The sequence below is a fragment of the Pseudomonas sp. 5P_5.1_Bac1 genome, from assembly GCF_025466015.1.
Taxonomy (GTDB): Bacteria; Pseudomonadota; Gammaproteobacteria; order Pseudomonadales; family Pseudomonadaceae; genus Aquipseudomonas.
This window is the reverse complement of record NZ_JANLNX010000059.1, coordinates 167675-221770: the sequence shown is the minus strand read 5'-3', so window position 1 is coordinate 221770 and position 54096 is coordinate 167675. Positions and strand designations below refer to the sequence as shown.

Sequence of the window (54096 nt, the reverse complement as noted above, 5' to 3'; positions counted from 1 at the left end):
GTCCCTTGTCATCGAGTGGTGCGCAGCGACGGCAACCTGTCGGGTTATCGCTGGGGCGTGGCGCGCAAACAGCAGTTGCTGGAGCGGGAAAGAACCTGATTGGTTATCGAAGCCACACTAATAAACCGTCTACAAGTGCAAACTCAAGACAATAAAAAGCCCCCGTTCAAACGGGGGCTTTGAATCAACCAAGTGCAACTTTCAACCCTGGCTGCAACCGTCACCCATGACCCGGTATTCGACGGTGTGGCGCTGGCCCTGATGATCTTCGTAGACCATGGTCGCCGGTACCACTTCACAGACATTCGGAACATTCGACAGGCTGATGACCTTGGCGATATCCAGCTTGGTGCCGTAGCTATATTGCTCAACGGCGGGCTGTACGGCCGTGTCGGCAAGGGCGAACGAAGAGACGGCAAGCAGTGCAGCTGCAATTAATGCTTTCATGAGAGTTGGGCCTTTAAAGCAATCGAGCGAACAGATTGACTTCATGTGCCGAGGTGGCGCGGAGAAGTTGTTATATCAATAAGTGGACATAACACGAAGTACCGATCCCGGTAGAAGTTGTTTACTGGGGATGCGCTCAGTTTACTGATCTGCTAACTTCGTTGAATCGCGAAGCCTGACATTCACTGTTACCGTTTTCGCAACAATAATCGCCGATCCTTACCTGCCGGCAACGCTTTGCGCTCAGCGCAAACGCCCGTGCCAGAGCCCTCGCCCCGTGCAAAACCCGAGCCCGATCCCGTGCAGCCTGCTTAGTACCTCCGAGCGGCCGCTGCTGAATAAATTCTACAAACGCCATGCTTCGCCAATGCGTGCCAGCGAGAACAGCGTGGTTTGGGTCGCCCGGGCGGGGGAAATCATCGCCGCGCTGAATCTGACAGCGGTGCCGGGCGGTCAGTGGCTGACCGGCCTGCTGGTCGCGCCGGACTGGCGCAGGCAGCAGGTCGCGAGACGCCTGATCGACGAGGCCAGCCAGAATGCCGAAGGCTTCATCTGGCTGTTCTGTCATCCAGATCTGCGGGCGTTCTATGAACGGCTCGGTTTCGTCGTCGATGAAACGCTGCCGGCCGCCCTTGCCGAACGCCTGGCCCGCTACCGACGCAGCAAGCCATTGCTGGCGATGGCGCGGGATCAGTCGTCGCTGGCCGGATCCAGCCCGGGGAACAGCACCTCGGTGTAACCGAAGCGGCTGAAGTCGTGGATGCGCGAGGGGTAGAGGCGACCGATCAGGTGGTCGCACTCATGTTGCACCACCCGGGCGTGGAAGCCTTCGGCGGTGCGGCGGATCGGCTGGCCATCGGGGTCGACGCCTTCGTAGTAGATGCCCTTGTAGCGGCTGACCACGCCGCGCAGACCCGGCACCGACAAACAACCTTCCCAGCCCTCTTCCAGTTCGCTGCCCATCGGCGTGATGACCGGGTTGAGCAGGATGGTCTGCGGCACCGGTTCGGCATCCGGGTAACGCTCGCTGCGCTCGAAGCCGAAGATCACCAGTTGCAGGTCGACACCGATCTGCGGCGCGGCCAGGCCGACACCGCCGACATGGCGCATGGTTTCGAACATGTCGTCGATCAGTTGCGTCAGTTCGGCGCTGCCGAACATATGCTCCGGGACCGGCGGGGCGATGCGCAGCAAGCGCTCATCGCCCATCTTGAGAATGTCATGAATCATGGGGGGCTCGGTTGACAGGTTCTGCCTCGGGAGCCAGGGAATGATCGCGCCCCAGCCCGGAAACATGCTTTTTATCATGCTCGGCAGCGTTTTCACCGGGTTCTTTTTCCCCCGGGTCCTTGCCCTCGTCGGACATGTGCTCGATCACCGCATTCATTTCCGCACCAAGCAGCAACACCGCCGCGGAAATGTAGAAATACAGCAACAGCACGATGATCGCGCCGATGCTGCCGTACATCGCGTTGTAGTCGGCGAAGGTCTTCACGTAGTAACCGAAGCCCAGCGAGGCGATGATCCACACCACCACCGCCAGCACCGAGCCGGGGGTGATGAAGCGGAATTCCTGTTTCACATCGGGCATCACGTAGTAGATCAACGCCACCGCCACCATCATCAGAATCACGATGGCCGGCCAGCGCAGCACCGTCCACACCGTGACGATGATTTCTTCCATACCGATTTGCGACGCCACCCAGCTCATGACCTGAGGCCCCAGCACCATCAGCGCCGCAGCCGCCAGCAGCATGCCGGCAATACCGACTGTGTAGAAAATCGACAGCGGAATGCGCTTCCACACCGGACGGCCTTCGGCCACGTCGTAGGCGGCGTTCATCGCGCTCATCATCAGGCGCACGCCGGCCGAGGCGGTCCACAGGGCGATGACGATACCCACCGAAAGCAAGCCGCCCTTGGATTGCTGCAACTGGTCGATCACCGGGTTGACCTGTTCCAGCGCCTGCGGCGGCAGCACCAGCTCCGACTGCAGGCGCAGCCAGGAGAAGAAGTCCGGCAGGTGCAGGAAACCGATCAGGGCAATGAGAAACAGCAGGAAGGGGAACAACGAGAACAGCATCTGGTAGGCGAGTGCCGAGGCGTAGGTGGACATCTCATCATCGAGAAACTCGCTGACCGTACGCACCAGCACGCGGTGTAGTGGAATCCCGCGCAAGTGGGGAAGAATCATGGCGTCTCCTTTCGCTGCCCGAAGCACTGGTTCCCGGGTCGAAATTGGGAAAAGTTACAAAACAGTCTAATAGACCCCACGCAGATGGTCGCGATTCAATCCTGCAGACAAAAAAACGGCCACCCGAAGATGGCCGCTTTCCGACAGCTACAGCAATCAAGGCTTCTTCACGGCATCCTTGACCTTGCCGACCGCTTGCTGGGCTTCGCCCTTGAGTTCCTGGGCCTTGCCTTCGGCGCGTAGTTTGTCGTTGTCAGTAACCTTGCCGACGCCTTGCTTGATGTTGCCGACCGCTTCGTTGGCCACGCCTTTGACTTTATCTTTGGTGCCACTCATGGGATTTCTCCTGGAAGGGAACGTCAGAATTGACATGTTGGTTGAGTAGCGAGCGAAGCGCAGAGTTTCATTTATTTTTCGCCCGAAGGCTCACTGGGTCTCGGAATAGCACATGGCGCGTAGATCCGAGTTGCTGATGGTCCCGCAACTCCCGCTCCCTGTCTTGGCATAGCAGTACGTACGCTGATCGCTGTCGCTGATCGTGCCGCAACTGCCGTTACCGGTCTCGGCATAGCATTGCGTGCGCAAATCGGAGTTGCTGATGGTGCCGCAACTGCCGCTCCCCGTCTTGGCATAGCAGTACGTACGCTGATCGCTGTCGCTGATGGTGCCGCAACTGCCGTTACCGGTCTCTGCATAGCATTGCGTGCGCAGATCGGAGTTGCTGATGGTTCCGCAACTGCCACTCCCCGTCTTGGCATAGCAGTACGTCCGTTGATCGGAGTCGCTGATCGTTCCACAACTGGCATTGGCATACCCGCTGAACATCAACAGCAAAGCGATGAGTACCCGCATTTCTTTTTCTTCCATGGCGATACCAGGGACCAGCCTGGCATTCAATAAGGCGACATCAGTCGTCGGCGCTGGTTTTGCGCAATCAAATTGACATCATTTCTGGAAAAAGTTCAGAGAGGGCGTTGAGAACCAAAGCGGTCGCTTTATGTTTCACAGCATTGCCAGCACAATATCCGACCTTTCAAGCGTCACCCGTAGGAAACCTGCATGAAACTCGATAAACCCACCGCCATCGCCCGGCGCAACCAGGCGCTGGAAAAACCCATGCTGAACAGCGACAACACGCTATTCGCGGTGCTCGACAGCAAGCGCAACCTGTGGTGGTTCGATGTCCCGGTGGCCTGGCTGCGCAAGAACAGTGAGTTCGTCAACCTGCTCCTGCACACTCCCGAGACTGACACTCTGCAGCACCTGAAAGTGCCGGTGCGCGACCTGCGCACGCACCAGGAGAAGATGGAAGTGCGTAACGCCGGCAAACGCCGCGCGACCATCAGCCTTGCGCTGTCGGCCGACCGTGACTCGCTGTTGCGTGACTTGCGGCCCGGTGGCGACAACCTGGACTTCTCCGGTTATCGCCAACGCTGATCAGGCCAGCTCGATGCGGTTGTCGTGGATAACGATCTGACCGCTCTTGTACAAGGCGCCGATGGCCTTTTTGAAGTTGCCCTTGCTGACCCCGAACATGTCGCTGATCACTTGCGGATCGCTCTTGTCGTTGAGCGGCAGCACGCCATCGGAAGCCTTGAGCTTCGCCAGGATCTGCTCGTGCAGGCCAAGAGCGGCGTCCTGACCGATGGGCTGCAGGCTCAGGGCGATCTTGCCGTCGGCGCGCAGTTCCTTGATGTAGCCCTTCTCTTGCTTGCCGGAACGCAGGAACTTGAACACTTCGTTCTTGTGAATCAGGCCCCAGTGCTTGTTGTTGATGATGGCCTTGAAGCCCATCGGGCTCTCTTCCACCACCAGCAGGTCAACCTGCTGGCCGACCCGGTAGTTGGCCGGCGTCTGGTCCAGGTAGCGGTCCAGCTTGGCGGTGGCCGTGATGCGGCGGGTGCGGCGGTCGAGGTAGACGTGCACCACGCAGTACTCACCGGCGCGCATCTGGCGCTTTTCTTCGGAGTACGGCATCAGCAGGTCCTTGGGCAGGCCCCAGTCGAGGAAGATGCCGATGCTGTTGATTTCGATGACCTTGAGGCTGGCGAACTCGCCCACCTGCACCTTGGCCTTCTCGGTGGTGGCGATCAGCTTGTCTTCGCTGTCCAGATAGACAAAGACGTTCAGCCAGTCTTCGACCTCACTGGGCGTGTCCTTGGGGATATAGCGGTTGGGCAGAAGAATCTCGCCATCCGCGCCGCCATCCAGGTACAGACCGAAGTCCGTGTGCTTGACCACCTGCAAGGTGTTGTAACGCCCAACTAAAGCCATGTCCGAAAATCCTCGTTGCGAGCCGCGCATTCTACACCCGAACCATGGGAATCGCCCGACAGATCAGCGCTTTCATTGCTGAAGGAGATCAGGTTGAACCGGTATGGGAAGACCTGTTCTATACCCAGTAAGGATGCCAACCGAAGGGACTCGCCATGTCCGCTCGTCTACTGCGCTGCCTGCGCCCCGCTGCCTTGATCGTCGCCAGCCTGTTTCTGCTGTCATGCACCCGGCTGGACCTCGCTTACCGCAACCTCGATGTGCTGGTGCCCTGGTCCCTCAGCGATTACCTGGACATGAACCGCCAGCAGAAAAGCTGGCTCAACGAGCGCCTCAAGCAGCAATTGGCCTGGCACTGCAAAACCCAACTGCCCGGCTATCTGGACTGGATGGACCGCATTCGCGGCATGGTCGCCAACGATCAGGTCACCGATCAGGGTTTGCAGGAGCGCACCCAGGAAGCCCGTCAGGCCGTGGCCCGGGTCGCCGAGCAAATCACCCCGTCGGCGGCGCAGTTGCTCAAGGGCATGGACGACGAGCAGGTGCGGGAAATGCGCCAGAGCTTTGCGGAAGATATCCGTGAGCGGCAGGCAAAATACGTGAAAACGCCGCTATCGAAGCAGATCGCGCAGCGCGGTGAACGGATGGAGAAACGCCTGTCGCCGTGGTTCGGCGGCCTCAGTCCACAGCAGCAAGAACGGGTCGCCGCCTGGTCGGCGAGCCTGGGCGAGCAGAACCGCGCCTGGATCGCCAACCGTGCTCACTGGCAGAACGAATTCAGCAATCTGATGGACCAGCGCCAGAGCGACAACTTCGAGCCGCGCCTGGGTGATCTGCTGAAAAACCGAGAACAATTCTGGACCCCGGAATACCGCGTCGCCTTCCAGAACACCGAAGAGCAATTGCGCAGCTTGCTGGTGGACCTGATGGCGCAGAGCAGCGCTCAACAGCGCCAGCACCTGGACAGCCGGCTGGCCCAGGTGCGGCGCGACTTCAGTGAACTGAAGTGCCTGAAAAGCTGAAGCGGTCCGTCAGGCGATCATTTCTTCGCGGCCTTTACGCCGGTACGGGAAGACATCGATCACCTTGCCGGCGCTGATCGCGTCCTGCAGGCCTTTCCAGTACTCGGCATCGTACAGCTCGCCATGCAACTGGCTGAACAGACGGCGCTGGCCCATATCGGCGAAGAGAAACGGCGGGAACTCCTCGGGGAACACGTCGTGCGGGCCAATGGAATACCAGGGCTCGCTGGACATCTCGTCCTCGGGGAAACGCGGCGCCGGGATGCGGCGGAAATTGGCCTCGGTGAGCAGGGTGATTTCGTCATAGTCGTAGAACACCACCCGGCCGTGACGGGTGACGCCGAAGTTCTTCAGCAGCATGTCGCCGGGAAAGATGTTCGCCGCCGCCAGTTGCTTGATCGCCAGACCGTAATCGTCCAGCGCTTCGCGGACCTGGGCATCGGTGGCGTTTTCCAGGTACAGGTTCAGCGGGGTCATGCGCCGCTCGGTCCAGCAGTGACGCACCAGCACCGTGTCGCCTTCCAGGGTCACGGTCGAGGGTGCCACTTCCAGCAGTTCGGCCAGGCAATCCGGGTCAAACTTGCTCACCGGGAAGCGAAAATCGGCGAACTCCTGGGTATCGGCCATACGCCCTACCCGGTCGACGCTCTTCACCATGCGGTACTTTTCGATCACCGTGGCGCGGTCGACGCTTTTCGACGGCGAGAAGCGGTCCTTGATGATTTTGAACACGGTGTTGAAGCCCGTCAGGGTGAACACGCTCATCACCATGCCGCGCACGCCGGGCGCCATGATGAAGCGGTCGTCGGTGCTGGCCAGGTGGTTGATCAGCGCCCGGTAGAACTCCGATTTGCCGTGCTTGTAGAACCCGATCGAGGTGTACAGCTCGGCAATATGTTTGCCCGGCAGAATGCGCTTGAGGAAGCCGACGAACTCCGCCGGCACCGGCACATCCACCATGAAATAGGAACGGGTGAAGGAGAAGATGATCGACACATCAGCTTCGTCGGTGATCAGCGCGTCGATCTCGATGCCATGGCCTTCGCGGTGCAGCAGCGGGATCACCAGCGGCCATTGCTCGTCCTGGGTGAAGATCCGCCCCACCAGGTACGCGCCTTTGTTGCGGTAGAGCACCGGCGAGAACAGCTCGATCTGCAATTGCGGGTCCTTGCACACCCAGTCCGGCAGGTTGTCGCGCAATTGCGCTTCCAGGCGGGCCAGGTCGCCCGGCAGGTCGGCGTAGGGCACATCGAAGCGGTAGTCGTTGAAAATCTGCCCGAGCAGCCCGGCCAGTTGCCCGTCCGGGCGATAGACGCGGGTCTGCGCTGCACGTTCATGGGCGCGCAGCGACGGCCGGGTGGTGTGGATGAACATGCAGCCGTCGCTGATCAGGTCGTGGCTGAACAGGCTGCAGAAGATCGAGTTGTACCAAGTCTCCGACAGCTCATCGTCGAGGCGCGGGTCGATCAGGTTGATGTAGGCGCTCTTCACCAGCGGCCAGAACGAGACATCCAGCAGCACCTCGGCATCAAAGCCCTCGTGCAGGCGGGCGCTGACCTCGGCGACCTTTTCCTCGTAGAGGTTGATCCGCGCCGCCGCGGCGCTCTGGATCTGTTGCCAGAGGGCTTTTTCGAAACGCTCGCGGGCCCCGACAGTGATCTGGCGGAAGTGCTCACGGTAATTGTCGAAACCTTCGAGGATCATCCGGGCGATATCGACGGCCGGCCATTGCTGGGGCATATCTGGACCTCTGGCACAAAGGACGAAAGCCTGAGAGTAACCGCGGCGCAGGCCGCTGCACAGGGGCGGATCAGCCAAATCGGAATCACTCTGCCAGCATCGCGAACGGGCGTTTTTGCGCGCTGGACGACATTAACCGGCATGAACGGATTCAGCCCGCAAGAAAGCGGACGAGATCGCCCCGGCTTATGCCTTACACTCCTTCCCCCGTTTCTGCCCGGAGAGTCCCGTGAGCCCCATCGCTTTGTCCCGTCTGCTGATCCTCGCCGCCGTCTGGGGCGCCAGCTTTCTGTTCATGCGCATCATCGCCCCGGTGCTGGGCACCGTGCCCACGGCGTTTTTCCGGGTGTCGATCGCCTGCGCCGGATTGCTGGTGATCCTCGCGCTGATGCGGGTGCGCTGGGATTTCCAGGGCAAGTTCAAGGTCGCCCTGATGCTCGGAATGATCAACTCGGGGATTCCGGCGACGCTCTACGCGGTGGCCGCGCAGGTGCTGCCGGCCGGCTACTCGGCGATCTTCAACGCCACCACGCCGCTGATGGGCGTGCTGATCGGCGTGCTGTTCTTCCAGGAAACCATGACGCTGCCCAAGCTGCTGGGGATCTTCCTCGGTCTGCTCGGCGTGGGGATTCTCAGCGGTGCCGGGCCGGTGGCCTTCGACCTGAAGCTGATGCAGGGCGCCCTCGCCTGCCTCGGTGCCACCACCTGCTACGGCCTGTCGGGCTTTCTCGCCCGGCGCTGGCTGGACCAGCGCGGCGGCCTCGACAGCCGTTTGTCCGCGCTGGGCAGCATGATGGGCGCCACCCTCCTGCTGACGCCGCTGTTCATCTGGAGTGTCGCCACCCAGCCACCCGCGAGCTGGGGCGGATGGCCGGTGTGGCTGTCACTGCTGGGCCTGGGCCTGCTGTGCACCGCCTTCGCCTACATCCTGTACTTCCGCCTGATCACGGAAATCGGTCCGGTGAAATCCTCCACCGTGACGTTCCTGATCCCGGCATTCGGCGTGCTCTGGGGCGCCTGGCTGCTGGACGAGCCGATCTCCACGGCGCACCTGTACGGCGGCCTGCTGATCGGCCTAGCCTTGTGGTTGGTGCTCAAGCCCGCGCCGGCTGGCGGAACACGAACAGCAGGCCGATAACGATCAGCCCCATGCCCAGCAGACTCAACGCGGCGAGACGGTTACCGAAGATCAGGTAATCCATCACCGCGGTGACCGCCGGCACCAGGTAGAACAGGCTGGTGACATTGACCAGATTGCCCCGGGCAATAAGCCGGTACAGCAACAGGGTCGCCAGCAGCGAGACCACCAGGCCCATCCACAGCAACGAGCCCCACAGTTGCGCGCCCGGCTGCACCGCCAGCGGCTGGAACGGTGCGAACAACCCGCACAGCAACAACCCGGAGAGGTACTGCAACGGCAGCGTGCCGAGCGGGTTGCGGGTGATGCGCTTCTGCATGATCGAACCGAAGGTCATGCTCGCCAGCGCCAGCAAGGCGAAGCCCATGCCAGCCAGGGAGATCCCGCCCAGGCCGAGCCCTTGCCAGACCACCAGCACCAGCCCGGCCAGACCAAGGCACAACCCGAACAGCCGACTGAACGAACGTTGCCGTTCCATCAGCGCGACGGTGAGGATTGGTTGCACCCCCATGACCGTGGCCATGACGCCGGGCGTGACCTTCAGGTCCAGCGCCAGCAGGTAGAAGATCTGGTAGGCGCCGAGTAGCACCGCACCGGTGATCAGCGCCTGACGGATGGCTGCGGGTTCACGGGGCCAGCGCAGCCTGAGCAGCGGCCCGAGCAACAACAGACCGCCGAGGGCGATGAGAAAGCGCAGCAACAGAAAAGCGAAGGGCGTGGCCTGCGCCAGTCCCAGTTTGGAAACGATCGCGCCACTGCTCCAGAGCAGGACGAACAGGCTGGTGGTGGCCGCCGAGGCCACGGATGCTTTGGAAAGAACAGACATGAATTTGCCACCTGTATTCGGGCAAGTAAGCCGAACGGCCGGAGGGGCCGCACTCAGAAGATCGGGATGGGATATGGGCCGATCAGGCCACTACCACCACAACGACGCTGCTGACAGGTGAAGGAGGGCTGATGACCGCCGGCGCACGCACAACCACGACCGCGTCGGGCGCGGTAGCGAATACGGTGGTGAGTGGGGTGGCGGACATGAAGAGGTCTTCGGATGAGATGAAGTGCTGAGGACTATAACCGTGGCCATTTAATGGCGCAAGACACTCTCGCTGGCAAGCGGTGCGCCGCTTGCCAGCGATTGAAATCAGAACAACCAGCGATACAGCAGATAAGCCACAACCACCGCCAGCACCGGCCGCATCACGCGGTAGGCCTTGGGATTGGCGCGCTTGAAGGTCTTCACCCGGGCGCTGATGACATTGCTGAATTTCTTGCTCCAGGCATAGGCCTGGTTGATCCCGCCGACGCGCTCGTCATCGGTGTTCTGCGGCGCAGTGGCGCGGCCGAGGAACGCGCTGACCTTGCGGTTGACGCGGGTCATGAACGGGCTGCTCAGCGGACGCTCGACGTCGCAGAACAGGATCACCCGGGTGGTTTCGGTTTCGTTCTTCACCCAGTGCACGTAGGTTTCGTCGAACATCACGTCTTCACCGTCGCGCCAGGCGTAGGGCTGGCCGTCAACGTAAATCCGGCAGTTATCGGAGTTGGGCGTGGACAGCCCCAGGTGATAACGCAGGGAACCGGCGAACGGGTCGCGGTGCGGATTCAGGTGACTGCCGCCGGGCAGCAGGGCAAACATCGCGCCTTTCACATTGGGAATACTGTTGACCAGCTCGACGGTCTTCGGGCACAGCAGCTCGGCCGACGGCAGCGCCTTGTCGTACCACTTCAGGTAAAAACGCTTCCAGCCTTTCTTGAAGAACGAGCCGAAACCGGCGTCGTTGTCCTTCTCGGCGGCACGGATATAACCCTCGTCGAACAGGTGCATGGCCTCTTCGCGGATGGTTTCCCAGTTGTTCTTCAGCACATCCAGCTCGGGGAAGCGCTCGCGGTCCAGGTATGGCTTGGACGGTACGCCGGAGAACAGGTACATCAGCGAGTTGTAGGGCGCGAACAAGGCCGAATGGTTGACGAACTGGCGCAGCACGGGAAGGCGTGCCTTGCCGCGCAGGTGCACGTACAGGACGCTGCCGAAGAACAACAGCAGTACGCCAGCCTTGGCGACGAAGGAAAAAGTCATGCATCACTCCTGGAATTTTCGTTCAGGCTCGGCGCCGGAAATCGTCCATGATAAACCGAACAGGCCCCGGTAAAAACAACCGGGGCCTGATAGAGAGTTTTGAGGATTATGTAACAACGGCGGGATCGTGGATTTGCCGGAGATCAGGATTTAGCGGTATGCCCATCGCTTACTGCAGGTTTTCCTGATCGGTGAACAGATCACTGAACAGCATGCTGGACAGATACCGCTCACCGGAGTCCGGCAGGATCACCACGATGGTCTTGCCCTGCATTTCCGGCTTCTCGGCCAGGCGCACCGCAGCAACCATTGCCGCGCCACAGGAAATACCGCACAGAATCCCTTCTTCCTGCATCAGGCGCAGGGCCATGGCCTTGGCGTCGTCATCGCTGACCAACTCGACCTGATCGACGATCGACAGGTCGAGGTTCTTCGGCACGAACCCGGCGCCGATGCCCTGGATCTTGTGCGGGCTCGGCTTGATTTCCTCGCCAGCCAGGGCCTGGGTGATCACCGGCGAAACCACCGGCTCCACGGCCACCGAGAGGATGGCCTTGCCCTGGGTGTTCTTGATGTAGCGCGATACGCCAGTAATGGTGCCGCCAGTACCGACGCCCGCCACCAGCACGTCAACCGCGCCATCGGTGTCGTTCCAGATTTCCGGGCCGGTGGTCTTCTCGTGGATCGCCGGGTTGGCCGGGTTATCGAACTGCGCCGGCATGAAGTAGGTCGACGGGTCGCTGGCAACGATCTCGTTGGCCTTCTCGATGGCGCCCTTCATGCCTTTCGCCGGCTCGGTCAGCACCAGTTCGGCGCCCAGGGCCTTGAGCACCTTGCGGCGCTCGATGCTCATCGACGCCGGCATGGTCAGCACCAGCTTGTAGCCACGGGCGGCGGCAACGAAGGCCAGGCCGATACCGGTGTTGCCCGAGGTCGGCTCGACGATGGTCATGCCCGGCTTGAGCTTGCCGCTGCTTTCGGCGTCCCAGACCATGTTCGCGCCGATCCGGCATTTGACCGAATAACCCGGGTTGCGCCCTTCGATCTTGGCCAGGATGGTGACCCCGCGCGGGGCGATGCGGTTGATCTGCACCAGCGGCGTATTGCCGATGGAATGGGCGTTGTCAGCGAAGATACGGCTCATGGCAGGAGGTCCTTTTGGCACCGAGCGAAAAGCTCAAGGGTAAGCCTGCCATGGGGGTGCGTCTACCCCGGCCGAACTCCGCGGCCTTGACGGCGGTCAACCCTTCATGCGCATCCGGGAGACGCCGATGAAACGCCGCTACCGCTGGCCCTTGGTGGGCCTGGCCAGCCTGATCCTGCTGCTGCTCGCCCTGCACCTGTCCCTGCCCTGGCTGGTGCGCGACTACCTCAATGGCAAGCTCGCCGACATGGGCGAGTACCGCGGCCAGGTCGCCGATGTCGACCTGGCGTGGTGGCGCGGCGCCTACAAGATCAACGGCCTGACCATCGTCAAGACCAGCGGCAAGGTGCCGGTGCCGCTGCTCGACGCGCCACTGATCGACCTGTCGGTGAGCTGGCATTCGCTGTGGCACGACCATGCGGTGGTCGCCGAGGTGACCTTCCTCAAGCCCGAGCTCAACTTCGTCGATGGCGGCAACAAGCAGGCCTCCCAGACCGGTCGCGGCACCAACTGGCGCCAGCAACTGGAAAAACTCCTGCCGATCACCCTCAACGAAGTGCTGATCCAGGACGGCACCCTGACCTTCCGCAACTTCAACTCCAAGCCGCCCGTCTCGCTCAAGGCCACCCAGCTCAACGCCAGCATCCACAACCTGACCAACGTGGTGGACAAGGAAGGCCGCCGCGACGCCAGTTTCGAAGGCAAGGCCCGGCTGCTGGGCGACGCCGCCGTGGAGAGCACCGCGACGTTCGACCCGCTGAGCAATTTCGAAGACTTCGAATTCCGCCTGCGCGCCACCGATATCCAGTTGCGCCGCCTCAATGACTTCGCCAGCGCCTACGGCAAGTTCGACTTCAACGCCGGCCACGGTGACCTGGTGATCGAAGCCCGGGCGCAGAAAGGCAAACTCAGCGGCTACATCAAGCCGCTGCTGCGGGATGTCGAGGTGTTCAACTGGCAGCAGGACGTCGAAAACAAGGACAAAAACTTCTTCCGCTCGATCTGGGAAGCGCTGGTCGGCGCCAGCGAAACGGTGCTGAAGAACCAGCCGAAAAACCAGTTCGCCACCCGCGTGGAGCTTTCCGGCAGCGTGCACCAGAGCGATATCAGCGCCTTCGAGGCGTTTCTGCAGATTCTGCGCAACGGCTTTATCCAAGCCTTCAGTGCACGATATGAGCGCTCGCCGCCCAAGTCTGACTGAGTCATTGAGTGACGGCCCATTCAGAGACTGAATGGGCCGTCTGCGTTCCCAGTCTCGTAGGACGCACGTTATAGTCGCGCATGACAATTTTCCGCCAGGGCCATGTCCCTTGGCATCCGCAATTGAGGATGGGCACATGAAGTTCGAAGGCACCAGCGCATACGTCGCCACAGACGACCTGAAACTGGCGGTCAACGCGGCGATCACCCTGGAGCGGCCACTGCTGGTCAAGGGCGAGCCGGGCACCGGCAAGACCATGCTCGCCGAGCAACTGGCCGAGTCCTTCGGCGCCCGGCTGATCACCTGGCACATCAAGTCCACCACCAAGGCCCACCAGGGCCTCTACGAATACGATGCGGTCAGCCGCCTGCGCGACTCGCAACTGGGCGTGGACAAGGTCCACGACGTGCGCAACTACCTGAAGAAAGGCAAGCTCTGGGAGGCGTTCGAAGCCGAAGAGCGAGTGATCCTGCTGATCGACGAAATCGACAAGGCCGACATCGAGTTCCCCAACGACCTGTTGCAGGAACTGGACAAGATGGAGTTCTACGTTTACGAGATCGACGAGACGATCAAGGCCAAGCAGCGCCCGATCATCATCATCACCTCGAACAACGAGAAGGAATTGCCCGACGCCTTCCTGCGCCGCTGCTTCTTCCACTACATCGCCTTCCCCGACCGCGACACCCTGCAGAAGATCGTCGACGTCCACTACCCGAACATCAAGAAAGACCTGGTCAGCGAAGCGCTGGACGTGTTCTTCGACGTGCGCAAGGTGCCGGGCCTGAAGAAAAAGCCGTCCACCTCCGAACTGGTGGACTGGCTCAAGCTGCTGATGGCCGACAACATCGGCGAAGCGGTGCTGCGCGAGCGCGATCCGACCAAGGCCATCCCGCCGCTGGCCGGCGCCCTGGTGAAAAACGAACAGGACGTGCAGTTGCTTGAGCGCCTGGCCTTCATGAGCCGTCGCGGCAACCGCTGAGCCAACGGGGGCGAATGCCATGCTGCTCAACCTGTTCAATGAAATGCGTGCGGCGAAAGTGCCGGTGTCGGTGCGTGAACTGCTCGACCTGATCAATGCACTGAAGGCGCGGGTCACCTTCGCCGACATGGACGAGTTCTATTACCTGTCGCGGGCGATCCTGGTGAAGGACGAACGTCATTTCGACAAGTTCGACCGCGCCTTCTCGGCCTATTTCAAGGGCCTGGAAAACCTCGACCGGCATCTGGAAGCGCTGATTCCGGAAGACTGGCTGCGCAAGGAGTTCGAGCGCTCGCTGACTGACGAGGAACGCGCGCAGATCCAGTCCCTCGGCGGGCTGGACAAGCTGATCGAAGAGTTCAAGAAGCGCCTGGAAGAACAGAAGGAACGCCATGCCGGCGGCAACAAGTGGATCGGCACCGGCGGCACCAGCCCGTTCGGCTCGGGCGGTTTCAACCCTGAAGGCATCCGCGTCGGCGACGCCGGCAAGCGCCAGGGCAAGGCGGTCAAGGTCTGGGACCAGCGCGAGTACAAGAACCTCGACGACCAGGTCGAACTGGGCACCCGCAACATCAAGCTGGCCCTGCGCCGGCTGCGCAAGTTCGCGCGCCAGGGTGCCGCGGAAGAACTGGATATCGACGGCACCATCGACCACACCGCCCGCGACGCCGGCCTGCTCAACATCCAGATGCGTCCGGAGCGGCGCAACACGGTGAAGCTGTTGCTGCTGTTCGATATCGGCGGCTCGATGGATGCCCACGTGAAAACCTGCGAGGAACTGTTCTCCGCCTGCAAGACCGAGTTCAAGCACCTGGAGTACTACTACTTCCACAACTGCGTGTACGAATCGGTGTGGAAAAACAACCTGCGGCGGACTTCCGAACGCACCTCCACCCTGGACCTGCTACACAAGTACGGCGCCGACTACAAAGTGGTGTTCGTCGGTGACGCGGCCATGGCGCCCTACGAAATCACCCAGCCGGGTGGCAGCGTCGAGCACTGGAACGAAGAAGCGGGTTACGTGTGGATGCAGCGCTTCATGGAGAAATTCAAGAAGCTCATCTGGATCAATCCGTATCCGAAGGACACCTGGAACTACACCGCCTCCACCAACATCATGCGCGAGCTGGTAGAGGACCGGATGTATCCGCTGACGTTGCGGGGGCTGGAAGAAGGGATGAGGTTTTTGTCCAAGTAATTTCTGTTGCTCTTTGGGGCCGCATCGCTGGCAAGCCAGCGATGAGGCCCTCAGCTCAAACAAACCTCTTGAGCCAATCCCGCATCTCGGCCCAAGCCAACGCCTGCACCACCGCCCGAAAGCGCACCCTCTCCCCCGGCAAGCACTGCGCCAGCCGTGCCAGCGCCAACGGCGTCAGCGCACCCAGCCGCGGATACCCGCCAATGGTCTGCCGGTCATTGAGCAACACAATCGGCTGCCCATCCGGCGGCACCTGCACTGCGCCCAGCGGAATGCCCTCGGAAATCATCGGCAGGCCCTGATACTGCAACGCCGGCCCCAGCAAGCGAATGCCCATGCGATCAGCCCGGCTGTCCAGCGTCCAGTCGCGGTTGAACGCGTCGAACAGGCTCTGCCCGCTGAACTCGCCTAACTGTGCGCCCATCACCAGGTCGAGCAGCGGCTCGCCATCGAACGCAGGCCGTAACACCAGCGGCACCTCGCCGCGGCCCGCCGGCTGCCCGGCATATTCCAGTCTGTCGCCCTTGACCAGCGCCCGCCCCTCGCCATCCGGCCCGCCGAGCCCTTCGCGCACCACCGTCGCGCAACTGCCCAGCACCTGTGGCGCCGCGAAACCGCCCGGCGCCGCGAGATACGCGCGAGCGCCGTGCAGCGGCTGATTGAAACGCAGGCGCTGGCCCCGACGCAGGGTAAAGCTGCGCCAGGGTTTGAGCGGTTGATCGTCGAGCCGGGCATCCAGATCGGCACCGGTCAGGGCCAGGCAGCAATCCGCCTCGGCCACCAAAGCAAAGCCGCCGAGGGTGATTTCAATGACGGCCGCCTGCGCCGGGTTGTCCAGCAGCCAGTTGGCCCAGCGCGCCGATACCCAGTCCAGCGCCCCGCCCTGGGTCACGCCCAGGTGACGCACGCCAAAACGGCCGTTGTCCTGCACCTGGCACAACGGTGTGCTGGCCTCGACCGTCAGTACGCTCATGGCTGTTCCTCCAGCGGGGTGTCGTCGCCGCCCAAGGCCAGAAACTCGGCGTGCGCAATGGCGACGAACCGCACGCGATCACCCGGTTGCAGCAGGCTGTAGCCGTCGCGCTGACGGTCGAACAACGGCGCGGGGGTGCGTCCGATCAGGTTCCAGCCGCCCGGCGACAGCGCCGGATAAGCCGCGGTCTGGCGCTCGGCGATACCGACGCTGCCGGCCGCCACGCGTTTGCGCGGGGTGGCCAGGCGTGGCGAGGCCAGGGATTCTTCCACCAGTCCCATAAAGGCAAAGCCCGGCGCGAAACCCAAGGCGAATACCTGATACTCGCGGCCGCTGTGACGACGGATGATCTCGTCCTCCGACACGCCGCAACGGGCCGCCAGCACGCTCAGTTCGGGGCCAACGCTGGCGTCATACCACACCGGAATCTCAAGCCGCCGCCCGCCGGCGCCGGTGTCTGGTTGCAGGTCGCGCAAGGCGTTATCGATAAGGTCGCGCGCCTCAAGCGGCGAGCACAGCAGCATGTCGAACTGCAGCATCAGCGTGGTGTACGACGGCACCAGATCGATCAGCCGCTCGCCGAACACGGCCCGCAGCCGCTGGCTGGCGGCGAGCATCCACGGCATGTTGGCTTCGTCGATGGCATCGAACAGACGGACCATCAGGCAATCGATGGCGACCACTTCGACGCGCAGCTTCATGGCGTGGCCAGGGCGTCCAGCGCCTCGCGGATCTGCCGTACCGCCGCCACCGAGCTGTGGTTGTCGCCGTGCACGCAAAGGGTCTGGGCCCGCAGCCGCACCGCGCTGCCATCGCTGGCGGTCAGCGGCTCGCCGCGGGCCAGGCGCAGGGCCTGTTCCAGTACCAGGGCAGGATCGTGATGCACCGCCCCCGGCAGGCGCCGCGACACCAACCGGCCGGCAGCGTCATAGGCGCGGTCGGCGAAGGCTTCGAACCACAGCGTCACGCCCAGTTCGTCGCCCAGCGCCTGCGCCGCGCTATCGTCAGCAGTAGCCATCAGCATCAGCGGCAGGGTCGAGTCGTAGGCGGCGACGGCTTCGAGCACGGCGCGCAGCGTGTCCGGGTTGGCCATCATGTCGTTGTACAAGGCGCCATGGGGTTTGACGTAGGCGACGTGGGTGCCCTGGACCCGGCAGATGCCGTCCAGCGCACCGATCTGGTAATGCAGCAGGTCGCGGATTTCCTCGTTGCTGCAGGCCATGGACCGGCGGCCGAAGCCTTGCAGGTCCGGGTAGGCGGGATGGGCGCCGACCAGCACCTTGTTGGCCGCCGCGAGGGCCACGGTCTGGCGCATGATGCCGGAGTCGCCGGCGTGGAAGCCGCAGGCGATATTGGCGCAATCAATGAAGGGCATGACCTCGGCATCCAGACCCATGGTCCAGTTGCCGAAGCTTTCGCCCATGTCGCAGTTCAGGAGCAGACGACTCACACGGGCCTCCGGTTTAACGGTTCAACGCCAGCTTGGCTGCACAGCTTTGCGCCGGCCGCCCATGATGACCCAGCCGACCAGCAGCAACAGGCTCTCGATCAGCAGCGCGAACAACACCGCGCAACCCAAACCCCAGGCCGCAGCGTCCGGGGTCAGGAGGATCTGGTAGCTGTAGCCCTTGAGGGTTTCTTCGCGGATCGCCGGGTCTGGTCGCGCCAGCACGTGCAGGGTGCGACTCAGCCAACCGCTCTGCAGCGCCTGCCATTCGCTTTCCAGCATCTGGTTGCGGCTGAGCAGGCTGTCGATGCTGTTGGCATCGCTCTGGAACACCGGGTCGTCGCTGGCGCGGTAGTGCCGCACCAGCGCCTGCAAATCGCCCTTGAAGAAGCGCTGCGCAGTTTGCTCGAAGCTTTTCAGGCCCTCGCGCGACTCCAGCAGATGGGCTTCGACCCGCTGGCTGTAGTCGTTGATCAGGCCGGGAATCTGCACCCCCAGCAGCAAACCGCAGGTAAACAGGATCAATCGCAGGTAGCTTCTGAGCATGACGCCTTTCCTTAGCGGGCCTGACCCCGTGCGATGCATTCGCCGCGCCGCCACAGGCCCCATTGGCCGGGCTCGTAGCGGTGCCAGGTTTCGTTTTCCGTGAGCGCCTCGGTGGCGATGACCGTGACCACGTCGTTGGGGGTGGTTTCGGCCTGGAAGTCGACGATCATGTCGACATCCTTGAGCCGGGCCGGGCCGAACGGCGCACGCCGGGTGATGTGTACCAGCTTGGTCGAACAGAAACAGAACAGCCAGTCGCCATCACTGAGCAGGCAGTTGAACACGCCCTTGCCGCGGTATTCGTTGCAGGCCTGTTCGAGCACCGGAATCAGTTCTTCCACCTCCACCGGCTCCGGGAAGGCTTCGCGGATACGGTTGAGCAGGTCGCAGAAGGCCGCTTCGCTGTCGGTGTCGCCGATGGGCCGGTAGAAAGTCGTCTGACCGTTGAACTCGGCCATCTGGCCGTTGTGCGCGAAGCACCAGTTGCGCCCCCACAGTTCGCGGACGAACGGGTGGGTGTTGGACAGGCAGACCTTGCCGACGTTGGCCTGGCGGATGTGGCCGATGACCACTTCGCTCTTGATCGGGTAGCGCTGCACCAGGTTGGCGACTTCCGACTCGCAGCTCGCGGCCGGGTCCTGGAACAACCGCAGGCCGCGCCCTTCATAGAAACCGATGCCCCAACCATCGCGGTGCGGGCCGGTGCGGCCGCCGCGCTGCATCAGCCCGGTAAAGCTGAAAACGATATCGGTGGGGACGTTGGCGCTCATGCCCAGTAGTTCACACATTGCTCGGGTCGCTCCAGGGCGTTACAGACGCGGTTCGAGACGTTGGCGCGGGCCGCCCGGCGGCGATTCCGGCGGCTCCTCGCGGTAGCGGCTGGCACTTGCAACAGGCTCGGCCATGACTTCGTCGGCATCACGCTTGGCGGCGGCTTCGGCGCGCTCGCGACGGGCACGGGCGCGGGCCTCCAGCGGCAGGCGGATGGCGACGAAGATAAGGTAAAGGGCGAAGGCGATCATGCCGTACATGGCCAGATCGGAAGCAGCGCGCCAGACGTTGTTGCCGACCTTGAACAGCATGTCCAGGGCGGTAATGGCGATGGCCGGGGCGAACAGCTCCTTGACCGGGTCGATGATGGTCGGGGTCAGCAGCAGCACCGCCATCAACACCCGCAGCGGCTCGCGCAGCCAGCGCCACATCCAGCCGGTGATGCGGAAACCCACCCACAAGCAGCCCAGGGCGGCCAGGGCGTACAGGCCCCAGGCGAACAGATAGTCGTTTTCGGTCATGGCGTCCGTGGAAAGGTAGGCAAACAGGCGCTTATGATAACGGCTTTTCCGCGCGCAGGCGCCCCCCAGCCAAGAGAACCCCATGTCCGCTACCGCCAACGCTTCCCCTGCACCGATCGCCCGCCAGGGCGACGGACCGGATCCCTACGCCTGGCTACAGGAGCGCGACGCCGCGGAGGTCATGGCCTACCTGGAAGCCGAGAACGCTTACCAGCAGGCGCAACTGGCCGACCAGGCGGAGCTGCGCGAGCAATTGTTCGAAGAGATCAAGGGCCGCATCCTCGAAACCGACCTGTCGCTGCCTTCGCCCTGGGGCCCGTACCTGTATTACACCCGCACCACGGCGGGCGACGAATACCCGCGGCACTATCGCTGCCCGCGTCCGGCAGACGACTCGAACAGCGTCGACCAGGACCGCGAAGAACTGCTGCTCGACCCCAACGCCCTCGCCGACGGCGGTTTCCTCAGCCTCGGCGCCTTCAACGTCAGCCCCGACCACCAGCGCCTGGCTTACAGCCTCGACACCAGCGGCGACGAGATCTACACCCTGTACGTCAAGGAACTGGCCAGCGGCGAAATCCGCGAGCTGCCGTTCGACGACTGCGACGGCAGCATGACCTGGGCCAACGACAGCCAGACGCTGTTCTTCACTGAACTGGACGACACCCACCGGCCCTTCCGCCTGTACCGCCACCGCTTGGGCAGCGCGGACGCCGAGGCGGTGTTCGAAGAAGCCGACGGGCGTTTCTTCCTGCACTGCTACCGGGCCAGTTCCGAGCGCCAGTTGATCCTGCTGCTCAACAGCAAGACCACCAGCGAAGCCTGGGTGCTGGACGCGCAAACCCCGGAGCAGCCCTTCACCTGCCTGGCCGCGCGGGTCGAAGGCCACGAGTACTACCCCGACCACGGCCAACTCGACGGCGAGTGGCGCTGGTTGATCCGCAGCAACCAGGACGGCATCAACTTCGCCTTGTTCCAAGCGCCGAGCGACGCGGTACCGAGCCGCGCCGACTGGCAGGTCCTGGTCCCGCACCGCGACGACATCATGCTGGAAGGCCTGACCCTCAACGCCAGCGCCCTGACCCTGAGCCTGCGCGAAGGCGGCCTGCCGATCATCGAAGTGCATCCGGCGGGGCTGCCGGTCTACCGCGTGCAATTGCCGGATGCCGCCTACAGCCTGTACGTGCAGGACAGCCTGGAGTTCACCAGCCCGCGCATCCGCCTGCGCTACGAGGCGTTGAACCGCCCGGCACAGGTGCGTCAACTGGTCCTCGCCTCCGGCGAGCAGGCCGTGCTCAAGCAGACCCCGGTGCTCGGCCCGTTCGATGCCGACGCCTACGTCAGCCGCCGCCTCTGGGCCACCGCCGGCGACGGCACGCGCATCCCCATCAGCCTGGTGCAGCGCCGCGAAGACCTCGGCCGTCCGGTGCCGCTGTACCTGTACGGCTACGGCGCCTACGGCGAAAGCCTCGACCCGTGGTTCTCCCATGCCCGCCTGAGCCTGCTGGAACGTGGCGTGGCCTTCGCCATCGCCCACGTGCGCGGCGGCGGCGAACTGGGTGAAGCCTGGTACCGCGCCGGCAAGCAGGAACACAAGCAGAACACCTTCGACGACTTCATCGCCTGCGCCGAACACCTGATCGCCGAAAACGTGACCAGCGCCGGGCAACTGGCGATCAGTGGCGGCAGCGCCGGTGGCCTGTTGATCGGCGCGGTGCTCAACCAGCGCCCGGAACTGTTCAAGGTCGCCATCGCCGAAGTGCCGTTCGTCGATGTGCTCAACACCATGCTCGACCCCGAGCTGCCGCTGACCGTCACCGAGTACGACGAATGGGGCAACCCGCAGGAACCGGAGGTGTATGCGCGGATCAAGGCCTACGCGCCGTACGAAAACCTGAAAGCCCAGGCCTACCCGGCCATGCTGGTGATCGCCGGCTACAACGACAGCCGCGTGCAGTATTGGGAAGCGGCCAAGTGGGTGGCGCGCCTGCGGGTGACCCGCACCGACGACAATCCCCTGCTGCTCAAGACCGAACTGGGCGCCGGCCACGGTGGCATGAGCGGGCGTTATCAGGGCCTGCGCGACGTGGCGCTGGAATATGCCTTCATCCTGAATGAGCTGGATGTGGTGTAAATCGCGTTTTCCGTTGTCAGAGCTTGCACCGCGACGCCAGTCGCGGTGCGATCACCACAACTCGACAACAAGAAAGACGGAACGCGATGCCTGAAGCCACCTTCCTCACCAACGAAATCCGCGACCTGTTGATGGACTGCGGCCTGTTCGACCAGCTCCTGCCCGGCGACTTCCTCGCCGCCGCCGGCTATTTCGCCCTGAGCAGCATGGACGCGGGCCAGGAGATATTCCGCGAAGGCGATGCCGGCACCTTCATGTGCATCATCGTTCACGGCCAGGTATCGGTACGCAAGACCGACGCCGACGGCCGCGAAGTGGAAATCGCCATCCTGCGCAAGGGCCGCGCCTTCGGCGAAATGGCCGTGCTGGACGGCGAGCGGCGTTCGGCCTCGTGCCTGGCCGCCAGCGACTGCCAGTTGCTCAGCCTGGGCAAGGACTCGCTGGAAAAAATGCTCAACGACGCGCCGAAAATCGCCGCGAAAATCATCCGCGCGCTCGCTGTGGCCCTGTCCAAACGGCTGCGCATGCTCGACGGCCAACGCTTGTCGCAGCAGGTCTAGCCGTCTTTCGCCCGCTCCTTGCCGGCATCCGGGGACAACCCGGGCAACGGTTGATCCTTCGGCGGCGCGGGCAGCGGCACGGGCGGTAACAATGGCGCTCCCGGCTTGCCGGAACCGGCGCGCGGCACGACAGGCGGCGACACCTGCGGATACGGCGTCGGGGTGGCGGTTCCCGGGGCGCCGGGCACCGGTGCGATGACCCGCGGTTGCAGGTCGGCGGCCTGGGCCGTGGCGAGACTGGCCCAGCACAGCAGGATACTCGTCAGACGCATGGGGGGCTCCTGGTCGAGGTTCTACACTACAGGCTACTCCGCCGCGCAGCAGTTTGCCTGCCCAGGCGCGAGTAGTGGCGTTAAACTGGCGTCAAAACCGTAACAAGCCCGAGCAGGTATAAAAAATGACTTCCTCTTCCTCCGCTGCCGCCACCGCGCGGCTCGATCGCATTCTCGCCGACGCCAAGCGCGACGATGAGCGCGGCTATCGCCAGAAAGCCCTGAGAATGTATCCCCACGTCTGCGGCCGCTGCGCCCGTGAGTTCGCCGGCAAGCGCCTGAGCGAACTGACCGTGCACCACCGCGACCACAACCACGACAACAATCCCCAGGACGGTTCCAACTGGGAATTGCTGTGCCTGTACTGCCACGACAACGAACACTCCCGCTATACCGACCAGCAGTACTTCAGCGAAGGCTCCACCAGCACCCCGAGCATCGCCAAGGCCACCCATAACCCGTTCGCCGGGCTCGCCGGATTGCTGAAGAAGGACTGAAGTCCGACTTTTCGTACAAAGCCATGCCGGTGACCCCGTATACTCGCGCTTTTTTGCGAAGGGGCCCGGCACGTGGCGAACAAACGGTACAGCTGCATTGGCCTGTACAACCCCAAATCCCCGGAAAACGTCGGTTCGGTCATGCGCGCCGCCGGCTGCTATGGCGTCAACTCGGTGTTCTACACCGGCAAGCGCTATGAACGCGCCCGCGACTTCGTCACCGACACCAAGCGGGTGCACTACGACATCCCGCTGATCGGCATCGACGACCTGCAGAAAATCATTCCCCTGGGCTGCACCCCGGTCGCCGTGGAACTGGTGGACGGCGCTCGCCCGCTGCCGGAATACACCCACCCGGATCGCGCCATCTACATCTTCGGCCCCGAGGATGGTTCGCTGGACGACGACGTCCGCGCCTGGTGCGAAGAAACCATCTACATCCCGACCAACGGCTGCATGAACCTCGCGGCCACCGTCAACGTGGTGCTCTACGACCGCATGGCCAAGGGTTTGAACACCCGCTCCGGCCCGCGCTTCAAGTAACCGGCCACACCGATGGAACGCCGGTCGCGCACCGGCGGTCTGCTGACTATCACGTCCCCGACAGGAGCATCGTCCATGTCCCAGAAGATCGAGATTCCGACTACGCCATTCCAGAGCACGCCAGAACAGAACGTCCACGGCTGGGAGCGCGCAAGCTCCGTGGCCACCGGCGTGCTGATGGTCGGCAAGGGCTTGCGCCGCGGCGGCCTGTTCGGCCTGATCCAGATGGCGATTGGCGGCGCGGTGCTGGCCCGTGGCGTGACCGGGCATTGCGCGGCCAAGAGCCTGATAGAGCGCGGCCGCGCCGACCTCGACCAGATCCGCTCGCGCATCGAGCGCAGCGGCAGTGAGTTGAAGGCTCTGAAGGCCAGCGCCGAGGCGGCTACGCGGGAAGTAACGGTGACGGGGAATGTGTCGCTGGTGAATCCCAAGCCGTGATTTGAATGCTGTATCGCTGACGGCGCTTCGCGAGCAAGCTCGCTCCTACATCATCCATCGATCGCAACGCCCATGGACCTGTAGGAGCGAGCTTGCTCGCGATGCACCGGCACTGAGGACCTAGGTGCGTAGATCCCCATAGACCGACAACACCCACACTATTTCAACAACGAACTCTGCAACACCTCTGACTCCCGCCCCAACACACTCTCCGCCAATTGCACGAACTCCGCGGTACTCACGCTGTTCACCCGCATCAACGCACGGGTCAGGTCGTCCAGTGAGCGTTTGTTCTGGCTGTGCAAGCGTATCTCCCGGTCCAGCGCCTGCAACAGCAGCACGGCGCGGGAGATAGTCGCGCCGCTGATCTGTTCGCCACGCACGCTGGTGACCGCCTTGCCTTCCTTGTTAAGCCGCGCTTGCAGCGCCTGGTAACGGTCATCGCTGATACCGCCAGCACGACGCAACAGTTCGATGGAGTAGTACTCGGCCAGACCCTCGGTGATCCAGTCGCTGCCCTCGCGGTCGCTGATCCGCGCGAACACCCGCACCAGCTCGCGCAACAGCGGGCTGCTGCCGTTTTCGCTGACCAGCGGCGTGGCGCTGTTGAGGAAGATCGAATTGTTCGCCGCCCGCGCCCCGCGCCACAGGTGCTCGCGCGCGCCGACCAGCAGCAGCTTCGGCGGCGTACGCGGGAACACCGCCTGGTACTGCGGCCAGACGAACGTCAGCAGGGTCAGCGCATCCATCCGCCGCAGCCCCTGGCCGAAAGGTCCGGCGACGCTGACCTCGGTGTCGCCCAGCCGGGTACGCCGGGCGCCGACGTTGCCGGCCAGCATCCAACCGGTGGGGCGGTCGAACAGCCGCGAGACGTTGTCGATGCGAAAACGCTGCTTGCCCACCCGCGGCCAGGCGGTTTCGATACTTTTCCAGCCAGCGGGCAATTCCAGGGTCAGGCGCGCCACCAGTTCGGTGCCGTCCTGCTGGTCGAGGCGCGCGGGCGGCACCAGGTCATCACCGCGAAACAGCGCCCACTCCGACGACAGGCGGCTGTCATGGCTGCCGTTCTTCAAACGATGGTTGAGGTGCACCCGATAGCTCAGGCTGGCCTTGCCCGGTGCCGGGCGCCAGACACCGCGCTGGTTGTCGGCCTGTTGCTGCCACGGGCCATCGGCCTTGAAATCGCTGTACAGGCCGTCCTTGCCCAGGTCGAAGTCGAGGCTGCGGACCTGCGCGCCGTCGGCGAGGGTCACGCGCACCTCGGCCTGCCCGGTCTGCGGCAGCAAGCGCACGTGGTAGTCCAGATCGACTTTTTTCGCCCAGGCGGCGTTGCTCGCCAGCAACAACACGACCCACGCCAGATGGTGACGCACAGACATCGCCCGACTCCTTGTTTGAATGCGATGACCGCGAAAGCAGGCTCTACAGCAAGCCTTAGCTGGCGCGGAAAATCAGATAGTCTTCCCAGTCATCCTCGTCCACGCTCTCCTCGCTGAGCATGCGTCCGGATTGTGATATGCGCTGCTTGTGCACCTGCTCACGGTCGCCACACACCAGATGGTGCCAGCGCGGCAGGTCCTTGCCCTCGCTGACCAGGCGATAGCCGCAGGTCGGCGGCAGCCACTTGAACTGATCCGCCTTGCCCGGAGTGAGCTGGATGCAGTCCGGCACGTGCGCGAAGCGGTTGGGGTAGTCGCTGCACTGGCAGGTTTTCAGGTCCAGCAGTTTGCAGGCGATCCGCGTGTAATAGACGCTGTTGTCGTCTTCGTCTTCGAGCTTTTGCAGGCAGCACAGGCCGCAGCCATCGCAGAGCGACTCCCATTCCAGACGATCAAGCTGATCGAGGGTCTTGCGGGTCCAGAACGGTTCGGGAGTTGCCTGCATGTCGCGGTGATCCTGTTTCAAAATTCTTCTGCTCTATCGAGCGGCGCCAGTCTAGGACGAGTGCTTCGCCTTTGCCAGACCGCTTGTCAGGGTGTGTAGGACAGGCGTAGTTTTGCAAATCATTTCATACCCCCCTGTCAGGAACCCGCATGAGCGCCAATCCTCGCGTTGCCGAATACGCCATCAACGAACAGTTCATCCAGCGCTGGTCGCCTCGCGCCTTCACCGCCGAGCCGATTGCCGAAGAAACCCTGCTGAGCTTCCTCGAAGCCGCACGCTGGGCGCCGTCGGCCTACAACTCGCAACCGTGGCGTTTCCTCTTCGCCCGTCGCGACACCGCGAACTGGGAGCGTTACCTGGGCCTGCTCAACGAGTTCAACCGTAGCTGGGCGCAGCATGCCTCGGCGCTGGTGATCGTGCTGTCCAAGACCACCTTCACCGCCCCCGGCGCCAGCGAAGAAACCCCGGCGCTGTGGCACACCTTCGACACAGGTTCCGCCTGGGGTCACCTGGCCCTGCAGGCCAGCCTGAGCGGCTGGCACACCCACGGCATGGCCGGTTTCGACCAGGAACTGACCCGCAAGGAACTGAAGATCCCTGACGAGTACGTGCTGCATGCGGTCATTGCCATCGGCAAGCTGGGCGACAAGGCGACCCTGGCCGAGTACCTGCAAGCCCGTGAAGTGCCGAGCCCGCGTCGCCCGCTGAGTGAGCTGGCGGCCGAGGGTGATTTTACGCTGTAAGGCATTAGCGCTTTATCGCTGCGGTTCGGAGCACCGAACCGCAGCGATGGCGATCTCAATACCCCCGCGCGAAATCCACTTCCCCGCGCAACGCCTCTCCCGCGCCATACGCCCCCAGGTTCTCCACGAACAACCGCGCCATCGCCACCGGCGAGGTCGGCGCCGAGCTGTGCCCGGTCAGCAGCAGACCCAGAGCGGTCCAGAACGGATGATTGCGCGGCAGCGGCTCCTGGCGGCAGACATCGATTACCGCGCCGGCCAGATGGCCTTTGGTCAGTGCGTCGACCAGGTCACCATCGACCACCGCCATGCCACGACCGGCATTGATGAACAGCGCATCGGGGTTGAAGCGGGCGAACAGCGCAGCGTCATAGATATCGTGGGTAGCCGGCGTGTCCGGCAACAGGTTGACCACATAGTCCACCTCGCCCACCAGACGGCCGAGATCGTCCAGCCCCGCCACTTCGATAAACGGCGCCAACACACGCGGCTGGCTGGCGACGCCATAGAGGTGAACGCCGAACGGCACGAGGAACTCGCCCACCTGGCAACCGATGTCACCGGTGCCCACGATCAGCACCCGGCGCCCTTCCAGGCTGCGCCCGAGGCGGCCATCCCATTTGCGCTCGACCTGGCTCATCAGCCGGCTCAGCACTTCACGTTCGTGGCCGAGCATGTAGGTCAGCACGTATTCGGCCATGACCTGGCCGAAGATACCCACGGCGCGGGTCAGGCGGTATTCACGGGGCAGGCCATGGGCCAGCAACGGCGTGATTCCGGCCCAGGTCGACTGCACCCAGTCCGGGCGATGCCCCTGGCGCAACAAGGTCGCCAACAGGTCCGGCTGACCGAGCCAGACCGGGCAATCCGCGGCCAGACGCGACAGTTCGGCGGAATCGCCACTGGTGAGGATCTCGAGATCGGGCAGGGCCTCACGCAGCAGACGGGTGTAGAGGGCGTGATCCTGTTCGGCGATCAATACGCGCATATCGATTACAACCTTGCAAAACGGCGGGATGGCCAGCGTACGGCGGCTGGCCACATGGAGACGAAAACGGGGACGGGATCAGACCGGATCGTTGCGGCGCAGCAGTTCTTCGGGCAGGTGCTCGATGTACTCGTCCTCGAGCGGCGGCATCTGCAGGTGGTAACCCTGCTGGTCGAGGTTTTCCAGGACCTTGGCGATGTCTTCGCGGGCCAGCTTGCGCTCCGGGCTCAACACCAGGTCAAAAGCCAGTTGCGGCGTGCCGAAGGCGGGCAGCAGCCCTTCGGGCACGCGCGCCAGGCCATCGGCCTTGAGCACGTAAAGGTACATTTCGTTCTTGCGCGGGCTTTTGTAGATCGAGCAGATACGTTTCACGAGACTTCTCCAGCAGTGGCCAGGCAGTCCAGCAGCGCCTGGCCCATCCGCTCGCGGCGCCAGCCACGCAGCGAATCAGGCAATTGGTAAGGACCGTCGGGGTAACCGCTCTTGAGCAGCGCCTCGAGGGTTTTCTTGCGCAGCATCAGCTCCGGGGCGATGCTCAGGCGCTCGGCTTCGGCCTGGCCGATGGCACGCAGTTGTTTCAGCAGCGCCGAGGCTTCGATCGGCAGCGGCTCGGGCACGGCCGGCGGCCACTCGGACGGCGGCAGGCTGCCAGTGCGCTTGATCAGGTCCAGCAGGAATTCGCCATCCTGGCGCAGGGTGCGCGGGTGCATGTCTTCGATACGGGCCAGCGCCGCCAGGTTGTCCGGCTGGGTCCGGGCCATCGGCCACAGCGCGTGTTCACGCACCACGCGGTTACGCGGCAAATCACGCGCCCGGGCCTCGCGCTCGCGCCAGGCACACAGTTCGCGCAGCACCGCCAACTGGGCGCGGGACAGTTTCCAGGCCAGCTTGGCGTCGCGGTACAGCTCAAAGGGATCGACATCGCGGCGCAGTTGCAGCACCAGTTCGGCGCCGTCGTCCAGCACCCAGGCGTTCTTGTCGTCGCTCAGTTGCGGGCGCAGGCGCACGTACAACTCGGCCAGGTGCACGGCGTCTTCCGCGGCGTAGCTGATCTGGGTTTCGGAGAGTGGGCGTTGCAGCCAGTCGGAGCGGGTCTCGCCCTTGGGCAGTTCGATGCCCAGCACTTCCTGCACCAATCGCGAGTAACCCATGGAGAAGCCGAGGTTGAGGTAACCGGCGGCCAGTTGGGTGTCGAACAGCGGCGCCGGCAGGCTGCCGGTCAGGCGCAGGAGGACTTCGAGGTCTTCGCTGCAGGCGTGCAGCACCTTGGTGACGGCGGGATCTTCGAGCAGTTCGGCCAGCGGCTGCCAGTCGTTGACCCGCAGCGGGTCGATCAGAAAGGCGCGTTGCCCATCGCCGACCTGGATCAAACCGGCTTTGGGATAGAAGGTGTCGACCCGCATGAACTCGGTGTCGAGTGCCACGAAGGGCAGTTGACGCCACTGCTGGCAATGCTCCGCCAGGCTGCGGTCGTCAGAAATCCAGTGAATATCGATGGCCACAAGGCTCTCCCACGAACAATGGCGCGCAGTATATACGGCACAGGCCACTGCCGGGAAACCGCCCGACAGCCCTCTCCCTATGGTTTGTAAGAGAAGCAGACGAAGCGGCTTTTTGCATCCGACTCAGGAGGTAGTCCCTTTCGGCCGGCAACCGGCGAACAGGTCCAGTTGCGGGTTGTACAGGGCTGTTTTCACCTGCAACAGGCCGAGCATGGAGTGGAACAGGTTGTCCTGGCTCAGCGGTTGGTCACGCTCCTGTTTCAGGCAGTCGACATCCACGCCGAAGCTGCTGCGGTAGTTGTCGGAGAACCAGGCCAGCATCGGCACATGTTTCTGTTGCTCCGGCGCCACCATGTAGGGCGTGCCGTGCAGGAACAGGTTGTACTCGCCCAGCGACTCGCCGTGGTCGGACAGGTAGAGCATCGCCGTGTCCACCTTGCCCTGCTTGCTGCGCAGCAGGTCGATCAGCGAGGCCAGCACGTGGTCGGTGTAGGCCAGGGTGTTGTCGTAGCCGTTGATGATGCTCTGCCGGTCGCACTGGTTCAGTGCGTTGCTGTGGCAGACCGGGGTGAAGCGCTCGAACTGCGCCGGGTAGCGCTTGTAGTAATCCGGGCCATGGCTGCCCATCTGGTGCAGGACCAGCACGGTGTCTTCCTTCAGGTCGTCGATGCGCGCGGCCAGGTCCTTGAGGAGGATTTCGTCATGGCATTCGCTGTCGGCGCACAGGCCCGGCTCCTTGAGGTTGCTGACATCCTCGAAGTGCACCCGGTCACAGGTGCCCTTGCAACCGGACTGGTTGTCCCGCCAGTACACCGCCAGGCCGGCGCGCTGGAGCATGTCGAGCAAGCCTTCCTGGTTTTTCGCGGTCGTGGCGTCGTAGGTCTTGCGGGTCATGCCGGAGAACATGCAGGGCACCGACACCGCTGTCTCGGTCCCGCAGGACGTGACATTGCTGAACGCCACCAGGCCCTGCTCTTTCGCCAACTGTGGCATGGTGTCGCGGCTGTAGCCGAGCAGGCCGAAGTTTTCCGCCCGGGCACTCTCGCCCACCACCAGCACGGTCAGCGACTTGCGTGGATGGCCAGCCCAGTCCGGCGACAGCGTGGCGTCTTCGCCGATCGTGCGGAACGACTGGGTCGCCCCGCCGACTTTTTCCCGCACATAGTTCACCGAGGCGCCGATGTAGTTGCTCGGCACGACCATCAGGCGCAGTTCATGGTGATTGCGAAACAGCGAGGCCAGGCCTTGATAGTTGAGCATCGCCACCGCCGCGAGGATCAACAGGCTGGCCAGGCCAACCCATAACTTGCGCAGCAACTCGCGAGGCAGACTGCGGAAGTTGACGGGTGTCCTGAGCAAAATAAAGGTCGGCACCACGCCCAATAAAACAATATAAACAAGCAACTTCAGCGACAGCAGATCGCGCACTTCCGTCACGTTGGTTTCCACGGTATTGCGCAACATGCCGATATCGATCAGCACGCCGTATTGATTCATGAAGTACGCCACCCCGGCGCTGACAATAAACAGCAGTGCCAATAGCGGTTTGAGGGTTTTGCGAAACGTCAGCACGGTCAGTACGAAGTTGAAGGCGCACAGCAACAACACGCCGAACGCCAGCCGCAGCAGCAGCCCGTGAGTGTCGCCCTGGAGCACCGTGGAAACGTGCGCCCACAGGACCGAGTTGAAACCGAGCAACAGATAGACACTGGCAAACAGCGTCACCCACTCGGGACGCAACGACTTTATTTTCAACATGACGTTTCGCTTATGTAGAGTTCCCCGCCGAGACCGTTGCGGCCCCGCCTTTTACCGGGCGAACTTTAAGCAGCCATTCATCAATTTTCCGTGAAAAAAGCGCGAACAAACAATGTTCTGGATGAAGCTTTGTTAATCCACGCCGTGCGTTCAGCCGCGGTTCAGAAACAGCGGCTGTATTTAGCTGACGTCAGGCAGGCAAACGCACTTTGGAATAAGAATCGCGGTCGATATCGAGAATTTCCACGCACAACTGAATATCCACACCCGCCTGGGCCGGGACCACATCCTTCAGCGCGTCCAGCAGGCTGGCGGAGAGTTGCCGTTTGATTTCCGGAGAGCGGCCGCTCAACAACGCCAGCTTCACATGAACAAACGCCCGCTCCAGCGGAGCGATGCCGACCCGGAACACCTCATGGGCCACGGCCCGGCTCTTGATATCCAGCTCGTCGCTGAACTGGCCGCTGGCGACCAGCGCACTGTTCAGGCGCAACAGCGCTTTATCGGTGTCGAGGGTGCGCAGGTTGGCGCTGTACTCCAGATGCAGTTGGGGCATTTCGGTTTCCTGAGGCGGGACAAAGAGCCACAGCCTACTCCAGCTACCCATCCCGACAAAGGCAACTATCCTGAAGATTCACGCCCTCAACCTCAGGAGAACCGTAACCATGCCGGTTAAGCACGATTTACTCGCAGACCTGCAACTGACCCGGGAAGCATTCGAGGACCACAAGAAAAAAGACCCGCACCTGGGCAGCCTGCACCAACACTACCTGAGCAAGGACAGCGAAGTGGTCGAGGCCGAACGGGACGGCAGCCCGGATGACAAGGTCACCAAATTGCGCAAAGAGCGCCTGCTGATCAAAGACCAGATCGTCGCCCACCTGAAACCCTGAACCCGCCCCCGGCGCTGACGCAGGCGAGCTCCTCCCCGCGTCAGCGCGACGCCAGACGCAAGGCTTCCAGCGCCTCATAAGACTGTCGCGTCCAGAACTCGATCCGTTCTCGCAATACGTCCGATGCCTCGTCGCGCTTGCGCTGGCTGTCCGGCACGAACGTTTCCGACGGCTGCTTGGCGTGCAGCCCGGCCGTCCGCAGGGCGAGCTGCGCGTCCTCACGGCCAAGACCGAAAAAGCCCGCCAGATGCTCGCCCATGCTTCCCGGCAATTCGGTGTAGTTGACCAACAGGTTGCCCTCGGCGCGGCTGTGTTCCAGGCCCGCCGCCAGCATCAGGCCGAGGCGCCGGGCGATCTCGTCTTCACGCCCGCCCATGCCCTGGTCACCATCGAGCCACGCCGAACCGAGCATGCCGGGAATCATCTGCATCCCGCCCCGACGCATATGGGAAACGGCGATCTCCAGCGGCTCACGGTACAGGTACAGCCACGGCACCTCGGGGAAGCACTCACGCAACAAGCGCCGCTCACGGATGTTCCAGGCATCGAGCTTGATCACCAGCGCCCGCTCCTGCCCGCCGCGGACCTGACCATAGGCCGAGAGCAGGCCACGAATGGCCGCCTGGCGTGTTTCGTGGGGCAGTTCCACACGCAGCAGGATGTCCAGCGCGGGCGGCTCAGACACCACCACGTGAGTGTCCAGTTGCGCGAGCATCTGGCTGATCAGGGTCGAGCCACACCGCGACGCGTGATAGACGAACGCGCTCGGCGCCACGCCCGGACACTCCGCCTGCCATTGGCTCAACGCGGCAAGGGGCGTCTGCCGGCGGAACGCCTGGTTGAACGGCAGGGACAAGGCATCGTCCACCGAGTCGCGGAAAAACGGCTGGTCCAGTCGCTGCTGGCCAAACCAGCACCAGTCCACGCGCCATTCCGGCCCGTCCTGCCAGACGCTGATCGGCAACCAGCCCTGCAAATTCAGACTTTCCATTGATCACTCCAGCGAGCACGTCCTACGCGCATGGCCGACCGCACCTGGTCACGGCCAAAGATGAAGCCCTGTTCGCTCGCCAGCGCCAGCGTCCGCTCGACGAAGGCGTCCTTGTCGCGCAGCGCCTGCAAGGTCGCGCTCGCCTGCGGGTGCTGCTCCAGCCAGCGGGCGAAGTCGGCGAACGCCTGGGCGAAGCGCCCCACCCCGGCCGCGGGGGTGGTGGCCAGCCCGCTGTCGATCGCCGCGTCGAGCCAGGGCCCGGGACGACAATCGATGACCAAGTGGATACGTGGGCTGCTGTCGTGGTTCTGCACGCTGTGCGGACGGTCGAGATCGAGAAACCAGCACTCGCCCGCCTGCATCGGCACCCGCCGGCCTTCGAGCATGAAATCCACCTGGGCGGGGGTCAGCAGCGGCACGTGAAGGCGCATGTCGGCGTCCGGGCCGCCGAGGTCATAGTCGCGGTGCTCGTGAATATGCCCGCCCGGCCCCAGGCGCATCAGCCGGGCATTGCGGATGTCCACCGACAACCCGCGCAGGCCTTGCTGCCAGCGTGGGTCGCGCACCCAGGGCTGGCGCTCGACCGCGGGGCCGTCGCCGTGGGTCAGTTCACCCGTGGCATCCGCCGGGGAGATCAGCGCAATGCCGCTCCAGTCGCCCTCGAAATAGCGTTGGTTGAAATGCCCTTGCCACAGTTGCTCATCGAGATCCGCCAGCGCCGCCAGCAAAGGCGCCAGGTCGATCGGCACCGGCAAACGTGAGAACGCGGGGCGGCGCGCGGCGCCATCCCGGGAAAACCTGGAATCCATACCCTGGCCCCTCTACCCGACTCCCATTGGAATGCGGCCCAGTCTAGGGCCGGCGCATCGGCCGTCAAGCAAAATGCCATCACCTGTCGCGGCGACAGCTTCGTTGATCCGCGCCTGTCAGGCCTGGCGGAAAATCAGATACTCTCGGCAACCGCTGTCGTGGTCATGAACCCGCGCTCGCTGCCGACACAGTGATTACCGCCTTCCCGTGAAAGCAGCCACGGGTCCAGGCCTTTGAACACCACGCCCAAATTCGAAGCGATGACTATGCACCCTATTTACCTGAACCTCGGTTGCGCCGATCACCCACGCCAGGGCTTCTTCAATATCGACCTGGACGCACCGGGCGCGGACCTGCACCTCGAACAGGGCAAGGCCCTGCCTTGGGAGCGCGGCACGGTTCCGGGTATCTACAGTGCCCATTTGCTCGAACGCCTCGGCCGCAACCAGGGCATTCGTCTGCTGCATGAGTGCCGCCGGGTGCTGCAACCGGGCGGAGTGATTCGCCTGGTCACCACCGACCTCAAGGCCCTGATCGACGATTACCTCAGCGACCGCCCCGATCCCTCGGCACCGGGCATCGGCCGCAGCGAACGCCTCAACAACGCCTTGCGCCAGCAGGCCTGGACCTACGACGAAGCGGAACTGACGCGGATCTGCAAGATGGTCGGCCTGGAGCCGCTGACGGTTACCGCGCCAGGCGCGAGCAGCGACCCGGCCCTCAGCGGCCTGGAGTCCGCCGCGCCGGGGCAACTGGTGCTGGAGTTCCGCAAGCCACTGCGCCAGTTGGCCGCGGACGCCGAGCCACTGGTCAGCATCGTCATGCCGACCTACAGGACCACGTACCTGCACCAGGCTATGGAAAGCGCGCTGAACCAGACCTACCGCAATCTGGAAATCCTGATCTGCGACGACTGCCCGACCGATGCCATCAAAGACATCACCGCCGAGTACGGCCAATTCGACTCGCGCATCCGCTATGTGCGCAATCCGGACGCAGGCAAGGACATCGGCCGCCTCAACCACCTGCTCTGCCTCAAGGAGTCCCGCGGCGAGTTCATCAAGTTCCTTAACGACGATGACCTGCTCGACCTCGAATGCGTGGAACGCATGATCAAGAGCTTCACCGACTACCCGGATATCACCCTGGTGACCTCCAAGCGCCAGCGCATCGACGAGCACGGCGTGCCCCTGCCGGATATCGCCGCAACCCGTGCGCCGGTGGCCAGCGACTCGATGATCGAAGGGCTGTCGCTGGGCACCGCGCTGATGCAGTCGTACCTCAACTTCGTCGGCGAGCCGACCACGGTGATGTTCCGCCGCAGCGAGGTAATCGAGGTCACTCCGAACTTCCTGTCAGTGGATGAGCAGGACATTCCCTGGGCTCCGGATGTGGCGATCTTCATCAACCTCGCCTTGAAGGGCAACACCGTGTACCTGATAGAGCCGCTGAGCAGCTTCCGCCATCACGCCGAACAGTGCCAGGTGCTTTACGCCGGCCTGGTCCAGGAAGAATCGCGGCGTTGCTGGGACATCATGCGCGACTTCTGGATCCGCCATGAATTCGACAAATCACTGTGAACAACCCTGGCCTGGCCCTGATGAAAGACAGACCAACCCGCGCGGCCGGCGGCTATGGAAACACACCATGACAATGCGCAGCTTATGAGCGACCGGGAACCGATTTTCGTCACCCAGCCCATGCTTCCAGACCTGGAAGCCTTCATGCCCTACCTGCAGGAAATCTGGGACCGGCGCATGCTGACCAACGGCGGCCCGATGGAGCAACGCCTTGAGGCCGCCCTCTGCGATTACCTTGGCGTCGAGCACATCTCGCTGATCTGCAACGGCACTCAGGGGCTGATTACGGCAATACAGGCGGCGGGGCTCAGCGGCGAGGTCATCACCACGCCCTATTCTTTCGTCGCTACTGCACATTCGTTGCTGTGGAACCAGCTCACGCCGGTATTCGTCGATATTGATCCGGGCACCATGAACCTTGATCCGGCACGAATCGAGGCAGCTATCACCGAGCGCACAACGGCGATCCTGCCGGTGCACTGCTACGGCCATCCCTGCGATGTTCAGGGCATCCGCCAGATCGCAGAACGCCACGGTCTCAAGGTTATCTACGACGCCGCGCATGCCTTCGGCGTGCGTGACGATGGCGGTAGCCTGCTGCGTCACGGCGACCTGTCGGTACTCAGTTTCCATGCCACCAAAGTGTTCAGCACCTTCGAGGGCGGGGCTATCATCTGCCCGGACGAAGCCACCAAGCGCCGTATCGATCAGTTGAAGAACTTCGGCCTGGTTCCCGGCGGCGCCACGGTGGAGTTCACCGGCAGCAACGGCAAGATGAGCGAAATCCACGCCGCCTTCGGCTTGCTGCAACTGAAAGACCTGGACGAGACCCTGGAGCGGCGCCGACTGGTCGACCAGCGCTACCGCGAAGGGCTGGCCGGAGTTGTCGGCATCCGCTGCAACGAAAGCGTCGGCGCACAACGGGCCAACCATGCCTATTTCCCGATTCTCGTCGAACCAGCCTATCCACTGACCCGGGACGCCTTGTTCGAACACCTGGCCGCTCACCAGATTCATGGCCGTCGCTACTTCCAGCCGCTGATCAGCAGTTTGCCGATGTACTGTGCCCTGCCATCAGCCAGCCCTGCCAACCTGCCGGTGGCCAATCGCTTGGTGGAGCAAGTGATCTGCCTGCCCATCTACCCCAACCTAGACCACGAGACCGTCGACTTCATCATCGGCCTGATCGCCGGAGCCGCCGCATGACAGCAGTAGCGATCATGCAGCCGTACCTGTTTCCCTACATCGGCTACTGGCAACTGCTGCACGCCTCCGACTGCTTCGTGGTCTACGACGATGTGAACTACATCAATCGCGGCTGGATCAATCGCAACCGGATTCTCATCAATAACGAGCCGGGCCTGATAACCCTGCCGCTGCTGCAGGCCTCGCAGAACCGCAAGATTCGTGACATCGAGATCGCGCCCCACGTGCAGTGGCAGCGGCGTTTACTGCGCACACTGGAAATGACCTACCGCAAGGCGCCCTGTTTCGATCAGGTGTTTCCACTTCTGGAACAGATCCTCGGCCACGACGAGCGCAACCTGGCGGCATTCCTCAGCCACCAGTTGCACACCCTCGCCCGCTTCATGGGCCTGCAGACCCGGATCGTGACCAGCAGCGCGGCCTACCGAAACGACGATTTGGCGGCACAGGAACGTATTCTCGATATCTGCCGCCAAGAACGAGCGACCCAGTACATCAACGCTCAGGGCGGGCGGGCGCTGTATGAACCGGCAGCTTTTGCGGAACAGGGCATTGATCTGCGCTTCATCGCCATGCGCCCCTTGCCCTATCGCCAGCGCGGCGAAGGCTTCACGCCCTATCTGTCGATTGTCGACGCACTGATGGAAGTCGGCCCCGACGGCATCGGATCGCACCTGGCGGCGTACGACCTCTGAGGCTCAGGCCGTCCAGACGTCAGAAATCCAGGCCCTGACTGCTTTTGACCGCTCGTGCAGGCGCGCCGATGTACAACTGCCAGGGTTGCGTGTCCTGGGTGATCAACGCCCCCATGCCGACGCAGGTGCCTTCACCGATGGTGCAGTGATTGATGACGGTTGAATTGGCTCCGAGCCACGCATATGCGTTGACCAGGCAGTGGCCGGCCAAGACCACACGGGGAGCCAGGAACACATGGTCCTTGATCTCTCCGTGGTGACTGACCTGGCTACCACTCCAGATGACCACGTTGTTGCCGATCATCGCGAACGGCTCCAGTACGCTGTTTTCGAGGATAAAGCAGTTCTCGCCGATGACATTGTCATTGACCGTGGCCTTCGGGCTTACATAGGAGATGAAGTCATAGCCCCTGCCCTTGCCTTGTAGGTATACGGACTCGCGCAGGCGATTCATCTTGCGCCCGGTCATGGGGGCGAAGAGCTGGTACTCGCTACTCGGGAACCAGTCATCGAGGGTTTCGAACGGCACGACCGGCAAACCTTCGAATTGCTTCGATTCCGGTATATAGCGCTCATGCACGGTGAAGGCGACCACTTCTACCGCCGGGTCTTTTTTCAGGTAGTAGTGCGCCAGTTGCGCGGTATCCAGTACCCCGAAAATCACAACTTTGCGCATCGTGGCCTCCACGGTTTTCAAAAGCGGGCCTGATCAAAAGAGCAGGTGTAACGGGCTGTGTATACTGCGCCCATTTAACATTGTCATTCGTATAGGGAGACGGGACACCGGGCAAATGGACAGGCCTCTCGATCAAGGCCAAATGCGTTTGGCATTTCAACAACGAGAGCTTTATACCAGTCTGTGTCGGCAAGAGTGTCGTCTGCTTTATGCCGAGCTTCATTATTCATCGCTTTGCCCGAGCGGGCGATGAGCGGATCCGCCTCTAAATCACAGGCCGTTGTGAGAACGCAAATGTCTATTCACCTAGCACCAGTCGATGCAGCGCGAGTTCGTTACTGAACAACTCCCGAGCTTTGAGCAAGTGCGAGAGATCCCATTCCACCGAGAGCACCTGATGGACAAGTACAATCCGTTTCTCGACCTGATCGCCTATTTCGCCGCCAAGCGGGCGATGTTCCAACGGGAAAAGCACAGCATCACCCGCCTCGCCCTCGGATCCTCCCACGGCGACTTCGCGTTCGATCCTGCGTATTGCCCCGGCTCGTTCAACTTGTGCAGCCGCTCCCAGGATTTTCGCCACTCCCTGGCGCTTTACCAATACGCCGCCAGCCAGGCACCAAACCTGGATACGCTGATCGTTTTCTATTCTCTGTTTTCGCCCGGCAACGTGCTGGAACAATCACCCAGCGAAAAGACTCTCGCACCGCTGATGAACGAAGTGTTCCGGCTTGGGCAGCACTATGACGATGCGCAATTGATGGAGATTGCTGCCCAACTGGAAGGCCGGCTGGAGGGCATCGACGGCACACTCGGCGGGATGTCCGGGTTCCTGCCGCAACACCAGAAGGTCTTCATGCCAGCGGACTATAGCGTGCAGCGACGGGTCGAGGATCACCTGCGGCTCAATCGCAAGGAAGATGGCAATCAGTACCTGGCTCAGTTGCTGATGCTGGCCGCCGAACGCGGTCACCGGGTGCTCCTGGTGATTCCACCGATGCACCGCGATTACCAGGCCGTCGCCGGCCCGGACTCGCCCCATCTGTTCCGCGGCGCGTTCGAATTGCAGCAGCTGATGGACTGCCTGCGCCCCGGCTTCAACATGAACATCCTCGACTGCTACGCCGACGCTGACTTCGTCGACGAACACTTTGGCGACTACGACCATCTGCTACCCGAGGGCGATGGTGCCCCGCTCCTGTCGACGAAGATCGCTCAGAGCATCACGACGTCCTGATCGACGTACGGTAGCCGGGTATGGCTGGACAAGTCGCCGGCCTGCAGCGCCGCCCGCTCAGGCGATGCGATACACGGGAGTGGAGTCGGGGAGATTCGCCGGACAATGCGCAAACGCCAAGTGATGTTTGGCTGATGCTGGGCGGGCACGCACCGTGGAGCGGCGCAGTGTGGACTGTAACCTCAACCGTCATGTGCAGAGCATGTTCACCCGCCTGCACATGAACGGCATTACCGATTACTTGTTAGCTGGCCGTTTGAATCAATATCACTGCCGTTCCTGTGTTATTGGAGCAACCGTCATCACCAATATAGGCATAGAGCGTCATGTTGGCTTGTGGCACATCGACCACAGACGGGTTGGCCGTGACCAAAGCCCCCCACCGCGCGCTCCCCCAGCCCTGCAAGAACACCGTATCAGCCAGGCAGCCTCCCGACAGATCGCCGTTTGAACAACTCATGCTGTTCGATACCAGCGAAAAAACATAGCGACCCGGAGCAAGCTGAATTTTTACCGGCGTGCCATGTGTTACCGGGCCAAACGGACTGGAAAGGCAATTGCTATTAGCGTCGATTGTGACAGAGGTAGCAGCCACACACGCCAAAGGAGTGGCGAAGACGAGTGCTGCCGCGAGAAGCTTTGCGTACATTAATTACATCCTTTTAAAAAATGTAGGTGATGGGTAATTCCATCAAGCGGAACATCATGATTCCGGCGTTGACCAGCAACTGGCTGACTTGTCGGTGAGTAACCCTCATCAGCACAGGAGCTGCGCTAATTTATCGCAGCGGACAGGAGAATGAAAAGCAAGGTTTCGGTGAACCGACGTTTTTCAACGAGGTCTTCCCGCACTCAGTCAGGCTCCAACTTTGCGCTCGCGCAGGGTCAGCCAGGTCGTCGCGCCGACGATTACCGCGATGCCCAGCAGCTCATTGCCAGCCGGAACATCGGCCCAGATCAGGAATCCGATCAGGCTGGCAAAGACCAGGGTCGAGTACTCGAAGGGTGCGATCAGCGTGGCGGGCGCATTCTGGTAGGCGAACGTCAGCAGAATCTGCGCCGCGCCGCCCAGCAACCCGATCGCCACCAGCACCGGCAACTCCTCCAGGGAAGGCACGACGCTGTCGAACCATAGCGACAACGCCCCCGCTACAGCCCCGAACACCGTGAAGTAAAACGCCACCGCACTGCCCTTTTCTTCACCGGACATGGTGCGGATGGAAAGCAGGGCGGCGGCCGTGGCCACAGCGCCCGCCAGAGCGACCAGCACACCCGGCTCGACACTGCCCGCGCCCGGCAGCACGATGAGATAGACACCGAGAAAACCGCACAGCAAAGACAGCCATCTGCCACGGCTGACCGACTCGCCGAGAAACAACATTGCAAACAGGCCGATGAACAGAGGCGCCGTGTACGTCAGCGCGGTGGCCGTGGCCAATGGCAACAAACCCACCGCGGCGAAACAGAGCACCTGCGAAGCGGTGCCGAAGGTACAGCGGCGCAAATGTGCCCCGACATTGCGGGTACGCAGAGCACCCCACTCCCCGAGCCAGTGGATCAACAGGAGGATAGGGATCAAGGCGAACAGATTACGTACGAACAGGATCTGTCCCACCGGATAATCCTGTCCCAGGCCCTTGATCAAGCCGTACATCCCGGCAATCAACAGCGCTGAAACCAGCTTGCAGATAATCGCGCGCCTGACCGCACTCATAGCGCTGCGCTTTCCGCTCCAACACTGGCGAGAATGTCGTCCCGCGAGACGTTCTCCAGGCCAAGAGCGCGAAGATTACGGCCTTGGGCCAGGTAATCGGTGTTGTTGACCGCGGAGGCCAGCCGAATGATCGAGCCAATCATCGAACAGTCCACCCCAATCTGCTGACCCAACTCGAACCAGGGCACCAGCACATAGGGAACATCCTGGGAAACGAAGCGATGACGCATATGGTCCGGCGCCATGTGTAAGGCATTGTGCTCAGGCGAATTACTGGCGAACTCGTTGAAACTGGTGAATGAACGGCCATAAAAACCATTGAGAATGTCCACCACTGAGCGGGTGTGCAGACCAAAACCACGTGCAATACCTTGCCGCTCCTGATCGAGTTGTTCGGCCACCTTGCCGACCGAGGCCGATATACCTTCCCGGTAGAAGTAGAAGTTTCCGCCAGAAGTTTCGATCCAGCCCGCGTTCATTAACGCCGGTACCGGATGAATGACACCGGTAACGCAGGAGAGCCCGATTTCCAGCACATTGTCCCGCCAGTCCAGTGGCATCGGAAATAACGCCTCGATATCGCGCCGGACAGTTGTATCAAGCGCCACCGGCAGGGATGCGACGGGAAGAATTTTCTTTATCCCCGTAATACGCACATGGCCGCCATCAAAGCGCGAGGCATAGGGAGATGTACTGGTTTCAATGATTGCCCTGGCATTCAGTTTGCCTCGTGCGACGAGACTAAAGAAGTTGCCGGTAATACAAATGACAACGTGCCGGCTCAAATCGAATTCAGCCAATTCATCGATGATGGTCATATGGCCATAAGCAGGAACAGTAACAACAAGATAACGGGAGAACGCCAGGGCCTCGGCCATGGACGTGCTCAACCGCGGCTGAACACGACTATCGGGCGCCAAGGACGAGGTCAATCCACCTGCGGCCTCGATACTATCGAGATTGCCACTGTGTTGTGGATGCGCATATAACAGTGTATCAATATCGCGATGGGAGAGATCTGCGACAAAGGCACAGCCACAGTGTCCTGCGCCGAGAATGGAAACAGCAGTCATTTCATTATTCCTCTGGAAATGGATTCGGCGGCCATTAGGTTCTTTTGCACACAAAAGAACAACTCAACATTGGTAATCCAATATTTCCGAATCAACAAGAAACCAGAACAACAAACCAGGACATGTAAGTTATTTCAAAAGTCACTGAGAGACATAGTGACTTTCTACAAACTTTCGAACGCTGATTATCAAGATCATTACTTGAACATTACATTACTGTAAACATTAAGTTCAAATGCTGATTACTCCGCCAGGAGGGAAACTCCCATCGAACAGCCAGAGCGACTCCCCTCTGCCTTTCGACCAGTGTTGGAATTTTCGAACACAGAAACGACGAAGCCCCTGAAACTTCACAGTTTCAGGGGCTTCGTCTACAACATGTATGGCGGAGAGATAGGGATTTGAACCCGTCCGCCTTGCGCAATAGGCCGCAACAGGCCGGGTTTTGCTGCTCCACCAGCCCAGAGAGGCGGTACAATGCGCCCCCATGCGGTCCCGAATTTGCCCTACAATCGCCCTAAGCTTGCGAAGGGTGATTTGTTATTCGGAGCAGATCCGAGCGTCAGGCTCAGCTCTGCCATCCCCACCTTCCCGGAGAGATCATCTCGCCTAATTGCAGAAGGGATTCGAACTCGTACGCTCATCCCCGCGGTCCGCCATAATCCCGATTTCTCTGCCGCGCCAGCCGCCTCTACTTACCCATAGCGCTCTGCAACGGCCCCGGTTTAGTCCTAGCTTTTGAGATGTATCGGGCTTTCTCCAGCAGGCTGGCGCGCCCCAGGCCATTGATAAGCTACCATTTAGCCACAATGAGCACTCATTTGATCACCGTGCATTTCATGCCAGCCTTTTCTAACGGAGCGCTATGTGATGGATGGATCCTTTTACCAAGACCGCGAACCCAATGATATCGAGAAGGAAATTAAAAACCTGAGCCAAAAATGGGCGGAGCAAACACAACCCGGCGAACACTTTCGATTCGATGCTTTTACCGAAGCTCTCGAACTTCACAACAATGGAATTGAGCCACACCTTCTAACTACTGACCAGCTCATTACCTATGGTGTCGAGTCTGGAAAAAAACTACTGTTCGGCAACATGGGCGCTTACATATCCCAAGACAATCAGCTTTTCTGGCGCTACTGCTCATCGCTCCTACTGGACTTCCACCATGCGAAGCCACCACACCCTATTAGAGAAAACTCAGATCTATTCAGACTATTCCAGGCCTGCATGGCAAACATGCTCACAGAAAGAGGGAATCCCCTTCCGCTCACTGCGCAATCTTTCTTAGCAGATCGCGCAGAGCCCATGCTGTGTGCGTCATATCTTTTCTACCCGCTTATTGAGTCCCTGAGCAGAGTTATACTTAAAGACTACATGCAACCAAACGGCGACATCACGCGAGCATTCCAGGTTGGCCCGGTTGCTTATGCGCCGCCAGATCAAGGGAAAGGCAAAACTAAATGCAGCAACCTGAAGCACTCACTAGCTTTCGCAGTGGAACAAATAGAAAACCCGAAACTGAAAGCTGGAGTGACTGAACTCCTTGATAGCCTTAAACGCTTTACAACAAATAATGGAGGCATCGACTTGCTGTTTAGCATGCGCAACGACGCCCTACATTCCGGCGCCTCACTAGCACCAATTGCGGGATTTAGTGCAACTTTAAGCTGCCTTCTAGGAATTGAGATTGCGAAAAATAATATCGACGCTTATAGAAAACGGATCTGCCCAATCCCACTATTCGGAATTAATATGTGGGCATCGCTATACGCTCAAATATGTAAATTCCCAAGAGGGTCTGCAAAATGCCCACTACCCGACCAAGTGCAATAATAAAAATCGAGATACCAAATTTTACCACTCTAATTTTTGTCTCTCTACGAAGCACTAATAATTACTATCGGGCAAAAACCCGCCACAACTGATCAACCCGAGTGGTGAAAGACTGACTCATCATTTCGCGCCGCATCCCCCAATCGGGGGTGCGGGGGACACTGGCCGAGCGCATTGTCCCCCGGCCGTACCGACCGTTGATCGCATCCAGCACCGACATCAACCGGTCACAGGCCGTCGGCTGCGTTACCGCAAACAGGTCACCCGAGAACTCTCCTGGCTGCCGCAAATCCATCAATAGCACCTCTGCTTTGCTGTACCGGAAACCGGGTCGGTAGACCCGCTCCACAGCCTCGGTGGCCGCCCTGGTGAGCAGCAGCGTGTCGTTCGTGGGATACGGCAGCTCGACTAGGGCGCCGTTCGCGTACCTGGCCTCTTCAAGATTGAACATGCCAGTGCGAATGCTCACCCGCATACGCTTGCACACCGAACCCTGACCACGCAGCTTCTCGGCCGCTCTCGCGGCGTAGGTGGCCACCGCCTGCTTGATCGGCGTCAGTTCGACCAGACGCTTACCGAACATCCGACTGCAGCAGATCTCTTGCTTGGGCGGATCCGGTTCATCTAGATCCAGACAGGCGGTACCAGCGAGCTCTCTGGCCGTTTTCTCCACCACCACGCTGAACTTGTCGCGCAGCATACGTGGATCAGCCCTCGCCAGGTCCATCGCTGTCCGGATGCTCATGGCCTCCAGGTGCGCGGTCATCCGCCGGCCAATGCCCCACACCTCCTTCACCTCGGTATTGCGCAATACCCAGTCACGCTTGAAGTCATCACAGATGTCGACGACGCCGCCGGTCTGAGCCTGAAGGCGCTTCGCGGTGTGGTTGGCCAGCTTCGCCAGGGTCTTGGTTCGCGCGATACCCACACCAACCGGGATGCCCGTGCACCGCAACACCCGGGCACGAACCTCACGGCCAAGCTGGGTCCGGTCGCCCGGGATCCCGGTGAGATCAGCGAAGCACTCGTCGATCGAATAGACCTCGGACGCCGGCACCATCGACTCGATCAGGGTCATTACCCGCTCGCTCATGTCGCCATACAGTGCATAGTTCGAAGAGAACGCGACGATGCCATGCCGACGGAGCTTCTCCTTGGCCTGGAAGTACGGCTCGCCCATCTTCACAAACGGCTTCGCGTCATACGACCTGGCGATCACACAGCCGTCGTTGTTGCTCAGCACCACTATCGGAGTCTTGGCCAGATCCGGCCGGAACACGCGCTCGCAACTCGCGTAGAACGAGTTGCAGTCGATCAGCGCTAAGACCTGGTCATTGCGCATGATCGCGCACGCTGTAGCGAACCACGCCCCAGATAACCAACTCGTCGCCCTCCATAATGTGCCGAGGGGGATAGGCTGGGTTCTCTGACTGCAGGATGACGGAGCCATTGCGCCGGTACAGCCGCTTGCACACGGGTTCAGAGTTGACGGCCGCGATCACGATGTCGCCGTGCTCGGCTTCGTTGCTGCGGTCTACGATAAGAAGGTCGCCCGAGAAGATGCCTGCACCCTGCATGCTGTCGCCTTCCACCTGGACCAGGTAGACGTGCGGAGCGCGAAGATCGAACAGCTCATCCAGCGAGATCTGTCGCTCCATATGATCCGCCGCAGGCGAAGGGAAGCCGGCCGGCACACGGAACGAATAGACGGGGAGTAACGTTGGGCCGCCCGTCGGCGTACCGAAGAAGGTGATGGTCATGTAGGAACGATCCGATTCAGACTGTATATTCATACAGTTAACTGTCAGACCGTTCCCGCGTCAATGCACGACTGTGTGGCAGCCGACAAACGTAAGGGGTGAGGTATGTGCGGGAGGTACTCGATCTACGAGGATATGGACCACTACCTACGGCAGTTGGCCCTTGATCTGGTGGTCATCAATGGTTATGACCATGAGCGGATCAACAGATACAACGTGGCTCCCTCAACCCGCGTCGAAGTGATACGGGCTGTCGATGGCGGGGTCAGCGTAGATCGAGTGAAATGGGGATGGGCGCCCTTCTGGGCGAAAGGGAAACGTCCTGACCCGATCAATGCCAGGGCCGAGACGGTGATGACGGGGAAGTTTTTCAAGGCTCTCTGGCCGGCAGGCCGAGCCTTGGCGCCGGCAAACGGATGGTTCGAATGGATCCCGGACCCGGCAGATCCGAAAAGGAAACAGCCTTACTACATCACCACAGCAGATGACGAACCGCTCTACTTCGCTGCACTCGCCGAGGTCCATTCTGGGATAGAGCCTGACGACCGGGATGGCTTCGTGATCATCACCGCCGCAGCCGACCAAGGGCTTGTCGATATCCATGATCGCAAACCGCTGGTCCTTGCGCCTGCAGTAGCGCGAGAGTGGCTGGACCAAGAGACATCAATCGAGCGGGCGACCGAGATCGTGCAAGAGGGCTGCCGCCCTGCTGCAGACTTCAAGTGGTACCCAGTCAGCAAGCAGGTTGGCAACGTCCGGAATCAGGGGCCTGAACTCATCGAAAGGATCAACGAGGGAAGGTCAGAATAGCTGGCCTAAGCCAGCCGGCTGCCAGTTCATAATCACCAGCTCACCGGACAGTTCAGCTTTCCCTTGCCGCTGGTTGGTGGTGGTGTAGCGAATGTCTACGGTCTCGAAGTGGAAGCCATCGAAAACATGTCGGATATCCGGATGGTCATTGATGCTGACCATTACCTTCCCCTTACAGCACCGCATGAACTCGGCCATCCGCTCGTACTCGGAGAATGCGAAGTCCACGCCATAACCCGCGGTTTGCCAGTACGGCGGGTCCATGTAGTGGAAGGTATGAGGCCGGTCGTATCGCTCGGCGCACTCCAGCCAGGAGAGGTTTTCGACGTACGTGCCGGACAGCCGTTGCCACGCTGCAGAAAGGTTTTCCTCGATCCGGAGCAGGTTGATCGCGGGGCCCGTCGTCGCAGTACCGAACGTCTGTCCCGTCACCTTGCCGGCGAAGGCATGGTGCTGCAGGTAGAAGAATCGGGCGGCGCGCTGGATGTCGGTCAGCGTCTCCGGCCGGGTCATCTTTTGCCATTCGAACACCTGGCGCGAGCTGAGCGCCCACTTGAACTGGCGGACGAATTCTTCCAGGTGGTTCTGAACCACCCGGTACAGGCACACCAGGTCGCCGTTGATATCGTTCAGCACTTCGACCGGCGCAGCCTGGGGCCGCATGAAGTACAACGCAGCGCCGCCGGCAAAGACCTCGACGTAGCATTCATGGGGTGGAAACAGTGGGATGAGACGGTCGGCCAGGCGGCGTTTGCCACCCATCCAAGGGATGATTGGAGATGTCATTGATTAGCAAGTCTTTTCTGTAGGAGTTAACAGGTGATAGGCTCGCTGCGCTTTGTGCACAGAGCAGGAGCCTCGGCTGGACTTGCAGGTATCGTCTGCGGGTTCGGTGGGCCAGGTGGATGTTGACGCATCCACCTGGTCCGCTCCTTTCATTTCAGCGTGCGATCTCTCGCACATAGGCCTGACAGGCCTTCAACGCGATCAGTCCTTGATTGCCGTCGTCCGTGATTCCGACAATTCGTTGAGCATGCGCTGGGTCAAGTTGGGCTCGCGTGGCTCCATGAACCACGCTGCAGGTGCCGGCGGCGGCTGGCAGCCCACCGCTACCAGGCGGGGCGGGGTTGGCGAGGATGACTGACAGCCGTAGATCAGCAGTAGCGAGGCGGTCACGAAGGCGAGCCTGAGCGGTTTGGGCATTCTGAAGTTCTCGGGTGTGGGTTTGGTCGCTCGCCTGCAGGCGACTTTCCAGCGCAGTGCGCTTGTCCTGCTCGACATTGTTCCAATCGACCACCGCCAGCGCGGCGGCAAGGCGTTCGCGCTGGAAGTCGTCAGTCTGTTTGGCAAGCCGCAGTTCGTAGGCGTTGGCCTGCCATTGCCAGGCGCCCCCCCCGCCCAGGCCGAGCCCGAGCAGCAGCGAGACAGCCGGCAAGCGCCAATCCGGCAGAATCACGGCAGCACCTTCAGCGCCCGCTCATACAGTTCTTGGCGATCCTGCAGGCCGTTGGTGCCGCCGTTGATGGTCTTGGTGATCTGCAGCAGGTTTGATCGATCAGCCATGCCGTTGAGCCCGTTGGTCTGCCAGTACCAGGCAGCCGACAGGGAGGCGTAGACAGGATGCTCGAGCAGTTCCGGGGTGTTGAGCAGGCGGGCGTCACTGAAAAGCGCCTCGCTGCAGGCGTTGTAGTTCAGCCGGCCGGTAAGCTGGATCAGCCCCCGGCCGGGGAAGCGCCAACCGTCTCCGGACGACTCGGCGCCGTTGCCCATGCGGCCACCGTAAACGGCGTTGGCCAGCCTCTCAGGGCTGCCGGCCAGCTCGGCAGCGCGCGGCACCAATGAGCGCCAACGGCTGTTCGGGGATGACGCCAGGCCAATCTCTCGAATGCGCTCGGCGCGGTAGTTCAGGTTCTCTTTGACGCGCTGCAGGTGGCCGGATTCGTGGCCGATCTGCGCAACGAACGCCGCAATACGCAGCCGGGTGATGATCCCGTACTTGCCCATGGCGGCATTCAGGGCAGGTACAAAAACGCCGGCTTTCTGGCCGGCGTTAGGGAGGATGCGCAGCAGCAGCTGCTCGGTGATGGGCATGGTGTTTTCTCCTAGGTCGGGGACAGGTCCACTGTCTTCAGGGGTTTGCTTTCTTTTTTCTTCTTGCTCTTGGCCTTCGCCTTGCCTTTCTTGCCGCCGTTGCACTCGATGGACGTGGTCCAACCCGAGGCGGTAAACGTCTGCTCTACCGAGTCCACCAGGTACTCGCCATCAAGCCCGTCCTTGAAGCCTTGGGCGTTGATCGATCGCTCGGCAAACACGTCGCTGCGACCGGCCATTTCGAGGCGCACACCGGCAGTGCTGCGGTTGAACGCGGCCAGCCGCGCCTTGGCTGCTTGCTCAGCAGCGGTCTTGTTCGGGTAGACGTGGCGGTCGGTATGCACCGGCGGCAGCGTGGTGGGGGCGTCGTCGTTCGCCAGATTGACCACCTTCAGCTCGCCAGTTTTCTTGTCCTGGTGCTTGGTCTTCACCGCCTTGTGCGTGGTCTTGTCGCCCAGCCTGAACTGGTAGCGGCTGACGTCTGTCGGCCTGACGGTGATCGCCGACAGGGTCTTGCCCGATGCGCTCTTGCCGTCCTGCCGGGGCAGTACCAGCAACTTGCCCTCGGCGACCTTCGCGGTGCAGTCGTGCTTCCCCGCCAGGCGCGTGATGAAGTTGAAATCCGACTCATTGAGCTGGTCGGCGCGGGGCACCTTCGTCTGAACGGGACACACCGGCTCCCAGCCGTTTCGGCCGGCAATGTCGCTGACGATCTGCTGCAAGGGCACGTTCTCCCAACTGCCGCTGCGAGTGGTCTTGCCGGACCCGCGCATATCGCTGGCCTTGCCGCGAATGACCACCGTCGCCGGCGGGCCACTGACCTCGATCTCGTCGACCGTGTACGTGCCAAGCTGGACCAGCGCGGCGCCGGCGTAGCCCATGGATATTTCGACTTTTGAACCGCGACTGGGCAGCGCAACGGCTTGGTCGCGGTCATCGATGCGCAGCTCGAATTCATCCGACTCAAGCGCCGGCTTATCGGACGTGCGCAGCATCAGCAGGCGGTCATTGATAAGCGCGGTAATGTCCTTGCGGTCCGCCACCACGCGAAAAACGGGGGTCATCGATCACCTCCAGAAAAAGAAAACCCCGCACTCGGCGGGGTCGGTTCGTTACGCGTAACGCTGCGGGTCAGTCCCACAGCCGCACCATGGCATCGTTGGTCACCTCAATGTCCGGTAGGCGAATCAGCACGCCAGCAGCGTAGGGCTGCGCAATGTCTGCTAGCCCCTGATTCGCCGCCAACACCGCCTCCACCGAGCCGTTGAGGTGGCCGTAATAGCCGTGACAGATGGTGTCCAGCAGATCCCCGTCAGACGTTCTGCATGTCGTCGCCATAGCTCACGAACTCCAGTGAGAAAGTCTGTTTGCGCGGGATCCCGCCGGCGAGCAACGGCCCCTGCTCTTCGTCCAGGCTAACCAGGCACCAGTTGCCCAGCACCTCGCCATAACCCGTTGTAAGCCCGAAGGGCTTCAAGTTGCGGCCGATGCTACGCAGGGTGTCCAGTTGCTTGAGGCCAGCCCCGTGCCCAGGGAAGATCACGCCCTTGATGCTGATCTTGTCGTCGCCAAGGCCCACCGCCTGCTGCGCCGTGGACCGCGTCAACCGCTCCTGACCGGCCCACTTGAACGCGGTCTGCCGGCGCAGCTCGTCGAACGCCGCCGTCTGGAGATTGAAGTAGTACGGCGGCTGCTTGGGGTCCAGCGGCTGGAGTACCAGCAAATGCGGGAACGGCTTCACCGCCTCGGCCGCCGGGGTCTGGTCGGCCGCCAGGGTGCTGGTGGGCACGATGTTGCCGAGCGACGGACTGATATTGCCTGCCACCCGGTTGATCGCGGCACCGGCCTTGGCGGCCTGCTCCTTGAGCGTGCCCAACCGTTCCTGCACCTGGGCAGCGGCCGTGGTCGCCTGGCCGTACATCGATACCACCCGCCCCACCGTCTCCTGCGCGGCGGTGATGCCGCGCATGGTGCGTTGCAGCTTGGCCCCGATTTCCGGGCCCACAAACGGAATGTTCTCCAGATCCGCAGCGGCGCCGGTGATATCACTGATCGCACCGTTCATGGGCCCGATCATTTCGTCAGCACTGCGCCGGCCAGCCTCCCCCGCTGCAACAAGGGACTTGAACCCCGATTGCAGTTGTTCCATGTACGCCATAGGGCCTCCTCAGATGTGTGGTTCGTCGCTCAACTGGCGCGCCTGTGCCTGCCGGGAAAAGTCTTCCCACTGCCGCTGGAGGTGCGGCCACATCTCTTGCGCCATGCGAGCGGGATCTTTCACGTCCCCCTGAACCGTGACCGGCATGCTCGGCGAGAACACGAAAGACTGATCCACTTTCGTCTGTTCAACCTTCGGCGGTACCGCCTTGGCCAGCTCCGGCGCACTGAGTGGTGGCGGCGTGGCCTGGGCAATGTCGCGCACCACAGCACCCATCGCTGGGGCCGGCGGAACTACTGGCTCCTTGACTGCCTCGCCCGGCTGGGGCGCAGCCTCTTGCTTAGCCACCTCTTGCTCTGGCTCTTTTTCGCCGAACAACTTCTTGCCCAGCCAGCCGCCACCCATTTCACCGCCCATGCCGCCTAGGTACGCACCGACCAGGCCGCCGATAGCAGTGCCGATAATCGGCACCACCGAGCCAATGGCCGCACCGGCAGCAGCACCCGCAGCAGCACCCGCCAGGCCGCCGGCAACGCCGCCGTACCCCTCGGCTTTCTCATCCTGAGTTTCGGCATTCATCGCAACATCAGCGATCCCCATGGCAGCACCCAACACATTCATGCCCGGCAACCGCTTACCGAACTCCGAGGCTGTTCGAGCACCGTTCGCCACAGCACCAAAGGCCCGCCCGATTCTTGAGCCTGGCGGCGGGGGTGGAGGCGCGGGTGGCGGCGGCGGTGCTGGCGGAGGCCTTGGGGGGCGGCGCGAATTCGGAGAGCGACGTCGACGCCGACGCCGGCCCGGTTGATCATCGGCACCACCACGTCCTTGTCCCGGCCCTTGCCCGAAGGCGTTGGCATTGACGACGAAGACTTTCTGCGGCTCCGAACTGTTGCTCTCGCCGTCCGAGCTTCCACCTCCCCCGTCGTTGCTGGCTTCGCGGAAGATATCCAGCACTTTCAGGCCCATCTCAACGGGTTGAAATCCTTTTTTCTCGCCTTCGCCTCCCTCGCCGCCCGCTTTGCCGTCCTCGCCACCCGCATCGTCGGACTTGCCGCCGAACATCTTGAGGCCCGATTCCAGCAAGCCCAGGACTTTCCCGCGCCGATCGTCCTTCTCGCCACCGTCACCATCACCGTCTTCAGAGTTCGTCACGAAGACTTTCTGCACCTTGTCGGCATTCCCCATGAGGGTGCCCCGACCAATATTGAAAATCCCCTTGGCGATCTTGAAGCCATCGAACAAGCCTTTGAGGGCCAGGAAGGCGGCACCCACAACGGTGACGCCGGCCACCACGCCCTGCGATCCGTCAGAGAGCCTGGTGAACTCCTGAGCGAGTCCGGTAATACTTTTCGCGACAAAGTCCGTCATCGGCCGGATGGCATCACCGATGCTGCGCATTGCGTTGTCCATGGCGTTGACCGTCTCGGCCCAACGCTGTTTCGACGTCTCCCGACGTTCAGCCAGGTTCTTTTCGAGAATACCCGTCGCCTCGCCGGCGTCCGCTTTCAGCTTGTCGTAGAGCCCCCGGTTCTGGCTGTAGGCCGTGAGCGCGGCCTTGACTTGCATGTCAGCGAAAATGTCACCGGTTTTAAGGCTCTGCTCCAGCGCCTCCAGCATCTTGAGTGCCTTGGCCGGGTCGACTTCCTTATCAATCTTGGCCTGCGCGTCGGCCATTTTCTTGGCCTTTGCCGGGTCGGTTGCCTTCACGTACTGCATGGCCAAGGCCATGCTGGATTCCATTACCGACATACCTTTTTGGATGCCGGTATTCAGTGACTGTTGATAGTCGATGCCGGCCTTCTTGTAAGCATCCACTACCTCGCCGGAACCGATTTTCTCGATCCAGTTTTTGAGGTTGTTGGCTGCCTCGTCCGAGCTGCCGGCAGTCTTCATCTGCACTTGCAGCATGGCCCCGAGCTGGGCCACGGCTTCCGGTCCGGTGCTGCCCGTCTTCTCCATCCCCGCGAGTAGCACGGGGAACCAGCGCGCCATATCGGCCGCCTCGAAACTGCCCGCCTGGCCTTGCAGGGCAATGCCCTCGAGCGCTTTCTTCATCATTGCCGGATCGGTAATTTTGGCGTTCTGCTCAAGTGCCATGATCATTTTCGCGGTGTCCTCACCGCTCGACCCCTGCCCCACGGAAAACTGCGTCGCGACCTCGGCGTAGGACAGTGCCTTGTCCAGCTCCATGCCCGCCCCAACGAGCTGATTGACGATGTCGGCGACACCATCGTTGCTCATGCCGTTGTCCTGCGCGACCTGGATGATGCGCATAGACATGGCCTTTTCAGGGGTCTGATTCGCAACTCCGGCCTTAATCGCGATATCCCGGATGGTGTCTTGATACTTCGCGCTGATAACCGTCGGGACCACCATGGCCACGACCGCCGCCGAGGCTTGGGCACCGGTTGACTTGAGCCCTTGTTTGCCCGCGTCGAACTGCTGCCTGCCCTTGATCTGCAGATCTGCGCCCTTGGCAACACGCCCGAGCCGCTGGTATTCCTGCGTCAGCTTGCCGACCTGCACGCCTTGTTTGCGCAGGCTGTTCAGGTTGGTTTCGAGCTTGCGCAGCAGACCGGCGGCCGAGGCCGAGCCGCTGTCGTGCGCTTTCTTCCACTCGTCCCTGAGCTTGATCGTTTCGCCGATGGTGCTTTTCAGCACTTTGGCCTGATTGCCCTTGCGTTCAAGCTTCGAAATACCGCTTTCAACGGTCTTGAACGCCGAGCCCAGCGACGACGCGACGGCGCCGCCGATCACCAGCGATAGCGCCAGTTTGCTTGCCATCCTTCACCCCTCGCCCGGACTCAGTCGGTGAGCCACCAGACCATGTCGGCATACGACATGGTCATGATTTCAGCAGCGGAAAAGCCCAGTTCCTGGGCGAGTCGCTTAGCTGCCTGTTTCTGGACGGCGGGGTTAAAGCTCGTCGTCTTGCACCAGGCGAAAATAGCCCGTCTGCAAGCGGGTGTAGTCCTTGAGGGTCAGGCCCTCCAGATCCTTCGTACCGACCTCTGCGAGCGAGGCGAACAGGTTCAACTCGCGCTGCTCATCGTCGACACCACCGGTCTGCTGGGCGGTGCGCATGTCACGCACGGTCGGTGCGCGCAGGCTCAACTTGTCGACGCACACACCGTTGGCCTCGGTGGGTCGGGTCAGCGTTACGGTAACGCGGTCAGCTTCGACGGCCAGCCAGCTTTGGGTTTTCTTGATCATGGGGAGTGTCCTTGTTTGGGGGTTAGAGGCCGAGGGCCGAACGTTGGGCGGCGAGCTGGTCCACGCCATTGACGACACGCTTCATGCCGAGCGGGTCGATTTCGTACATCACGCGACCGTCGATTTCGAGCTTGTAGTAGGTCACCGCCACGTTGTGCTTGAACTCGGCCTTGTCGGCGGGCTTCCAGTCGCCCATGTCCACTTCCTTGAGCAGGCCGCGCAGGGTGACAACGACGGGAGTGACCGCGCCCTTGAGGCCCTTGAAGGCGCCCCGGAACGTGCCGTTGAACGCCGTGCCATCGGCCAGGCCGAAGAACTTCAGCGAGTCCTTACGCACGCCCGTGAGCGAAAAC

At 61.9% G+C, this 54096-nt stretch carries 63 protein-coding genes (2 of these 63 only partly in view); 21 read left to right on the top strand and 42 right to left on the bottom strand.

Translation table 11 applies throughout. The features are described 5' to 3' along the window. Window positions 1-99, top strand: the 3' portion of a protein-coding gene (gene ada, locus NTD82_RS14480; RefSeq protein ID WP_262129189.1) for a bifunctional DNA-binding transcriptional regulator/O6-methylguanine-DNA methyltransferase Ada. It extends 966 nt beyond the left edge of the window; the window shows 99 of its 1065 coding nt (coding positions 967-1065); its start codon lies off the left edge, out of view; the stop codon is at window positions 97-99. A gap of 102 nt (window positions 100-201) precedes the next feature. On the opposite strand, the gene NTD82_RS14475 is transcribed toward ada, so the two are convergent. After that, window positions 202-447 (bottom strand): DUF2790 domain-containing protein, encoded by a 246-nt coding sequence (locus tag NTD82_RS14475; RefSeq protein WP_095153891.1) that lies wholly within the window; start codon window positions 445-447, stop codon window positions 202-204. A 277-nt stretch (window positions 448-724) separates the two neighbouring features. Here NTD82_RS14475 and NTD82_RS14470 point away from each other — a divergent pair, with 277 nt between their 5' ends. After that, a complete protein-coding gene (locus NTD82_RS14470) occupies window positions 725-1186 on the top strand; it encodes a GNAT family N-acetyltransferase (RefSeq protein ID WP_410017054.1) in 462 nt (153 codons plus the stop codon). Here the strand turns inward: NTD82_RS14470 and def are convergent. From def to NTD82_RS14450, 4 genes are all read right to left on the bottom strand, one after another. Beyond that, entirely contained in the window at window positions 1138-1677 is a 540-nt protein-coding gene (gene def, locus NTD82_RS14465; protein ID WP_095153893.1) for a peptide deformylase, read from the bottom strand. The two genes, NTD82_RS14470 and def, sit on opposite strands and share 49 nt — an antisense overlap. Next, a complete protein-coding gene (locus tag NTD82_RS14460) occupies window positions 1667-2641 on the bottom strand; it encodes a YihY/virulence factor BrkB family protein (RefSeq protein WP_262129188.1) in 975 nt (324 codons plus the stop codon). Before NTD82_RS14460 ends, def begins: the two co-directional genes overlap by 11 nt. Window positions 2642-2797: 156 nt before the next feature. Further along, on the bottom strand, window positions 2798-2977 hold the full coding sequence (locus NTD82_RS14455) for a CsbD family protein (protein ID WP_110968531.1): 180 nt from the start codon (window positions 2975-2977) through the stop codon (window positions 2798-2800). Between the two features lie 90 nt (window positions 2978-3067). Then, on the bottom strand, window positions 3068-3508 hold the full coding sequence (locus NTD82_RS14450) for a hypothetical protein (protein WP_371864259.1): 441 nt from the start codon (window positions 3506-3508) through the stop codon (window positions 3068-3070). Between the two features lie 192 nt (window positions 3509-3700). On the opposite strand from NTD82_RS14450, the gene NTD82_RS14445 reads away from it, so the two are divergent. Further along, window positions 3701-4078, top strand: coding sequence for a hypothetical protein (locus NTD82_RS14445; RefSeq protein ID WP_262129187.1), 378 nt, complete (start codon window positions 3701-3703; stop codon window positions 4076-4078). Here the strand turns inward: NTD82_RS14445 and NTD82_RS14440 are convergent, their stop codons facing one another. Beyond that, a complete protein-coding gene (locus tag NTD82_RS14440) occupies window positions 4079-4915 on the bottom strand; it encodes a S1 RNA-binding domain-containing protein (protein WP_095153898.1) in 837 nt (278 codons plus the stop codon). It lies immediately after the preceding gene. Between the two features lie 155 nt (window positions 4916-5070). Here NTD82_RS14440 and NTD82_RS14435 point away from each other — a divergent pair, with 155 nt between their 5' ends. Beyond that, window positions 5071-5937: a DUF6279 family lipoprotein gene (locus NTD82_RS14435; protein ID WP_095153899.1), complete on the top strand. Its 867-nt coding sequence runs from the start codon at window positions 5071-5073 to the stop codon at window positions 5935-5937. 9 nt (window positions 5938-5946) lie between these two features. Here the strand turns inward: NTD82_RS14435 and aceK are convergent, their stop codons facing one another. Beyond that, window positions 5947-7677, bottom strand: a complete 1731-nt coding sequence (aceK, locus tag NTD82_RS14430; protein ID WP_262129186.1) for a bifunctional isocitrate dehydrogenase kinase/phosphatase — start codon at window positions 7675-7677, stop codon at window positions 5947-5949. A 229-nt stretch (window positions 7678-7906) separates the two neighbouring features. Between aceK and NTD82_RS14425 the strand changes: the two genes are divergently transcribed. Continuing rightward, window positions 7907-8815, top strand: coding sequence for a DMT family transporter (locus NTD82_RS14425; RefSeq protein ID WP_262129185.1), 909 nt, complete (start codon window positions 7907-7909; stop codon window positions 8813-8815). Here NTD82_RS14425 and NTD82_RS14420 read toward each other — a convergent pair. The 4 genes from NTD82_RS14420 to cysK form a co-directional block, all read right to left on the bottom strand. Continuing rightward, the gene (locus NTD82_RS14420) at window positions 8772-9641 is read right to left on the bottom strand and encodes a DMT family transporter (RefSeq protein WP_262129184.1); all 870 of its coding nucleotides are present in this window, start codon (window positions 9639-9641) and stop codon (window positions 8772-8774) included. The two genes, NTD82_RS14425 and NTD82_RS14420, sit on opposite strands and share 44 nt — an antisense overlap. A gap of 82 nt (window positions 9642-9723) precedes the next feature. Continuing rightward, on the bottom strand, window positions 9724-9849 hold the full coding sequence (locus tag NTD82_RS14415) for a hypothetical protein (RefSeq protein WP_256680093.1): 126 nt from the start codon (window positions 9847-9849) through the stop codon (window positions 9724-9726). Between the two features lie 107 nt (window positions 9850-9956). After that, the gene (locus NTD82_RS14410) at window positions 9957-10892 is read right to left on the bottom strand and encodes an aspartyl/asparaginyl beta-hydroxylase domain-containing protein (RefSeq protein WP_095153903.1); all 936 of its coding nucleotides are present in this window, start codon (window positions 10890-10892) and stop codon (window positions 9957-9959) included. Between the two features lie 169 nt (window positions 10893-11061). Further along, window positions 11062-12036: a cysteine synthase A gene (cysK, locus tag NTD82_RS14405; protein WP_262129183.1), complete on the bottom strand. Its 975-nt coding sequence runs from the start codon at window positions 12034-12036 to the stop codon at window positions 11062-11064. A gap of 127 nt (window positions 12037-12163) precedes the next feature. Here cysK and NTD82_RS14400 point away from each other — a divergent pair, with 127 nt between their 5' ends. The 3 genes from NTD82_RS14400 to NTD82_RS14390 all read left to right on the top strand — a co-directional run bounded on the left by NTD82_RS14400 (window position 12164) and on the right by NTD82_RS14390 (window position 15417). Then, entirely contained in the window at window positions 12164-13237 is a 1074-nt protein-coding gene (locus tag NTD82_RS14400; protein WP_262129182.1) for a DUF748 domain-containing protein, read from the top strand. Between the two features lie 136 nt (window positions 13238-13373). Beyond that, window positions 13374-14219 carry an AAA family ATPase gene (locus NTD82_RS14395; protein WP_110968521.1) on the top strand — a complete coding sequence of 282 codons (846 nt, stop codon included), beginning with the start codon at window positions 13374-13376 and terminating at the stop codon, window positions 14217-14219. A 19-nt stretch (window positions 14220-14238) separates the two neighbouring features. After that, a complete protein-coding gene (locus NTD82_RS14390) occupies window positions 14239-15417 on the top strand; it encodes a vWA domain-containing protein (protein WP_095153907.1) in 1179 nt (392 codons plus the stop codon). Between the two features lie 55 nt (window positions 15418-15472). Here NTD82_RS14390 and NTD82_RS14385 read toward each other — a convergent pair whose 3' ends face one another. Genes NTD82_RS14385 through NTD82_RS14360 form a run of 6 tightly spaced genes read right to left on the bottom strand, consistent with a single transcriptional unit; the run spans window position 15473 to window position 19675 of the window. Then, a complete protein-coding gene (locus NTD82_RS14385; protein WP_262129181.1) occupies window positions 15473-16390 on the bottom strand; it encodes a biotin-dependent carboxyltransferase family protein in 918 nt (305 codons plus the stop codon). Continuing rightward, the gene (pxpB, locus tag NTD82_RS14380; RefSeq protein WP_262129180.1) at window positions 16387-17091 is read right to left on the bottom strand and encodes a 5-oxoprolinase subunit PxpB; all 705 of its coding nucleotides are present in this window, start codon (window positions 17089-17091) and stop codon (window positions 16387-16389) included. Before pxpB ends, NTD82_RS14385 begins: the two co-directional genes overlap by 4 nt. Further along, window positions 17088-17840 carry a 5-oxoprolinase subunit PxpA gene (locus tag NTD82_RS14375; RefSeq protein WP_262129179.1) on the bottom strand — a complete coding sequence of 251 codons (753 nt, stop codon included), beginning with the start codon at window positions 17838-17840 and terminating at the stop codon, window positions 17088-17090. The genes pxpB and NTD82_RS14375 overlap by 4 nt, the downstream gene beginning before the upstream one ends. A gap of 21 nt (window positions 17841-17861) precedes the next feature. Continuing rightward, a complete protein-coding gene (locus NTD82_RS14370) occupies window positions 17862-18383 on the bottom strand; it encodes a DUF2937 family protein (protein ID WP_262129178.1) in 522 nt (173 codons plus the stop codon). An 11-nt stretch (window positions 18384-18394) separates the two neighbouring features. Next, on the bottom strand, window positions 18395-19171 hold the full coding sequence (locus NTD82_RS14365; protein WP_095153912.1) for a class II glutamine amidotransferase: 777 nt from the start codon (window positions 19169-19171) through the stop codon (window positions 18395-18397). Window positions 19172-19192: 21 nt separating this feature from the next. Continuing rightward, window positions 19193-19675 carry an MFS transporter gene (locus NTD82_RS14360; protein WP_262129177.1) on the bottom strand — a complete coding sequence of 161 codons (483 nt, stop codon included), beginning with the start codon at window positions 19673-19675 and terminating at the stop codon, window positions 19193-19195. 82 nt (window positions 19676-19757) lie between these two features. On the opposite strand from NTD82_RS14360, the gene NTD82_RS14355 reads away from it, so the two are divergent. Together NTD82_RS14355 and NTD82_RS14350 are read left to right on the top strand one after the other, a co-directional pair. Further along, window positions 19758-21809: a S9 family peptidase gene (locus NTD82_RS14355; protein ID WP_262129176.1), complete on the top strand. Its 2052-nt coding sequence runs from the start codon at window positions 19758-19760 to the stop codon at window positions 21807-21809. 86 nt (window positions 21810-21895) lie between these two features. Then, window positions 21896-22369, top strand: coding sequence for a cyclic nucleotide-binding domain-containing protein (locus tag NTD82_RS14350; RefSeq protein ID WP_175651333.1), 474 nt, complete (start codon window positions 21896-21898; stop codon window positions 22367-22369). On the opposite strand, the gene NTD82_RS14345 is transcribed toward NTD82_RS14350, so the two are convergent. Continuing rightward, window positions 22366-22641, bottom strand: a complete 276-nt coding sequence (locus NTD82_RS14345; RefSeq protein ID WP_262129175.1) for a hypothetical protein — start codon at window positions 22639-22641, stop codon at window positions 22366-22368. The genes NTD82_RS14350 and NTD82_RS14345 overlap by 4 nt on opposite strands. A 125-nt stretch (window positions 22642-22766) precedes the next feature. Between NTD82_RS14345 and NTD82_RS14340 the strand changes: the two genes are divergently transcribed. The 3 genes from NTD82_RS14340 (at window position 22767) to NTD82_RS14330 (ending at window position 24119) form a co-directional block, all read left to right on the top strand. After that, window positions 22767-23138 carry a YajD family HNH nuclease gene (locus tag NTD82_RS14340; RefSeq protein ID WP_095153916.1) on the top strand — a complete coding sequence of 124 codons (372 nt, stop codon included), beginning with the start codon at window positions 22767-22769 and terminating at the stop codon, window positions 23136-23138. 72 nt (window positions 23139-23210) lie between these two features. Then, window positions 23211-23681, top strand: coding sequence for an RNA methyltransferase (locus NTD82_RS14335; RefSeq protein ID WP_075806095.1), 471 nt, complete (start codon window positions 23211-23213; stop codon window positions 23679-23681). A gap of 75 nt (window positions 23682-23756) precedes the next feature. Beyond that, complete coding sequence (locus NTD82_RS14330; protein WP_262129174.1) at window positions 23757-24119, top strand: DUF2892 domain-containing protein; 363 nt, start codon at window positions 23757-23759, stop codon at window positions 24117-24119. Between the two features lie 158 nt (window positions 24120-24277). Here NTD82_RS14330 and NTD82_RS14325 read toward each other — a convergent pair whose 3' ends face one another. Together NTD82_RS14325 and NTD82_RS14320 are read right to left on the bottom strand one after the other, a co-directional pair. After that, window positions 24278-25492, bottom strand: a complete 1215-nt coding sequence (locus NTD82_RS14325) for a hypothetical protein (RefSeq protein WP_371864266.1) — start codon at window positions 25490-25492, stop codon at window positions 24278-24280. A gap of 61 nt (window positions 25493-25553) precedes the next feature. Beyond that, complete coding sequence (locus NTD82_RS14320) at window positions 25554-26003, bottom strand: YcgN family cysteine cluster protein (RefSeq protein ID WP_262129173.1); 450 nt, start codon at window positions 26001-26003, stop codon at window positions 25554-25556. A 149-nt stretch (window positions 26004-26152) separates the two neighbouring features. Here NTD82_RS14320 and NTD82_RS14315 point away from each other — a divergent pair, with 149 nt between their 5' ends. Next, entirely contained in the window at window positions 26153-26746 is a 594-nt protein-coding gene (locus tag NTD82_RS14315) for a nitroreductase family protein (protein ID WP_095153920.1), read from the top strand. A 55-nt stretch (window positions 26747-26801) separates the two neighbouring features. Here NTD82_RS14315 and NTD82_RS14310 read toward each other — a convergent pair whose 3' ends face one another. The 5 genes from NTD82_RS14310 to NTD82_RS14290 form a co-directional block, all read right to left on the bottom strand. Next, entirely contained in the window at window positions 26802-27734 is a 933-nt protein-coding gene (locus tag NTD82_RS14310; protein WP_095154333.1) for a D-2-hydroxyacid dehydrogenase, read from the bottom strand. A gap of 78 nt (window positions 27735-27812) precedes the next feature. Next, window positions 27813-28106 carry a YcgL domain-containing protein gene (locus NTD82_RS14305; protein ID WP_095153921.1) on the bottom strand — a complete coding sequence of 98 codons (294 nt, stop codon included), beginning with the start codon at window positions 28104-28106 and terminating at the stop codon, window positions 27813-27815. Next, window positions 28103-29236, bottom strand: coding sequence for a ribonuclease D (gene rnd, locus NTD82_RS14300; RefSeq protein WP_095153922.1), 1134 nt, complete (start codon window positions 29234-29236; stop codon window positions 28103-28105). Before rnd ends, NTD82_RS14305 begins: the two co-directional genes overlap by 4 nt. A gap of 123 nt (window positions 29237-29359) precedes the next feature. Continuing rightward, window positions 29360-30994 (bottom strand): phosphoethanolamine transferase, encoded by a 1635-nt coding sequence (locus tag NTD82_RS14295; protein WP_262129172.1) that lies wholly within the window; start codon window positions 30992-30994, stop codon window positions 29360-29362. 190 nt (window positions 30995-31184) lie between these two features. Further along, window positions 31185-31550: a 5-carboxymethyl-2-hydroxymuconate Delta-isomerase gene (locus NTD82_RS14290; RefSeq protein ID WP_262129171.1), complete on the bottom strand. Its 366-nt coding sequence runs from the start codon at window positions 31548-31550 to the stop codon at window positions 31185-31187. Between the two features lie 109 nt (window positions 31551-31659). On the opposite strand from NTD82_RS14290, the gene NTD82_RS14285 reads away from it, so the two are divergent. Continuing rightward, window positions 31660-31887: a hypothetical protein gene (locus NTD82_RS14285; protein WP_262129170.1), complete on the top strand. Its 228-nt coding sequence runs from the start codon at window positions 31660-31662 to the stop codon at window positions 31885-31887. 40 nt (window positions 31888-31927) lie between these two features. Here NTD82_RS14285 and NTD82_RS14280 read toward each other — a convergent pair whose 3' ends face one another. Both NTD82_RS14280 and NTD82_RS14275 read right to left on the bottom strand, forming a co-directional pair. Further along, on the bottom strand, window positions 31928-32878 hold the full coding sequence (locus tag NTD82_RS14280) for a sulfotransferase family protein (protein WP_262129169.1): 951 nt from the start codon (window positions 32876-32878) through the stop codon (window positions 31928-31930). Next, the gene (locus tag NTD82_RS14275) at window positions 32866-33687 is read right to left on the bottom strand and encodes an aspartyl/asparaginyl beta-hydroxylase domain-containing protein (RefSeq protein WP_262129168.1); all 822 of its coding nucleotides are present in this window, start codon (window positions 33685-33687) and stop codon (window positions 32866-32868) included. The genes NTD82_RS14280 and NTD82_RS14275 overlap by 13 nt, the downstream gene beginning before the upstream one ends. A 267-nt stretch (window positions 33688-33954) precedes the next feature. Here NTD82_RS14275 and NTD82_RS14270 point away from each other — a divergent pair, with 267 nt between their 5' ends. From NTD82_RS14270 to NTD82_RS14260, 3 genes are all read left to right on the top strand, one after another. After that, the gene (locus NTD82_RS14270; protein WP_262129167.1) at window positions 33955-35268 is read left to right on the top strand and encodes a glycosyltransferase; all 1314 of its coding nucleotides are present in this window, start codon (window positions 33955-33957) and stop codon (window positions 35266-35268) included. A gap of 84 nt (window positions 35269-35352) precedes the next feature. Next, a complete protein-coding gene (locus tag NTD82_RS14265; RefSeq protein WP_262129166.1) occupies window positions 35353-36474 on the top strand; it encodes a DegT/DnrJ/EryC1/StrS family aminotransferase in 1122 nt (373 codons plus the stop codon). Next, a complete protein-coding gene (locus NTD82_RS14260; RefSeq protein ID WP_262129165.1) occupies window positions 36471-37169 on the top strand; it encodes a WbqC family protein in 699 nt (232 codons plus the stop codon). The genes NTD82_RS14265 and NTD82_RS14260 overlap by 4 nt, the downstream gene beginning before the upstream one ends. A 19-nt stretch (window positions 37170-37188) precedes the next feature. Here the strand turns inward: NTD82_RS14260 and NTD82_RS14255 are convergent, their stop codons facing one another. Next, window positions 37189-37845, bottom strand: a complete 657-nt coding sequence (locus tag NTD82_RS14255) for an acetyltransferase (protein ID WP_262129164.1) — start codon at window positions 37843-37845, stop codon at window positions 37189-37191. Between the two features lie 397 nt (window positions 37846-38242). Between NTD82_RS14255 and NTD82_RS14250 the strand changes: the two genes are divergently transcribed. Continuing rightward, the gene (locus NTD82_RS14250) at window positions 38243-39082 is read left to right on the top strand and encodes a hypothetical protein (protein WP_262129163.1); all 840 of its coding nucleotides are present in this window, start codon (window positions 38243-38245) and stop codon (window positions 39080-39082) included. Between the two features lie 244 nt (window positions 39083-39326). Here NTD82_RS14250 and NTD82_RS14245 read toward each other — a convergent pair whose 3' ends face one another. The 3 genes from NTD82_RS14245 to NTD82_RS14235 form a co-directional block, all read right to left on the bottom strand. Beyond that, window positions 39327-39731 (bottom strand): hypothetical protein, encoded by a 405-nt coding sequence (locus NTD82_RS14245; RefSeq protein ID WP_262129162.1) that lies wholly within the window; start codon window positions 39729-39731, stop codon window positions 39327-39329. A 207-nt stretch (window positions 39732-39938) separates the two neighbouring features. After that, entirely contained in the window at window positions 39939-40796 is an 858-nt protein-coding gene (locus NTD82_RS14240; protein WP_262129161.1) for a DMT family transporter, read from the bottom strand. Next, the gene (locus tag NTD82_RS14235) at window positions 40793-41869 is read right to left on the bottom strand and encodes an NAD/NADP-dependent octopine/nopaline dehydrogenase family protein (protein ID WP_262129160.1); all 1077 of its coding nucleotides are present in this window, start codon (window positions 41867-41869) and stop codon (window positions 40793-40795) included. Before NTD82_RS14235 ends, NTD82_RS14240 begins: the two co-directional genes overlap by 4 nt. Window positions 41870-42739: 870 nt before the next feature. Between NTD82_RS14235 and NTD82_RS14230 the strand changes: the two genes are divergently transcribed. Beyond that, the gene (locus tag NTD82_RS14230) at window positions 42740-43708 is read left to right on the top strand and encodes a hypothetical protein (protein WP_262129159.1); all 969 of its coding nucleotides are present in this window, start codon (window positions 42740-42742) and stop codon (window positions 43706-43708) included. Window positions 43709-43772: 64 nt separating this feature from the next. Here NTD82_RS14230 and umuC read toward each other — a convergent pair whose 3' ends face one another. Continuing rightward, window positions 43773-45050, bottom strand: coding sequence for a translesion error-prone DNA polymerase V subunit UmuC (gene umuC / locus NTD82_RS14225; protein WP_262129158.1), 1278 nt, complete (start codon window positions 45048-45050; stop codon window positions 43773-43775). Next, window positions 45040-45468, bottom strand: coding sequence for a LexA family protein (locus NTD82_RS14220; RefSeq protein WP_262129157.1), 429 nt, complete (start codon window positions 45466-45468; stop codon window positions 45040-45042). The genes umuC and NTD82_RS14220 overlap by 11 nt, the downstream gene beginning before the upstream one ends. Before the next feature lie 105 nt (window positions 45469-45573). On the opposite strand from NTD82_RS14220, the gene NTD82_RS14215 reads away from it, so the two are divergent. Further along, window positions 45574-46278, top strand: coding sequence for an SOS response-associated peptidase (locus NTD82_RS14215; RefSeq protein ID WP_262129156.1), 705 nt, complete (start codon window positions 45574-45576; stop codon window positions 46276-46278). On the opposite strand, the gene NTD82_RS14210 is transcribed toward NTD82_RS14215, so the two are convergent. The 9 genes from NTD82_RS14210 to NTD82_RS14170 all read right to left on the bottom strand — a co-directional run. Next, the gene (locus NTD82_RS14210; protein WP_262129155.1) at window positions 46270-47064 is read right to left on the bottom strand and encodes a DNA adenine methylase; all 795 of its coding nucleotides are present in this window, start codon (window positions 47062-47064) and stop codon (window positions 46270-46272) included. The two genes, NTD82_RS14215 and NTD82_RS14210, sit on opposite strands and share 9 nt — an antisense overlap. A 154-nt stretch (window positions 47065-47218) precedes the next feature. Further along, window positions 47219-47734: a lysis protein gene (locus tag NTD82_RS14205; RefSeq protein WP_262129154.1), complete on the bottom strand. Its 516-nt coding sequence runs from the start codon at window positions 47732-47734 to the stop codon at window positions 47219-47221. After that, complete coding sequence (locus tag NTD82_RS14200; protein ID WP_262129153.1) at window positions 47731-48369, bottom strand: glycoside hydrolase family 19 protein; 639 nt, start codon at window positions 48367-48369, stop codon at window positions 47731-47733. Before NTD82_RS14200 ends, NTD82_RS14205 begins: the two co-directional genes overlap by 4 nt. Window positions 48370-48380: 11 nt before the next feature. Continuing rightward, the gene (locus NTD82_RS14195) at window positions 48381-49433 is read right to left on the bottom strand and encodes a phage late control D family protein (RefSeq protein ID WP_262129152.1); all 1053 of its coding nucleotides are present in this window, start codon (window positions 49431-49433) and stop codon (window positions 48381-48383) included. A 67-nt stretch (window positions 49434-49500) separates the two neighbouring features. Continuing rightward, the gene (locus tag NTD82_RS14190) at window positions 49501-49707 is read right to left on the bottom strand and encodes a tail protein X (protein ID WP_262129151.1); all 207 of its coding nucleotides are present in this window, start codon (window positions 49705-49707) and stop codon (window positions 49501-49503) included. After that, a complete protein-coding gene (locus NTD82_RS14185; protein WP_262129150.1) occupies window positions 49682-50527 on the bottom strand; it encodes a phage tail protein in 846 nt (281 codons plus the stop codon). The genes NTD82_RS14190 and NTD82_RS14185 overlap by 26 nt, the downstream gene beginning before the upstream one ends. Before the next feature lie 9 nt (window positions 50528-50536). Next, entirely contained in the window at window positions 50537-53314 is a 2778-nt protein-coding gene (locus NTD82_RS14180) for a phage tail tape measure protein (protein ID WP_262129149.1), read from the bottom strand. Between the two features lie 132 nt (window positions 53315-53446). Further along, entirely contained in the window at window positions 53447-53743 is a 297-nt protein-coding gene (locus NTD82_RS14175; protein ID WP_262129147.1) for a phage tail assembly protein, read from the bottom strand. A 22-nt stretch (window positions 53744-53765) separates the two neighbouring features. After that, window positions 53766-54096, bottom strand: the 3' portion of a protein-coding gene (locus tag NTD82_RS14170; RefSeq protein WP_262129146.1) for a phage major tail tube protein. Its footprint extends 179 nt past the window's final position; only the last 331 of its 510 coding nucleotides appear in the window; its start codon lies beyond the right edge, outside the window; its stop codon occupies window positions 53766-53768.

Excerpts from the sequence above, each read along its gene's own strand:
- NTD82_RS14475 (WP_095153891.1), bottom strand. The coding sequence starts at position 447 with ATGAAAGCATTAATTGCAGCTGCACTGCTTGCCGTCTCTTCGTTCGCC.
- def (WP_095153893.1), bottom strand. The coding sequence starts at position 1,677 with ATGATTCATGACATTCTCAAGATGGGCGATGAGCGCTTGCTGCGCATC.
- NTD82_RS14460 (WP_262129188.1), bottom strand. The coding sequence starts at position 2,641 with ATGATTCTTCCCCACTTGCGCGGGATTCCACTACACCGCGTGCTGGTG.
- NTD82_RS14455 (WP_110968531.1), bottom strand. The coding sequence starts at position 2,977 with ATGAGTGGCACCAAAGATAAAGTCAAAGGCGTGGCCAACGAAGCGGTC.
- NTD82_RS14450 (WP_371864259.1), bottom strand. The coding sequence starts at position 3,508 with ATGGAAGAAAAAGAAATGCGGGTACTCATCGCTTTGCTGTTGATGTTC.
- NTD82_RS14445 (WP_262129187.1), top strand. The coding sequence starts at position 3,701 with ATGAAACTCGATAAACCCACCGCCATCGCCCGGCGCAACCAGGCGCTG.
- NTD82_RS14440 (WP_095153898.1), bottom strand. The coding sequence starts at position 4,915 with ATGGCTTTAGTTGGGCGTTACAACACCTTGCAGGTGGTCAAGCACACG.
- NTD82_RS14435 (WP_095153899.1), top strand. The coding sequence starts at position 5,071 with ATGTCCGCTCGTCTACTGCGCTGCCTGCGCCCCGCTGCCTTGATCGTC.
- aceK (WP_262129186.1), bottom strand. The coding sequence starts at position 7,677 with ATGCCCCAGCAATGGCCGGCCGTCGATATCGCCCGGATGATCCTCGAA.
- NTD82_RS14420 (WP_262129184.1), bottom strand. The coding sequence starts at position 9,641 with ATGTCTGTTCTTTCCAAAGCATCCGTGGCCTCGGCGGCCACCACCAGC.
- NTD82_RS14415 (WP_256680093.1), bottom strand. The coding sequence starts at position 9,849 with ATGTCCGCCACCCCACTCACCACCGTATTCGCTACCGCGCCCGACGCG.
- NTD82_RS14410 (WP_095153903.1), bottom strand. The coding sequence starts at position 10,892 with ATGACTTTTTCCTTCGTCGCCAAGGCTGGCGTACTGCTGTTGTTCTTC.
- cysK (WP_262129183.1), bottom strand. The coding sequence starts at position 12,036 with ATGAGCCGTATCTTCGCTGACAACGCCCATTCCATCGGCAATACGCCG.
- NTD82_RS14400 (WP_262129182.1), top strand. The coding sequence starts at position 12,164 with ATGAAACGCCGCTACCGCTGGCCCTTGGTGGGCCTGGCCAGCCTGATC.
- NTD82_RS14395 (WP_110968521.1), top strand. The coding sequence starts at position 13,374 with ATGAAGTTCGAAGGCACCAGCGCATACGTCGCCACAGACGACCTGAAA.
- NTD82_RS14390 (WP_095153907.1), top strand. The coding sequence starts at position 14,239 with ATGCTGCTCAACCTGTTCAATGAAATGCGTGCGGCGAAAGTGCCGGTG.
- NTD82_RS14385 (WP_262129181.1), bottom strand. The coding sequence starts at position 16,390 with ATGAGCGTACTGACGGTCGAGGCCAGCACACCGTTGTGCCAGGTGCAG.
- pxpB (WP_262129180.1), bottom strand. The coding sequence starts at position 17,091 with ATGAAGCTGCGCGTCGAAGTGGTCGCCATCGATTGCCTGATGGTCCGT.
- NTD82_RS14370 (WP_262129178.1), bottom strand. The coding sequence starts at position 18,383 with ATGCTCAGAAGCTACCTGCGATTGATCCTGTTTACCTGCGGTTTGCTG.
- NTD82_RS14365 (WP_095153912.1), bottom strand. The coding sequence starts at position 19,171 with ATGTGTGAACTACTGGGCATGAGCGCCAACGTCCCCACCGATATCGTT.
- NTD82_RS14360 (WP_262129177.1), bottom strand. The coding sequence starts at position 19,675 with ATGACCGAAAACGACTATCTGTTCGCCTGGGGCCTGTACGCCCTGGCC.
- NTD82_RS14355 (WP_262129176.1), top strand. The coding sequence starts at position 19,758 with ATGTCCGCTACCGCCAACGCTTCCCCTGCACCGATCGCCCGCCAGGGC.
- NTD82_RS14350 (WP_175651333.1), top strand. The coding sequence starts at position 21,896 with ATGCCTGAAGCCACCTTCCTCACCAACGAAATCCGCGACCTGTTGATG.
- NTD82_RS14345 (WP_262129175.1), bottom strand. The coding sequence starts at position 22,641 with ATGCGTCTGACGAGTATCCTGCTGTGCTGGGCCAGTCTCGCCACGGCC.
- NTD82_RS14340 (WP_095153916.1), top strand. The coding sequence starts at position 22,767 with ATGACTTCCTCTTCCTCCGCTGCCGCCACCGCGCGGCTCGATCGCATT.
- NTD82_RS14330 (WP_262129174.1), top strand. The coding sequence starts at position 23,757 with ATGTCCCAGAAGATCGAGATTCCGACTACGCCATTCCAGAGCACGCCA.
- NTD82_RS14320 (WP_262129173.1), bottom strand. The coding sequence starts at position 26,003 with ATGCAGGCAACTCCCGAACCGTTCTGGACCCGCAAGACCCTCGATCAG.
- NTD82_RS14315 (WP_095153920.1), top strand. The coding sequence starts at position 26,153 with ATGAGCGCCAATCCTCGCGTTGCCGAATACGCCATCAACGAACAGTTC.
- NTD82_RS14310 (WP_095154333.1), bottom strand. The coding sequence starts at position 27,734 with ATGCGCGTATTGATCGCCGAACAGGATCACGCCCTCTACACCCGTCTG.
- NTD82_RS14295 (WP_262129172.1), bottom strand. The coding sequence starts at position 30,994 with ATGTTGAAAATAAAGTCGTTGCGTCCCGAGTGGGTGACGCTGTTTGCC.
- NTD82_RS14290 (WP_262129171.1), bottom strand. The coding sequence starts at position 31,550 with ATGCCCCAACTGCATCTGGAGTACAGCGCCAACCTGCGCACCCTCGAC.
- NTD82_RS14285 (WP_262129170.1), top strand. The coding sequence starts at position 31,660 with ATGCCGGTTAAGCACGATTTACTCGCAGACCTGCAACTGACCCGGGAA.
- NTD82_RS14280 (WP_262129169.1), bottom strand. The coding sequence starts at position 32,878 with ATGGAAAGTCTGAATTTGCAGGGCTGGTTGCCGATCAGCGTCTGGCAG.
- NTD82_RS14275 (WP_262129168.1), bottom strand. The coding sequence starts at position 33,687 with ATGGATTCCAGGTTTTCCCGGGATGGCGCCGCGCGCCGCCCCGCGTTC.
- NTD82_RS14270 (WP_262129167.1), top strand. The coding sequence starts at position 33,955 with ATGCACCCTATTTACCTGAACCTCGGTTGCGCCGATCACCCACGCCAG.
- NTD82_RS14265 (WP_262129166.1), top strand. The coding sequence starts at position 35,353 with ATGAGCGACCGGGAACCGATTTTCGTCACCCAGCCCATGCTTCCAGAC.
- NTD82_RS14260 (WP_262129165.1), top strand. The coding sequence starts at position 36,471 with ATGACAGCAGTAGCGATCATGCAGCCGTACCTGTTTCCCTACATCGGC.
- NTD82_RS14255 (WP_262129164.1), bottom strand. The coding sequence starts at position 37,845 with ATGCGCAAAGTTGTGATTTTCGGGGTACTGGATACCGCGCAACTGGCG.
- NTD82_RS14250 (WP_262129163.1), top strand. The coding sequence starts at position 38,243 with ATGGACAAGTACAATCCGTTTCTCGACCTGATCGCCTATTTCGCCGCC.
- NTD82_RS14245 (WP_262129162.1), bottom strand. The coding sequence starts at position 39,731 with ATGTACGCAAAGCTTCTCGCGGCAGCACTCGTCTTCGCCACTCCTTTG.
- NTD82_RS14240 (WP_262129161.1), bottom strand. The coding sequence starts at position 40,796 with ATGAGTGCGGTCAGGCGCGCGATTATCTGCAAGCTGGTTTCAGCGCTG.
- NTD82_RS14235 (WP_262129160.1), bottom strand. The coding sequence starts at position 41,869 with ATGACTGCTGTTTCCATTCTCGGCGCAGGACACTGTGGCTGTGCCTTT.
- NTD82_RS14230 (WP_262129159.1), top strand. The coding sequence starts at position 42,740 with ATGGATGGATCCTTTTACCAAGACCGCGAACCCAATGATATCGAGAAG.
- umuC (WP_262129158.1), bottom strand. The coding sequence starts at position 45,050 with ATGCGCAATGACCAGGTCTTAGCGCTGATCGACTGCAACTCGTTCTAC.
- NTD82_RS14220 (WP_262129157.1), bottom strand. The coding sequence starts at position 45,468 with ATGACCATCACCTTCTTCGGTACGCCGACGGGCGGCCCAACGTTACTC.
- NTD82_RS14215 (WP_262129156.1), top strand. The coding sequence starts at position 45,574 with ATGTGCGGGAGGTACTCGATCTACGAGGATATGGACCACTACCTACGG.
- NTD82_RS14210 (WP_262129155.1), bottom strand. The coding sequence starts at position 47,064 with ATGACATCTCCAATCATCCCTTGGATGGGTGGCAAACGCCGCCTGGCC.
- NTD82_RS14200 (WP_262129153.1), bottom strand. The coding sequence starts at position 48,369 with ATGCCCATCACCGAGCAGCTGCTGCTGCGCATCCTCCCTAACGCCGGC.
- NTD82_RS14195 (WP_262129152.1), bottom strand. The coding sequence starts at position 49,433 with ATGACCCCCGTTTTTCGCGTGGTGGCGGACCGCAAGGACATTACCGCG.
- NTD82_RS14190 (WP_262129151.1), bottom strand. The coding sequence starts at position 49,707 with ATGGCGACGACATGCAGAACGTCTGACGGGGATCTGCTGGACACCATC.
- NTD82_RS14185 (WP_262129150.1), bottom strand. The coding sequence starts at position 50,527 with ATGGCGTACATGGAACAACTGCAATCGGGGTTCAAGTCCCTTGTTGCA.
- NTD82_RS14180 (WP_262129149.1), bottom strand. The coding sequence starts at position 53,314 with ATGGCAAGCAAACTGGCGCTATCGCTGGTGATCGGCGGCGCCGTCGCG.
- NTD82_RS14175 (WP_262129147.1), bottom strand. The coding sequence starts at position 53,743 with ATGATCAAGAAAACCCAAAGCTGGCTGGCCGTCGAAGCTGACCGCGTT.